General features: G+C 70.6%; 57 protein-coding genes and 3 tRNA genes (1 of these 60 cut by a window edge). 36 read left to right on the forward strand and 24 right to left on the reverse strand.

Going from position 1 to position 55,990, the window contains the following annotated elements:
- Window positions 1–158 precede the first annotated feature (158 nt).
- Window positions 159–1,109 carry a LysR family transcriptional regulator gene (locus tag SOM35_RS16415; protein ID WP_320516205.1) on the reverse strand — a complete coding sequence of 317 codons (951 nt, stop codon included), beginning with the start codon at window positions 1,107–1,109 and terminating at the stop codon, window positions 159–161.
- A gap of 71 nt (window positions 1,110–1,180) precedes the next feature.
- On the opposite strand from SOM35_RS16415, the gene SOM35_RS16420 reads away from it, so the two are divergent.
- The 3 genes from SOM35_RS16420 (at window position 1,181) to SOM35_RS16430 (ending at window position 4,586) form a co-directional block, all read left to right on the forward strand.
- Window positions 1,181–2,245 carry an aminotransferase class V-fold PLP-dependent enzyme gene (locus SOM35_RS16420; protein ID WP_320516206.1) on the forward strand — a complete coding sequence of 355 codons (1,065 nt, stop codon included), beginning with the start codon at window positions 1,181–1,183 and terminating at the stop codon, window positions 2,243–2,245.
- A 98-nt stretch (window positions 2,246–2,343) separates the two neighbouring features.
- Window positions 2,344–3,729, forward strand: coding sequence for a glycine--tRNA ligase (locus tag SOM35_RS16425; protein WP_320516207.1), 1,386 nt, complete (start codon window positions 2,344–2,346; stop codon window positions 3,727–3,729).
- Window positions 3,730–3,866: 137 nt separating this feature from the next.
- Complete coding sequence (locus tag SOM35_RS16430) at window positions 3,867–4,586, forward strand: DsbA family oxidoreductase (protein WP_221851350.1); 720 nt, start codon at window positions 3,867–3,869, stop codon at window positions 4,584–4,586.
- A 170-nt stretch (window positions 4,587–4,756) separates the two neighbouring features.
- On the opposite strand, the gene SOM35_RS16435 is transcribed toward SOM35_RS16430, so the two are convergent.
- Window positions 4,757–5,245, reverse strand: a complete 489-nt coding sequence (locus SOM35_RS16435) for an aminoacyl-tRNA deacylase (RefSeq protein ID WP_320516208.1) — start codon at window positions 5,243–5,245, stop codon at window positions 4,757–4,759.
- Window positions 5,246–5,292: 47 nt separating this feature from the next.
- Here SOM35_RS16435 and dusB point away from each other — a divergent pair, with 47 nt between their 5' ends.
- The 11 genes from dusB (at window position 5,293) to SOM35_RS16490 (ending at window position 18,536) form a co-directional block, all read left to right on the forward strand.
- Window positions 5,293–6,447, forward strand: a complete 1,155-nt coding sequence (dusB, locus tag SOM35_RS16440; RefSeq protein WP_221851348.1) for a tRNA dihydrouridine synthase DusB — start codon at window positions 5,293–5,295, stop codon at window positions 6,445–6,447.
- Window positions 6,444–7,724 (forward strand): deoxyguanosinetriphosphate triphosphohydrolase, encoded by a 1,281-nt coding sequence (locus tag SOM35_RS16445; RefSeq protein ID WP_320516209.1) that lies wholly within the window; start codon window positions 6,444–6,446, stop codon window positions 7,722–7,724. The genes dusB and SOM35_RS16445 overlap by 4 nt, the downstream gene beginning before the upstream one ends.
- Before the next feature lie 79 nt (window positions 7,725–7,803).
- Window positions 7,804–9,762: a DNA primase gene (dnaG, locus tag SOM35_RS16450; protein ID WP_290156625.1), complete on the forward strand. Its 1,959-nt coding sequence runs from the start codon at window positions 7,804–7,806 to the stop codon at window positions 9,760–9,762.
- A gap of 323 nt (window positions 9,763–10,085) precedes the next feature.
- Window positions 10,086–11,705, forward strand: coding sequence for an ABC transporter substrate-binding protein (locus SOM35_RS16455; RefSeq protein ID WP_221851344.1), 1,620 nt, complete (start codon window positions 10,086–10,088; stop codon window positions 11,703–11,705).
- Window positions 11,706–11,776: 71 nt separating this feature from the next.
- Complete coding sequence (locus SOM35_RS16460) at window positions 11,777–12,874, forward strand: ABC transporter permease (protein ID WP_111076382.1); 1,098 nt, start codon at window positions 11,777–11,779, stop codon at window positions 12,872–12,874.
- Between the two features lie 2 nt (window positions 12,875–12,876).
- Window positions 12,877–13,875 carry an ABC transporter permease gene (locus SOM35_RS16465; RefSeq protein ID WP_221851342.1) on the forward strand — a complete coding sequence of 333 codons (999 nt, stop codon included), beginning with the start codon at window positions 12,877–12,879 and terminating at the stop codon, window positions 13,873–13,875.
- Window positions 13,872–15,575 (forward strand): ABC transporter ATP-binding protein, encoded by a 1,704-nt coding sequence (locus SOM35_RS16470; RefSeq protein ID WP_320516210.1) that lies wholly within the window; start codon window positions 13,872–13,874, stop codon window positions 15,573–15,575. Before SOM35_RS16465 ends, SOM35_RS16470 begins: the two co-directional genes overlap by 4 nt.
- A 144-nt stretch (window positions 15,576–15,719) precedes the next feature.
- Window positions 15,720–16,595, forward strand: a complete 876-nt coding sequence (locus tag SOM35_RS16475) for an ATP-binding cassette domain-containing protein (protein WP_301221739.1) — start codon at window positions 15,720–15,722, stop codon at window positions 16,593–16,595.
- 32 nt (window positions 16,596–16,627) lie between these two features.
- Complete coding sequence (locus SOM35_RS16480; RefSeq protein WP_320516211.1) at window positions 16,628–17,635, forward strand: D-isomer specific 2-hydroxyacid dehydrogenase family protein; 1,008 nt, start codon at window positions 16,628–16,630, stop codon at window positions 17,633–17,635.
- 138 nt (window positions 17,636–17,773) lie between these two features.
- Window positions 17,774–17,846 (forward strand) — tRNA-Asn (locus tag SOM35_RS16485).
- Between the two features lie 168 nt (window positions 17,847–18,014).
- Window positions 18,015–18,536 carry a hypothetical protein gene (locus SOM35_RS16490; protein WP_320516212.1) on the forward strand — a complete coding sequence of 174 codons (522 nt, stop codon included), beginning with the start codon at window positions 18,015–18,017 and terminating at the stop codon, window positions 18,534–18,536.
- An 80-nt stretch (window positions 18,537–18,616) separates the two neighbouring features.
- Here the strand turns inward: SOM35_RS16490 and def are convergent, their stop codons facing one another.
- Complete coding sequence (gene def, locus SOM35_RS16495; protein ID WP_253462756.1) at window positions 18,617–19,192, reverse strand: peptide deformylase; 576 nt, start codon at window positions 19,190–19,192, stop codon at window positions 18,617–18,619.
- Window positions 19,193–19,231: 39 nt separating this feature from the next.
- Between def and SOM35_RS16500 the strand changes: the two genes are divergently transcribed.
- The 5 genes from SOM35_RS16500 to SOM35_RS16520 all read left to right on the forward strand — a co-directional run bounded on the left by SOM35_RS16500 (window position 19,232) and on the right by SOM35_RS16520 (window position 23,470).
- Window positions 19,232–20,146: a DMT family transporter gene (locus SOM35_RS16500; protein ID WP_320516213.1), complete on the forward strand. Its 915-nt coding sequence runs from the start codon at window positions 19,232–19,234 to the stop codon at window positions 20,144–20,146.
- Between the two features lie 194 nt (window positions 20,147–20,340).
- Window positions 20,341–21,573 (forward strand): glycosyltransferase, encoded by a 1,233-nt coding sequence (locus tag SOM35_RS16505; protein ID WP_320516214.1) that lies wholly within the window; start codon window positions 20,341–20,343, stop codon window positions 21,571–21,573.
- Window positions 21,564–21,638 (forward strand) — tRNA-Ile (locus tag SOM35_RS16510). The genes SOM35_RS16505 and SOM35_RS16510 overlap by 10 nt, the downstream gene beginning before the upstream one ends.
- Window positions 21,639–21,702: 64 nt before the next feature.
- Window positions 21,703–22,773 (forward strand): AI-2E family transporter, encoded by a 1,071-nt coding sequence (locus SOM35_RS16515; protein WP_320516215.1) that lies wholly within the window; start codon window positions 21,703–21,705, stop codon window positions 22,771–22,773.
- Between the two features lie 163 nt (window positions 22,774–22,936).
- A complete protein-coding gene (locus SOM35_RS16520; protein WP_111076390.1) occupies window positions 22,937–23,470 on the forward strand; it encodes a DUF3145 domain-containing protein in 534 nt (177 codons plus the stop codon).
- A 439-nt stretch (window positions 23,471–23,909) separates the two neighbouring features.
- Here SOM35_RS16520 and SOM35_RS16525 read toward each other — a convergent pair whose 3' ends face one another.
- The 6 genes from SOM35_RS16525 to aceE form a co-directional block, all read right to left on the reverse strand.
- Window positions 23,910–25,154, reverse strand: coding sequence for a beta-ketoacyl-[acyl-carrier-protein] synthase family protein (locus SOM35_RS16525; protein WP_221850832.1), 1,245 nt, complete (start codon window positions 25,152–25,154; stop codon window positions 23,910–23,912).
- An 88-nt stretch (window positions 25,155–25,242) separates the two neighbouring features.
- Window positions 25,243–25,491, reverse strand: coding sequence for an acyl carrier protein (locus tag SOM35_RS16530; RefSeq protein WP_058741348.1), 249 nt, complete (start codon window positions 25,489–25,491; stop codon window positions 25,243–25,245).
- 83 nt (window positions 25,492–25,574) lie between these two features.
- Window positions 25,575–26,675, reverse strand: a complete 1,101-nt coding sequence (locus tag SOM35_RS16535) for a beta-ketoacyl-ACP synthase III (protein ID WP_320516216.1) — start codon at window positions 26,673–26,675, stop codon at window positions 25,575–25,577.
- Window positions 26,672–27,616, reverse strand: a complete 945-nt coding sequence (locus SOM35_RS16540) for an ACP S-malonyltransferase (protein ID WP_320516217.1) — start codon at window positions 27,614–27,616, stop codon at window positions 26,672–26,674. Before SOM35_RS16540 ends, SOM35_RS16535 begins: the two co-directional genes overlap by 4 nt.
- Before the next feature lie 217 nt (window positions 27,617–27,833).
- Window positions 27,834–29,060 (reverse strand): PucR family transcriptional regulator, encoded by a 1,227-nt coding sequence (locus SOM35_RS16545; protein WP_181439373.1) that lies wholly within the window; start codon window positions 29,058–29,060, stop codon window positions 27,834–27,836.
- Between the two features lie 7 nt (window positions 29,061–29,067).
- Window positions 29,068–31,812, reverse strand: a complete 2,745-nt coding sequence (gene aceE / locus SOM35_RS16550; protein ID WP_221850825.1) for a pyruvate dehydrogenase (acetyl-transferring), homodimeric type — start codon at window positions 31,810–31,812, stop codon at window positions 29,068–29,070.
- A 243-nt stretch (window positions 31,813–32,055) separates the two neighbouring features.
- Here aceE and SOM35_RS16555 point away from each other — a divergent pair, with 243 nt between their 5' ends.
- Window positions 32,056–32,544, forward strand: a complete 489-nt coding sequence (locus SOM35_RS16555; RefSeq protein ID WP_111076396.1) for a peroxiredoxin — start codon at window positions 32,056–32,058, stop codon at window positions 32,542–32,544.
- Window positions 32,545–32,634: 90 nt separating this feature from the next.
- A complete protein-coding gene (locus tag SOM35_RS16560) occupies window positions 32,635–33,564 on the forward strand; it encodes an alpha/beta fold hydrolase (protein WP_320516218.1) in 930 nt (309 codons plus the stop codon).
- Here the strand turns inward: SOM35_RS16560 and SOM35_RS16565 are convergent.
- On the reverse strand, window positions 33,557–34,501 hold the full coding sequence (locus SOM35_RS16565) for a L,D-transpeptidase (protein ID WP_320516219.1): 945 nt from the start codon (window positions 34,499–34,501) through the stop codon (window positions 33,557–33,559). The two genes, SOM35_RS16560 and SOM35_RS16565, sit on opposite strands and share 8 nt — an antisense overlap.
- Window positions 34,502–34,739: 238 nt before the next feature.
- Here SOM35_RS16565 and SOM35_RS16570 point away from each other — a divergent pair, with 238 nt between their 5' ends.
- Together SOM35_RS16570 and SOM35_RS16575 are read left to right on the forward strand one after the other, a co-directional pair.
- Entirely contained in the window at window positions 34,740–35,792 is a 1,053-nt protein-coding gene (locus SOM35_RS16570) for a nitroreductase family protein (RefSeq protein WP_320516220.1), read from the forward strand.
- A complete protein-coding gene (locus SOM35_RS16575) occupies window positions 35,789–37,372 on the forward strand; it encodes a phenylacetate--CoA ligase family protein (RefSeq protein ID WP_320516221.1) in 1,584 nt (527 codons plus the stop codon). Before SOM35_RS16570 ends, SOM35_RS16575 begins: the two co-directional genes overlap by 4 nt.
- Window positions 37,373–37,406: 34 nt before the next feature.
- On the opposite strand, the gene SOM35_RS16580 is transcribed toward SOM35_RS16575, so the two are convergent.
- Window positions 37,407–37,961 (reverse strand): hypothetical protein, encoded by a 555-nt coding sequence (locus SOM35_RS16580; RefSeq protein WP_320516222.1) that lies wholly within the window; start codon window positions 37,959–37,961, stop codon window positions 37,407–37,409.
- A 78-nt stretch (window positions 37,962–38,039) separates the two neighbouring features.
- Here SOM35_RS16580 and SOM35_RS16585 point away from each other — a divergent pair.
- From SOM35_RS16585 to SOM35_RS16625, 9 genes are all read left to right on the forward strand, one after another.
- Window positions 38,040–38,112 (forward strand) — tRNA-Val (locus SOM35_RS16585).
- A 609-nt stretch (window positions 38,113–38,721) separates the two neighbouring features.
- A complete protein-coding gene (locus SOM35_RS16590; RefSeq protein ID WP_320516223.1) occupies window positions 38,722–39,195 on the forward strand; it encodes a hypothetical protein in 474 nt (157 codons plus the stop codon).
- Entirely contained in the window at window positions 39,192–40,367 is a 1,176-nt protein-coding gene (locus SOM35_RS16595) for a zinc-dependent alcohol dehydrogenase (RefSeq protein WP_320516224.1), read from the forward strand. The genes SOM35_RS16590 and SOM35_RS16595 overlap by 4 nt, the downstream gene beginning before the upstream one ends.
- 82 nt (window positions 40,368–40,449) lie before the next feature.
- A complete protein-coding gene (locus SOM35_RS16600) occupies window positions 40,450–40,950 on the forward strand; it encodes an alcohol dehydrogenase catalytic domain-containing protein (RefSeq protein WP_320516225.1) in 501 nt (166 codons plus the stop codon).
- Between the two features lie 72 nt (window positions 40,951–41,022).
- A complete protein-coding gene (locus SOM35_RS16605) occupies window positions 41,023–41,616 on the forward strand; it encodes a zinc-binding dehydrogenase (protein WP_320516226.1) in 594 nt (197 codons plus the stop codon).
- Between the two features lie 21 nt (window positions 41,617–41,637).
- Window positions 41,638–42,276 (forward strand): DUF1345 domain-containing protein, encoded by a 639-nt coding sequence (locus SOM35_RS16610; RefSeq protein WP_320516227.1) that lies wholly within the window; start codon window positions 41,638–41,640, stop codon window positions 42,274–42,276.
- A 171-nt stretch (window positions 42,277–42,447) separates the two neighbouring features.
- The gene (locus SOM35_RS16615; RefSeq protein WP_320516228.1) at window positions 42,448–42,672 is read left to right on the forward strand and encodes a hypothetical protein; all 225 of its coding nucleotides are present in this window, start codon (window positions 42,448–42,450) and stop codon (window positions 42,670–42,672) included.
- A gap of 61 nt (window positions 42,673–42,733) precedes the next feature.
- The gene (locus SOM35_RS16620; protein ID WP_320516229.1) at window positions 42,734–42,982 is read left to right on the forward strand and encodes a hypothetical protein; all 249 of its coding nucleotides are present in this window, start codon (window positions 42,734–42,736) and stop codon (window positions 42,980–42,982) included.
- 305 nt (window positions 42,983–43,287) lie between these two features.
- Window positions 43,288–43,587: a hypothetical protein gene (locus SOM35_RS16625; protein ID WP_320516230.1), complete on the forward strand. Its 300-nt coding sequence runs from the start codon at window positions 43,288–43,290 to the stop codon at window positions 43,585–43,587.
- Between the two features lie 187 nt (window positions 43,588–43,774).
- Here SOM35_RS16625 and SOM35_RS16630 read toward each other — a convergent pair whose 3' ends face one another.
- The 6 genes from SOM35_RS16630 to SOM35_RS16655 all read right to left on the reverse strand — a co-directional run bounded on the left by SOM35_RS16630 (window position 43,775) and on the right by SOM35_RS16655 (window position 48,329).
- Window positions 43,775–44,263 (reverse strand): hypothetical protein, encoded by a 489-nt coding sequence (locus SOM35_RS16630; protein ID WP_320516231.1) that lies wholly within the window; start codon window positions 44,261–44,263, stop codon window positions 43,775–43,777.
- A 217-nt stretch (window positions 44,264–44,480) separates the two neighbouring features.
- Window positions 44,481–44,699, reverse strand: a complete 219-nt coding sequence (locus SOM35_RS16635; RefSeq protein WP_320516232.1) for a hypothetical protein — start codon at window positions 44,697–44,699, stop codon at window positions 44,481–44,483.
- A gap of 150 nt (window positions 44,700–44,849) precedes the next feature.
- Window positions 44,850–45,668 carry a metal ABC transporter permease gene (locus SOM35_RS16640; protein WP_320516233.1) on the reverse strand — a complete coding sequence of 273 codons (819 nt, stop codon included), beginning with the start codon at window positions 45,666–45,668 and terminating at the stop codon, window positions 44,850–44,852.
- Window positions 45,668–46,597, reverse strand: coding sequence for a metal ABC transporter permease (locus SOM35_RS16645; protein ID WP_320516234.1), 930 nt, complete (start codon window positions 46,595–46,597; stop codon window positions 45,668–45,670). The genes SOM35_RS16640 and SOM35_RS16645 overlap by 1 nt, the downstream gene beginning before the upstream one ends.
- A complete protein-coding gene (locus tag SOM35_RS16650; protein WP_320516235.1) occupies window positions 46,594–47,409 on the reverse strand; it encodes a metal ABC transporter ATP-binding protein in 816 nt (271 codons plus the stop codon). Before SOM35_RS16650 ends, SOM35_RS16645 begins: the two co-directional genes overlap by 4 nt.
- Window positions 47,406–48,329, reverse strand: coding sequence for a metal ABC transporter solute-binding protein, Zn/Mn family (locus SOM35_RS16655; RefSeq protein WP_320516236.1), 924 nt, complete (start codon window positions 48,327–48,329; stop codon window positions 47,406–47,408). The genes SOM35_RS16650 and SOM35_RS16655 overlap by 4 nt, the downstream gene beginning before the upstream one ends.
- A gap of 132 nt (window positions 48,330–48,461) precedes the next feature.
- On the opposite strand from SOM35_RS16655, the gene SOM35_RS16660 reads away from it, so the two are divergent.
- The gene (locus SOM35_RS16660; protein WP_320516237.1) at window positions 48,462–48,836 is read left to right on the forward strand and encodes a Fur family transcriptional regulator; all 375 of its coding nucleotides are present in this window, start codon (window positions 48,462–48,464) and stop codon (window positions 48,834–48,836) included.
- A 25-nt stretch (window positions 48,837–48,861) separates the two neighbouring features.
- Here SOM35_RS16660 and SOM35_RS16665 read toward each other — a convergent pair whose 3' ends face one another.
- A complete protein-coding gene (locus SOM35_RS16665) occupies window positions 48,862–49,332 on the reverse strand; it encodes a GNAT family N-acetyltransferase (RefSeq protein WP_320516238.1) in 471 nt (156 codons plus the stop codon).
- A gap of 49 nt (window positions 49,333–49,381) precedes the next feature.
- Between SOM35_RS16665 and SOM35_RS16670 the strand changes: the two genes are divergently transcribed.
- Complete coding sequence (locus tag SOM35_RS16670; protein ID WP_320516239.1) at window positions 49,382–50,335, forward strand: TetR family transcriptional regulator C-terminal domain-containing protein; 954 nt, start codon at window positions 49,382–49,384, stop codon at window positions 50,333–50,335.
- A 209-nt stretch (window positions 50,336–50,544) separates the two neighbouring features.
- The gene (locus tag SOM35_RS16675) at window positions 50,545–50,976 is read left to right on the forward strand and encodes a hypothetical protein (RefSeq protein WP_320516240.1); all 432 of its coding nucleotides are present in this window, start codon (window positions 50,545–50,547) and stop codon (window positions 50,974–50,976) included.
- 153 nt (window positions 50,977–51,129) lie between these two features.
- Here the strand turns inward: SOM35_RS16675 and SOM35_RS16680 are convergent, their stop codons facing one another.
- Window positions 51,130–52,371: a hypothetical protein gene (locus SOM35_RS16680; protein ID WP_320516241.1), complete on the reverse strand. Its 1,242-nt coding sequence runs from the start codon at window positions 52,369–52,371 to the stop codon at window positions 51,130–51,132.
- Between the two features lie 96 nt (window positions 52,372–52,467).
- Here SOM35_RS16680 and SOM35_RS16685 point away from each other — a divergent pair, with 96 nt between their 5' ends.
- The gene (locus SOM35_RS16685) at window positions 52,468–53,136 is read left to right on the forward strand and encodes an NUDIX domain-containing protein (protein WP_320516242.1); all 669 of its coding nucleotides are present in this window, start codon (window positions 52,468–52,470) and stop codon (window positions 53,134–53,136) included.
- 28 nt (window positions 53,137–53,164) lie between these two features.
- Here SOM35_RS16685 and SOM35_RS16690 read toward each other — a convergent pair whose 3' ends face one another.
- The 5 genes from SOM35_RS16690 to SOM35_RS16710 all read right to left on the reverse strand — a co-directional run.
- Entirely contained in the window at window positions 53,165–54,043 is an 879-nt protein-coding gene (locus tag SOM35_RS16690) for a hypothetical protein (RefSeq protein WP_320516243.1), read from the reverse strand.
- 113 nt (window positions 54,044–54,156) lie between these two features.
- Window positions 54,157–54,438, reverse strand: coding sequence for a hypothetical protein (locus SOM35_RS16695; protein WP_111073231.1), 282 nt, complete (start codon window positions 54,436–54,438; stop codon window positions 54,157–54,159).
- Between the two features lie 49 nt (window positions 54,439–54,487).
- On the reverse strand, window positions 54,488–55,009 hold the full coding sequence (locus SOM35_RS16700; protein ID WP_320516244.1) for a GNAT family N-acetyltransferase: 522 nt from the start codon (window positions 55,007–55,009) through the stop codon (window positions 54,488–54,490).
- A 71-nt stretch (window positions 55,010–55,080) separates the two neighbouring features.
- A complete protein-coding gene (locus SOM35_RS16705) occupies window positions 55,081–55,758 on the reverse strand; it encodes a ribonuclease FAU-1 family protein (protein WP_320516245.1) in 678 nt (225 codons plus the stop codon).
- Window positions 55,759–55,809: 51 nt separating this feature from the next.
- A protein-coding gene (locus SOM35_RS16710; protein WP_320516246.1) for an LLM class flavin-dependent oxidoreductase crosses the window boundary here: on the reverse strand, window positions 55,810–55,990 show its 3' portion. Its footprint extends 845 nt past the window's final position; the window shows 181 of its 1,026 coding nt (coding positions 846–1,026); its start codon lies beyond the right edge, outside the window — the gene reads right to left on this strand; its stop codon occupies window positions 55,810–55,812.

Genomic DNA, 55,990 nt, shown 5'->3' on the forward strand with positions numbered 1-55,990 from the left:
GTGCGCCCGGCTGGGCCGCGGGCCGCGCGGCGCGCGCCGTGCCCGGCGGGGCCGAGGCTCGGCCTGGCGGACATGTTGCGCCGTTCGGAGGCCGCGATGTGTCCGCTCAGGCGAGGCTCGGCGCTGGCCGACGGGCCGGCGCGGGCGTCGCGGCCGCGTCAGGCGAGCAGGTGGGCGGCGGAGCGGACCGCGTCGAGCGCCGCACGGACACTCGGCACGCGGTCGGCCCCGCGGGCGACGACGACCTCGACGCGACGCGCCAGGTCGTCGTCCACGGGGTCGATCGCGACGCCGGCCGGGATGACCGTCGTGGCGAGGGCCAGCCGGGGGAGCAGCGCCACCCCGAGCCCCGCGGCGACGAGCCCCACGACCGCGGCCGCGTTGTCCGTCTCGAGGACGATGTCCGGCGTGAACCCCGCGCTCGCGCACGAGGCGAGCAGGTGGCCCCGGCAGCGTGGGCAGCCGCCGATCCAGCGGGCGTCGCGGTGGGACGCGAGGTCCACGACGGTCGAGCCGGCGGGGCGGAGGGGAGCCGGGCCTCCCGTCACGAGCGGCTGGGCAGCAGCGACGGGTGTGACGAGCGCGAGCGAGTCGCGGCCGAGTGCCCGGGTGACGAGCCCCGGGTCGGGGACGGCCCCGACCTCGTCGCCGACGTAGGTGAAGGTGAGGGCGACGTCGACCTCGCCAGCGCGGAGCAGGTCGAGGGCTTCGGGAGGCTCGACCTCCACGTACGAGGTCGTCACCCCCGGCGCCGTCGCGGCCAGGCGCGCGAGCACCGCGGGCACGAGGGCGGAGGACGCGCTCGGGAACCCCGCGAGCCGGACACGCCCGCGGGTGAGTCCGCCGACGGCGTCGAGGTCCTCGCGCGCCGCGGTCAGCGCCGCCTGCACGTGCAGGGCGTGGTCGGCGAGCACCTGGCCGGCGTGCGTCAGGGTCGCGCCGCGGCCGCCACGCAGAACCAGCGCGTGCCCGAGGCGCTGCTCGGCCCGGGTCAGGAGCTGGCTGACGGCCGGTTGGCTCGACCCGAGTGCAGCGGCCGCCCGGGTGATCGACCCACTGTCGGCGACGGCGCGCAGGACCTTGAGCAGCTGCGGGTCGATGTCGTCCATCACACGATGTTACCGGTGGCACAACGAACCTGCTCTGGCGTGATGGCTCGAGCGGCGGGACCCTGTCGGACATGGACTCGTTCCCCGCCGGCCGCGGCTACCTCGCGGCGTGCACCGCCGGACTCCCGTCGCACGGCACGCTCGCCGCGCAGCGCGCCGACCTCGACGCGTGGTCCCGAGGCGAGTCCTCGCCCGCTCACTACGGTGCCCTCGTCGAGGAGGGACGCGCGCTCTTCGCCGACCTGGTCGGTGTGCCGGCAGCGCAGGTCGCGACCGGGTCCCAGACCTCGGTGATGGCCGCCGTCGTCGCCGACGCCCTGCCGGACGGCGCCGAGGTGGTCGTCCCCGACGGCGACTTCAGCTCCGTCGTCTTCCCCTTCCTGGCGCAGGCACACCGCGGCGTGCGCGTCCGGAGCGTCCCCCTCGCCGAGCTCGCCGCCTCGATCGGCCCCGACACCGCGCTCGTCGCCTGGTCCGTCGTGCAGTCCGCCACCGGCATCGTCACCGACCCGGCGCCCGTCCTCGACGCGGCCCGACGGGTCGGTGCGCTGACGCTCTGCGACCTGACCCAGGCCGCCGGGGTCCTGCCCGTCGCCGCCGCGCCGTTCGACATCACGATCACGCACACGTACAAGTGGCTCTGCGCTCCTCGCGGCGTCGCGTTCATGACGCTCTCCGACACCGCACTGGGCCGCCTCCGCCCCGTCCAGGCCGGCTGGTACGCGGGCGAGGACGTCTGGTCCTCCTGCTACGGCCCCGCCATGCACCTGGCCGACGACGCCCGCCGCTTCGACGTCTCGCCGGCCTGGCAGGCGTGGCCCGGAGCGGTCGCCGCACTCCGGCACGCCGTCTCGCTCGACGCGCACACGACCTGGAGGCACGCCACCGGACTCGCAGACCGGCTCTGCGACGTGCTCGGGGCGGCCCGGCAAGGACGCGGCTCGGGTGGGCAGGCCATCGTCACGTTCCCCGACGCCGACGGCACCGGGCTCCGGGCGCTCACCGCGGCGGGCATCACCGCGTCGGGGCGGGCCGGACGGCTGCGGATCGCGTTCCACCTGTGGAACGACGAGGACGACGTGACCGACGTGGCGGCGGCGCTGGCGGGGGTGGAGCCGGGCGCGTCGGGGCGGTGAGGGACGGGGCGGCGGTGGGTCGGGCCTCCCGGGCCGCTAGCATTGCCGGGTCCGACCGCACACCGAGCACCCAGCTCGGCGAACTCAGGAGCACCTCAGTGGCACAGCCCTCCCGTCTCGACAGCGTCATCGCCCTGGCCAAGCGCCGTGGGTTCGTCTTCCAGTCGGGGGAGATCTACGGCGGATCCCGCTCCGCGTGGGACTACGGGCCCCTCGGCGTCGAGCTCAAGGAGAACATCAAGTGCCAGTGGTGGCAGCGGTTCGTCCGCGGCCGTGGCGACATGGTGGGCCTGGACTCCGCCGTCATCCTGCCCCGCAAGGTGTGGGAGGCCTCCGGCCACGTCGCGACGTTCACCGACCCGCTCGTGGAGTGCCTGCACTGCCACCACCGGTTCCGCGAGGACCACCTGCTCGAGGCGTTCCAGGCCAAGAAGGGCCGCGCTCCCGAGGGCGGCATGGCCGAGATCGCGTGCCCGAACTGCGGCACCCGCGGCGAGTGGACCGAGCCCCGCGAGTTCAGCGGCATGCTCAAGACCTACCTCGGCCCGGTCGAGTCGGAAGAGGGCCTGAACTTCCTGCGCCCCGAGACCGCCCAGGGCATCTTCGTCGACTTCGCGCAGGTCGTCACGACCAGCCGCATGAAGCCCCCGTTCGGCATCGGCCAGGTCGGCAAGGCCTTCCGCAACGAGATCACACCCGGCAACTTCATCTTCCGGACCCGCGAGTTCGAGCAGATGGAGATCGAGTACTTCGTGCCGCCGGCTTCGGCCGAGGAGCACTACGAGCAGTGGATCGCCGACGCCGTCGCGTTCTACACCGACCTCGGCATCGACCCGGAGAACCTCCGCCGCTTCGACGTGCCGGACGGGGAGCGCGCGCACTACTCCGACGCGACCGCTGACATCGAGTACCGCTTCGGGTTCGCCGGCACCGAGTGGGGCGAGCTCATGGGCGTCGCGAACCGCACCGACTTCGACCTGAAGAACCACATCGAGGCGTCCGGTCAGGACCTGCGGTACTTCGACCAGGCCGCGAACGAGAAGTACGTGCCCTACGTCATCGAGCCGTCGTTCGGTCTGACCCGTGCGCTGATGGCGTTCCTGCTCGACTCGTACCACGAGGACGAGGCCCCGAACGCGAAGGGCGGCGTCGACAAGCGCACCGTCCTGCGCCTCGACCCGCGTCTGGCGCCCGTGAAGGCCGCGGTCCTGCCGCTGTCCCGCAACGAGCAGCTCTCGCCGGTCGCCCGCGGCCTGGCCGACGACCTGCGCAAGAACTGGAACGTGGACTTCGACGACGCCGGTGCGATCGGTCGTCGCTACCGTCGCCACGACGAGATCGGCACGCCGTTCTGCATCACGGTCGACTTCGACACGCTCGAGGACAAGGCCGTGACCGTGCGTGAGCGCGACACCATGGGCCAGGAGCGCGTGTCGCTCGACCGCCTGCAGGGCTTCCTGGCCGAGCGGCTGCTCGGCGCGTAGCGCGGCGGCGGCGGCCCCGCGAAACACCGGTGTTCGTTGAACGCGCCGCGACATCCCGCGATGCGACCGACGAACACCGGTGTTCCGCGTGCCAGCCAGCACGGGAATGCCGGGACGGCGTCCGCGTTGGGGTCAGCATGAACGACTCCGTGAAGGTCGATGTCTGGTCGGACATCGCCTGCCCCTGGTGCTACATCGGCAAGCGCAAGTTCGAGGCGGGCGTCTCCGCGTTCGGCGGCCCGGTCGAGGTCGAGTACCACTCCTTCGAACTGAGCCCGGACACCCCCGTCGACTTCGAGGGCTCCGAAGCCGAGTTCCTCTCGCAGCACAAGGGCCTGCCCGTCGAGCAGGCGCAGCAGATGATCGACCAGGTCGCCGGCATCGCCGCCCAGGTCGACCTGCACTACGACTACGACGCCCTCCGCCACACCAACACGGTCAAGGCGCACCAGGTCATCCACCTCGCCAAGCAGCACGGCAAGCAGCTCGAGATGGTCGAGCGCCTGTTCGCCGCCTACTTCGAGCGCGGCGAGCACGTCGGGCAGGACGACTCGCTGGCCGACCTGGCCGCCGAGGTCGGGATCGACCGGGACGAGGTCCTGGCCACCCTCCGCGACGACAGCCAGCTCGCCGCGGTCCGCGCCGACCAGTCCCAGGCGCAGGCCTACGGCATCAACGGCGTCCCGTTCTTCGTCATCGACGGCAAGTACGGCGTCTCGGGCGCGCAGGACCCGGCCGCGTTCGAGCAGGTCCTCCGCCAGGTGGTCGCGCTCCGCGAGTCCACGCCCGCCGAGGTGGCCGACGCCGCCCAGCGTGCCGACGACGATGCGGCAGCGGACGCCGGGGTGACCCGATGACGGGCGCGACGGCTCCCGTGGGTGGTGGGTCGGGCCTCCCGGCCGGGTTTGAGGGCCGACCCGCCCTCCTGACGCTCGTCACGCCCGGCGGTGCGCCGGTCTGCGAAGGCGAGTCGTGCTTCGTGCCGGGCGCCGAGGGCGACTGGTCCGAGGTCCCCGACTGACGGCAGTCAGGAGCGGGGCGGTTCCTCGTCGGTGATGTCGGCGACCGTCGCGTCGTAGGCGGCGACGAGCGCATCGCCGTCCACGAAGGCGCTCGCGCCGTGTCGACCCGCCCCGAGCGCGACCCGTCGCCCGAGCACCCGCTCGTCGGCGAACACCGGCAGGTCGCCCGTCGCACCGATCGGGGTGATCGTGCCGCGCTCGTAGCCGCTGGCCTCGAGCGCGGTGGCCGCGTCGGGCATCGACAGCTTGTTCACGCCGACGATCGTGCGGAGCTTCTTCCAGGCGATGCTCCGACCGCCGGGGACCAGCGCCAACAGGAACCCGCCGTCGTGGCGCTTCACCACCAGGGTCTTCACGATGTCGCCCGGGTCGATGCCGAGCAGGGCCGCGGCACCCTCGAGCGAGTCGGCAGCGGGACGCTCGACGACCTGCACGTCGAGGCCGCGGGCGGCAGCGTCGGAGTCGAAGCGGGTGACGGCATCCGGAACGGTCATGTGGAGAACGCTACCGGCGGCCGACGACGTGGGAGAATGGGCAACGTATGACGATCACACAAGCTGCAGCAGCGCCTCTGCGCATCGGCCCCATCCAGGTCGATGCGCCCGTCGTGCTCGCCCCGATGGCCGGCATCACGAACATGGCGTACCGCCGCCTCTGCCGTGAGTACGGCGCCGGCTTGTACGTCTGCGAGATGATCACCTCCCGTGCCCTGGTCGAGCGGACGCCCGAGTCGATGCGGCTCATCCGGCACCACGAGTCCGAGACCCCGCGGTCGATCCAGCTGTACGGCGTCGAGCCCAACACCGTCGCCGAAGCCGCCACGATCCTGGTCGGCGAAGACCGCGCAGACCACATCGACCTGAACTTCGGGTGCCCGGTGCCGAAGGTCACGCGGAAGGGCGGGGGCGCGGCGCTGCCGTGGAAGCTCGACCTGTTCCGTGACCTCGTCACGAAGACGGTCCAGGCCGCGGGTGACGTCCCGGTCACCGTGAAGATGCGCAAGGGCATCGACGGCGACCACCTGACCTACCTCGACGCCGCCCGGATCGCGCGGGACGCCGGCGTCGCGAGTGTCGCCCTGCACGCCCGCACCGCCAACGAGCACTACTCGGGACAGGCGGACTGGTCGGCGATCGCGACCCTCAAGGAGACCATCACCGACATCCCGGTCCTCGGCAACGGTGACATCTGGTCCGCCGCCGACGCACTGCGGATGGTCGACGAGACCGGCTGCGACGGCGTGGTCGTCGGGCGCGGCTGCCTGGGCCGCCCGTGGCTGTTCGGCGACCTGGCCGCGGCGTTCCGTGGTGAGGACCTCCGGGCTGCCCCGGGCCTCGGCGAGGTCGCGGTCGCGTTCCGTCGGCACGCCGAACTGCTGGTCGAGTTCTTCGAGTCGGAAGAGCACGGCTGCCGGGACATCCGGAAGCACGTGGCCTGGTACTTCAAGGGGTACCCGATCGGTGGCGAGGTCCGGTCCGGTCTCGCCATGGCCTCGAGCCTGCAGGAGATCGACGACCTGCTCGGCCAGCTCGACTGGACGGCGCCGTACCCGGGTGCCGACGTCGAGGGCCCGCGTGGTCGTGCCGGACACGCCAAGCGGACGGCGCTGCCGGACCGTTGGCTCGAGAGCCGCGACGTCGACTCGGAGTTCCGCAAGGTCCTGGCCGCCGCCGAGATGCACCACAGCGGCGGATGAACGCCACCTCGTCGTACGGCCCGGCCGACGCCGACCGCTGGTTCCCCGAGGAGCACGGCAACCGGCGGAGCGACTTCGCCCGTGACCGCGCCCGTCTGCTGCACTCCAGCGCGCTCCGTCGCCTGGCCGCCAAGACGCAGGTGCTCAGTCCGACGACCGGACTGGACTTCGCCCGGAACCGCCTGACGCACTCGCTCGAGGTCGCCCAGGTCGGCCGTGAGCTCGCCGACAGCCTGGGCCTCGACCCGGACGTCGTCGACACCGCCTGCCTGGCGCACGACATCGGGCACCCGCCGTTCGGCCACAACGGCGAGACCGCGGTGAACGCCTGGGCCGCCGACATCGGCGGCTTCGAGGGCAACGCGCAGACCCTGCGACTGCTCACCCGGCTCGAGCCGAAGGTCTACGGCGACGACGGACGCGCCTACGGCCTCAACCTCACCCGCGCCTCGCTCGACGCCAGCTGCAAGTACCCGTGGCCGGCGTCGCAGGGTGTCGGCGAGGCATCGTCCGGCCGCACGAAGTTCGGCTTCTACGACGAGGACCACGAGGCCTTCGCCTGGCTCCGCGCCGGCGCACCCCGCCGGCAGCGCTGCATCGAGGCCCAGGTGATGGACCTGTCCGACGACATCGCGTACTCGGTGCACGACTTCGAGGACGCCGTCGTGGCGGGCTTCATCGACGTGGCCGCACTCGGGGACCGCGTCGGCGAGAACGACATCGTCACCGCCATGCACGCGTGGGTGGGCGACGACCTGAGCCGCGACGAGCTGCTCGAGGCATTCGACCGACTGCGCGGGATGTCCCTGTGGATGACCGAGTACGACGGCTCCCGGCAGGCGCAGGCGCGGCTCAAGAACCTGACCAGCCAGCTCATCGGCCGGTTCGCCCGCACGGCGACGACCGCGACGCGCGAGGCCTACGCCTCGGGCTCGCTCGTCCGGTTCGCGGCGAGCGTCGTCACGCCGCCGGAGATCATCGGCGAGATCGCGGTGCTCAAGGGCATCGTGGCGGCGTTCGTGATGACGCAGGGCGACCGGCAGCCGGTGTACGAGGACCAGCGCCGCGTGCTGACCGAGCTGCTCGACGTCCTCGCCGACCGCGGTGCCGACGCGCTGGAGCCCGGGTTCGCGGCCGACTGGCGCACCGCCGCCGACGACCAGGCTCGTCTCCGGGCCGTCGTCGACCAGGTGGCGAGCCTGACCGACCAGGGCGCGCTCGCCTGGCACAAGCGTCTGGTCGTGGGGGAGCGCGAGCCCGCCCACATCGCGGTCTGAGCCGAACCGCCGACCGGACGCCACCGCCGACGTCCACAGGCGGTCCGACGACGTCGGCCCGCCGAACTAGAATCGTCGGGTGGCAGGACTGATCGCGCGGAACGACATCGACGAGGTCCGCGCGCGCGTGAACATCGCCGACGTGGTGGGCGACTACGTCACGCTGAAGTCCGCGGGCGTCGGCTCGCTGAAGGGCCTCTGCCCCTTCCACGACGAGCGCACCCCGTCGTTCCACGTCCGTCCGCAGGTCGGTCGGTACCACTGCTTCGGCTGCGGCGAGGACGGTGACGTCTTCAGCTTCCTGATGTCGCAGGAGCACACGACCTTCCAGGAGGCCGTCGAGCGGATGGCCGCGAAGATCGGCTTCACGCTCCACTACGAGGACGGCGACGGCCCCCGCACCGACTACAACGCGCGTGCCCGCCTGATCGCCGCGAACGAGGCAGCGCAGGCGTTCTTCACGGCGCAGCTGACCACGGCCGCTGCCGAGCCGGCCCGGCAGTTCCTCGGGCAGCGCGGTTTCGACCCGGCCGCCGCGCAGCACTTCGGTGTCGGCTTCGCGCCGAAGTCGTTCGACGCGCTCAAGGACCACCTGCGCGGACTGCGGTTCAGCATCGACGAGATCGTCGCCGCCGGACTCGTCAGCCAGGGGGACCGCTCCCCGTACGACCGGTTCCGCGGGCGTCTGATGTGGCCGATCCGCGACGTCACCGGGGCGACGATCGGGTTCGGCGCCCGGCGGCTGCTCGAGGACGACAAGGGCCCGAAGTACCTGAACACGCCGGAGACCCCGATCTACCACAAGAGCCAGGTGCTCTACGGGCTCGACCTCGCCCGCAAGGAGATCGCGAAGGGCAAGCAGGTCGTCATCGTCGAGGGCTACACCGACGTGATGGCGTGCCACCTCGCCGGCATCACCACCGCGGTCGCCACCTGTGGCACGTCCTTCGGCGTCGACCACATCAAGGTCCTGCGCCCGATGCTCGGTGACTCTGCCGGACAGCACGTCTCGCAGCTCGGCCAGATCGTCTTCACGTTCGACCCGGACGAGGCCGGGCAGCGCGCCGCCTCTCGCGCGTTCGCCGAGGAACAGCGGTTCGCGTCGCAGACCTACGTCGCGGTCGCCCCGGGCGGTCTCGACCCCTGCGACCTCCGTCTGGCCCGGGGCGACGACGCGATCCGCCGTCTGGTGGAGAACCGTCGTCCGATGTTCGAGTTCATGATCCGTCGCCGGCTCGACGGCCACGACCTGGACACGGTCGAGGGCCGCGTCGGCGGTCTCCGCGAGAGCGCGCCCGTCATCGCCGACATCCGTGACCGCGCCCTGGCGGACGGCTACATCCGGAACACGGCCGGGTGGCTCGGCATGGACATCGAGGACGTGCGTCGGGCGGTCGCCACGGCCCGTCGGCGTCCGTCCGACGGTGGGCAGGGCGCTCGATCAGGAGGCTCGTCCAACGCCGGGCAGAACGGTTCCGGCAACGGGACCAACGGCTCCGGCACCGACGGATCCGGGCGGCACGGCGACGGTCGCGACCTGCCGGACGAACCGCAGGCGAGCATCCGGTCGCTGCCGGACGACCCGATCGCACGGATGGAGCGCGACGCCGTGATGGCGATGGTGCAGCAGCCGCAGTCGGTCGGCGTCCCGTTGCTCGCGCTGGCGGCCTCGGCGACCTTCTCGGCGCGGATGCTCTCGGTCGTCCGTGACGCCGTCGTGGCGAACATCGACGCGGTGGGGGACCGGGCCTGGCTCGACAAGCTGCTCAGCGACGTGCCGGCGCCGTTCCGGTCGCTCGTGCAGGAGCTCGCGCTCGCGCCGATCCCGGCCCGCTCCGACGAGGACCTGGCGATCTACTGCCGTGGCATCGTCGTGGCCCTCGTCGAACGGGACCTGCTCGCGCGGAAGGCCTCGCTGCTCGGACAACTGCAGCGCACGGATCCGTCCGACCAGGAGCGTCGGGCAGACGTGCAGCGTCAGCTGATGGACCTCGACGCCCAGCGGATGCGACTCCGCGCGGACACCCCCGGCGCCTGAACAGCGCGTCCTCGGCCGTCCTCCTGCGGAGCACGGCGGGCCGTCGGGTGCGCCGCCGAGCGGCTCCGAGCCCCGCGGAACCGGGGAGTTGCTGGACGCAACAGTTGTCGTCACGGCGCAAGGAAGCTGCGCGCCGCGCCGGACACACTGTCTCCGATACTCCGCTCTGAGCCGCGATCCTGCGTTACAGCGGTGTAAACAATCCGCCCCCGGGGCCTCCCGATGTCTGGCAGGGTGTGACCATTGAACGTCCCTGCGACCGGTCACAGCCCGTTCCACTCGGTCCCAGGACTCTTGCAACCACATCAGAGAGGCAATCGGACATGGCATCCGTTTCCACATGGGGCAAGCGCACCCTCGCACTCGGCGCCGGCGCCGCAGCGACCGCGCTCGTGCTCACCGGCTGCGCAGGCGGCACCAGCGGTGGCTCCGGCGACCTCAACGGCCTGATCATCGGCACGACCGACAAGGTCACCTCGCTCGACCCGGCCGGTTCCTACGACAACGGCTCGTTCGCCGTGCAGAACCAGGTCTTCCCGTTCCTCATGAACACCCCGACGGGCAGCCCGGACGTCGAGCCGGACATCGCCACGAAGGCGGAGTTCACGAACCCGACGACGTACGAGGTCACCCTGAAGAAGGGTCTCGAGTTCGCGAACGGCAACAAGCTCACCTCGAGCGACGTCAAGTTCTCGTTCGAGCGCGACCTGAAGATCAAGAACGACAACGGCCCGTGGTCGCTGCTCGCGAACCTCAAGAGCATCGACACCCCGGACGCCACGACGGTCGTCTTCAACCTCGACCACGCCGACCAGACCTGGCCACAGGTGCTCTCGAGCCCCGCCGGCCCGATCGTCGACGAGGACGTCTTCTCGGCGACGAAGCTCACCAGCGCCGACGACATCGTCAAGGGCAACGCCTTCGCCGGCCAGTACAAGATCACCTCCTACAAGGAGAACGACCTGATCGCGTACGAGGCGAACGACAAGTACGACGGTGTCCTCGACAAGGCGAAGACCAAGGACGTCACCGCCCAGTACTTCACCAAGGAGACCGACCTCAAGCTCGCGGTCCAGAAGGGCGACGTCGACGTGGCGTACCGCTCCCTGACCCCGACGGACATCTCGTCGCTCCGCAAGGACTCCAAGCTGCAGGTCATCGACGGCCCCGGCGGCGAGATCCGCTACGTCGTCTTCAACTTCAAGACGCAGCCCTTCGGCACCGGCCAGAGCGACGCCGACGAAGCGAAGGCGCTGGCCGTGCGCCAGGCCGTCGCCGACGTCGTCGACCGCGACGAGCTCGCCAAGGAGGTCTACAACGACACCTACACGCCCGTCTACTCGATGGTGCCGGACGGCCTGACCGGTGCCGCGACGCCGTTCAAGTCGCTCTACGGTGACGGCAACGGTGCGCCGGACGTCGACAAGGCCAAGAAGACGCTCAAGGACGCCGGCGTCTCGGGCAAGATCGAGCTCGACATCCAGTACTCGCCGGACCACTACGGCTCGGCGTCGGACGACGAGTACGCCACGCTGAAGACCCAGCTCGAGAACACCGGCCTGTTCACCGTGAACATCCAGTCCACGGTCTACACGACCTACGCGGTCGAGCGCACGAAGGACGCCTACCCGCTGTACCAGCTCGGATGGTTCCCGGACTTCTCGGACGCCGACAACTACCTCTCGCCGTTCTTCACGAAGGACAACTTCGTGCAGAACCACTACGACGACCCGACCATCCAGGGTCTGATCGCCGACGAGCAGGAAGAGTCGGACACCGACAAGCGCGCCGCCATCATCGAGAAGGCCCAGCAGCGTGAGGCCGAGCAGATCTCGACCCTCCCGCTCCTGCAGGGCAAGTCGGTCGCCGTGGCCGGCAAGGACGTCAAGGGTGTCACCCTCGACGCGTCCTTCAAGTTCCGCTACGGGACCATCACCAAGTAACCAGACGCACGGAAGGGGGCGCTCCCACGAGGAGCGCCCCCTCTCGGCGTCATGCGAAAGGCACAGACCCCGTGACCCTCACGAACCCAGAGGCGATCGAGACCGAGCCCACGAAACCCCAGGCACAGCGACGTGCCAAGGGACAGGGCGGCGGACTCGGCCGGTACATCCTCATCCGCTTCCTCCTGATCTTCCCGACCGTGTTCATCCTGGTGACACTGGTCTTCTTCCTGATGCGTGTCGTCGGGAACCCGATCACCGCCTCGGTCGGCGGACGGCTCACGCCCTCGCAGCTGCAGGAACGCCTGCACGCCGCGGGCTACGACCGCCCGGTGATCGTCCAGTACATCGAGTACCTCGGGCAGATCGTCCGCGGTGACTTCGGCTCGTCGGTCACCGACAACCGCCCGGTGACCGAGATCATCCTGCAGTACGGCGGCGCGACGGCGGAGCTGGTGTTCTACGCCCTCATCGTCGCCCTCGTGCTCGGCATCCCGCTCGGCATGCTCGCCGCGTACCTCCGCGACAAGTGGCCGGACGTCCTGCTCCGCGCCCTGGCGATCCTGACCTACGCGACACCGGTGTTCTTCGGTGGCCTGCTGCTCAAGCTCGTCTTCTCGGTCTGGCTCGGGTGGCTGCCGCTCGGCGACCGGGCGTCGACCCGGGTCCAGCTGATCCTGGACCGGATCGACAACCCGACCGGGGTGTTCCTCATCGACGCGATCCGGACCGGCAACGGCCAGATCATCAGCGACGTCCTGCAGCACGCGGTCCTGCCGGCGCTGACGCTCGGGCTGCTGACCGCCGGCATCTTCCTGCGCCTGGTGCGCGCGAACATGATCGGCTCGCTCGGCTCCGAGTACGTCGACGCCGCGCGCTCCCGCGGTGTGCGGGAGTCCCGACTCGTCCGGACGCACGCGTTCCGACCGGCCCTGGTGCCGATCATCACGGTGATGGGTCTGCAGATCGCGATGCTCCTGGGCGGCTCGGTCCTCACCGAGACGACCTTCGGCTGGCGCGGCCTGGGCTTCGAGCTCAACCAGTACTTGTCCGCACGTGACTTCGTCGCCGTGCAGGGCATCGTCGCGATGCTGGCGGTGATCGTCGCCGTCACGAACTTCGTCGTCGACGTCGTCGCGGCGCTCATCGACCCGAGAGTGAGGTTCTGACGATGTCCGACATCACCCTCGTCGACCGCCACGAGCCGCTCTGGAAGCGTCTCCCCGTCGTCGTCCAGCTCCGCCGGAGCACCGGATGGCAGCGCGCCATGCTCATCGTCGGTGTCGTCATCTGCGCCGTCTACCTGCTCGTCGCGGTGTTCGCCCCGCTCATCGCGCCGTACGGCTTCGGTGACCAGCAGGGTGCCGACGGCGCGAACTTCCCGCGCACCGGTGCCCCGAGCGCCGAACACATCTGGGGCACCACGGTCGGTGGCCTCGACGTGTTCAGCCGGGTCCTCTACGGCACGCGGACGGCGGTGCTCGTCGTCATCGTGGCGGTGGTCGTCTCGATCGCGATCGGTGTCCTGCTCGGCATGGTGTCCGGGTACATCGGCGGCTGGCTCGACCGTGTGCTCGTGGTCGTCGCCGACGCCATCTACGCGTTCCCGTCGCTGCTGCTCGCGATCGTCGTCTCGATCGTGGTCTCCGGCGGCCGGTCGACCTACTGGGGCGGCATCACGGCGGCGGCGATCTCGATCACCGTGGTCTACATCCCGCAGTACTTCCGGGTGGTCCGCGCCGAGGCCGTGCGCCTGAAGAACGACGCCTTCGTCGAGTCGGCCCGCGTCATCGGCACGAACCCGTGGCGCATCATGACGCGGCACGTGCTCCGGAACTCGACGCGGTCCCTGCCGCTGATCCTCACCCTGAACGCCAGTGACGCGGTGCTCACCCTGGCCGGCCTCGGCTTCCTCGGGTTCGGCATCGGCCCGACCCAGGGCGCCGAGTGGGGCTACGACCTCAGCCGTGCCCTGTCCGACGTCGCGAGCGGCGTCTGGTGGACCGGCGTCTACCCGGGCATCGCGATCGTGCTGCTCGTCCTCGGCGTGACGTTCATCGGCGAGAGCCTCAACGACATCTCCGACCCCCGCCTGCGCGCCCGCCGGCGGTTGAAGCAGCTGGTCTCCACGCGCGACAAGGGGACCGACGCGGAAGGGGCAGCAGCATGAACGGCAGCACCACGGGCCTCCCGGCCCACACGGGCCGCACGGCGGCCGACCCGGTCGTCGTCGACGACCTCACCGTCACCTTCGCGACCGACGGTGGCGCCGTCGACGCGGTCAAGGGTGTCAGCCTCGACGTCCGCCCCGGCGAGGTGCTCGCCCTGGTCGGCGAGTCCGGCTCGGGCAAGTCGGTCACCGCGCGGAGCATGCTCCGCCTGATGCCGGAGACGGCGACGCTCGGCGGCGCGGTCATGCTCGAGGGCACCGACGTCGTCGCGGTCGGGTCGCAGAAGCTCCGCGAGCTGCGGGGCACGGCCGGTGCGATGGTCTTCCAGGAGCCGTCGACCGCGCTGAACCCGGTCTTCACGGTCGGGTGGCAGATCGCCGAGGGCCTGCGCGCCCACGGCGGGGTCTCCAAGAAGGAGGCCCGTGCCAAGGCGATCGACTACCTGCGCCGCGTCGGCATCCCCGACCCGGAGACGCGCGTCGACCACTACCCGCACCAGTTCTCCGGCGGGCAGAAGCAGCGCGTGGTGATCGCCAGTGCGCTCGCCCTCGAACCCAGCGTGATCATCGCCGACGAGCCGACCACCGCCCTCGACGTGACGGTGCAGGCCGAGATCCTCGACCTGCTCCGCCGGTGCCGCGACGAGTTCGGCGCGGCGATCGTCATCATCACGCACAACATGGGCGTCGTCGCCGACCTGGCCGACCGCGTCGCCGTGATGTACCAGGGCGAGGTCGTCGAGGAAGCCCCCGTGGAGCAGCTCTTCGCCGCCCCGCAGGCCGACTACACGAAGCGCCTGCTCGCAGCCGTGCCGCGGCTCGAGGCGTCGACCGGGGTCGCCCGCCGCGCGCTCGTCACGGAGGACGTCGAGCCCGTCGTGTCCGCGACGGGGCTCGAGATCGAGTACCCGGGTCGACTCGGCTCGCCGGCGTTCCGCGCGGTGAAGGGCGTCGACCTGGCGATCCGACCCGGCGAGGTCCTCGGTCTGGTGGGGGAGTCCGGCTCCGGCAAGACCACCATCGGCCGGGCCATCGCCGGGCTGACGAAGATCACCGGTGGATCGCTCAACGTGCTCGGCACCGAGATGCTCGGGTACAAGGAGCGCGACTTCAAGCGGCTGCGGAAGGACATCGGGTTCGTCTTCCAGGACCCGGCGACGTCGTTCAACCCGCTGCTGACGATCGCCGAGTGCGTCGCCGAACCGCTCGTCGTGCACGGGGTCGCCTCGTCGCCCCGTGCTGCGCGCAAGCAGGTGGACGAACTCATGGAGGCCGTGCAGCTGCCCGCCGCGTACGGCGACCGGTACCCGCACGAGCTCTCCGGTGGGCAGCGCCAGCGCGCCTCGCTCGCCCGGTCACTCGCGCTCCGGCCGAAGCTGCTCATCGCGGACGAGCCGACGAGTGCGCTCGACGTGTCGGTGCAGGCCCGGGTCCTCGAGCTGTTCCTCGAACTTCAGCAGGACTTCGGGTTCGCGTCGCTGTTCATCAGCCACGACCTGGCCGTCGTCGGCGCCCTGTCCGACCGGATCGCCGTGCTGTACCGCGGTGACCTGGTCGAGACCGGCACAACAGCCGAGGTCCTCGGCGCCCCGCAGCACCCGTACACCCAGCGGCTGCTCGCGTCGCTGCCGGTGCCGGACCCGACGGAGCAGGCCGAGCGACGGCGTACGCTGGAGCGACTGGAGCAGGCCGGGGCCTGACCGGACGGTGACACACCGTCGGATGCGCCCCGACCAGCCAGGAGGCCCGGCCACGTCCGCGACGCACGTCGCGCGGACGAGTGGTCCGGGCCTCCCGTCCGGTGTGGACCGCGGCAGGGCGCACGCGGCAGGAGAAGGGGTTCCATGACCGGGGAGAACGGTCCGGCCGTCATCGCGGACGACGTCAGTATCGAGTACCGGGGCGGGCCGGTGAAGCACCCGATCCGCGCCGTGGACGGCGTGAGCCTGACGCTCGGGTGGGGCGAGATCCTCGCGGTGCTCGGCGAGTCCGGTTCGGGGAAGTCGACCTTCGCTGCCGCGGTCGCCGGGCAGCTCGGCACGCACGGCGAGGGGGAGGGCGCGCACCGTCGTCGGATCGTCGGCGGGGAACTCAGCGTGCTCGGCCAGCCGACACGGCGGCTCCGGCAGTCGTCCCGGCGCTACACGCGCCTGACCGGGCAGATCGGCTACCTGCCGCAGGACGGCGCCGACCGGCTGCGCCCGGACCTGCTCGTCGGCGAGGCGATCGCCGAACCGATCTACGCCCGCGACCGCCGGTTCGACCGGAAGGAAGCCGGCCTCATCGTCGCCCGGCTGGTCGACGCGGTGCACCTGCCGCTCGGTGTGCTCCGGCTGAACACGTGGGAGCTGTCCAGCGGGCAACGCCAGCGCGTCGCCCTGGCCCGGGCGCTCGTCCTCGAGCCGCAGCTGCTCGTCGCGGACGAACCCGCGCGCGGTGTGGACGTGCTCGTTCGGCAGTCCGTCCTGGAGGCCCTGGCCGGCCTCCAGCGGCACCGCCAGTTCGCCGCGATCGTCGTCTCGAGCGACCTGCGGGAGGCCCGTGCCCTCGCCGACCGGGTCGCGATCATGAGCGCCGGCCGGCTGGTCGGGCTCGGCACGTTCGACGAGGTCCTCGACAACCCGCTGGACCCGTACGTCCGGACGCTCGCGGCGACGGCGTCGCGACCGGTGAAGCGGAAGCCGGCGACGGCCGGCCGCGGCGGGGTGCGACAGGCATGAGTGGTGGGGCAGGCATGAGTGGGGGGACAGGCATGAGCGAGCAGCAGCAGGCGCGGGGCCACCGTGCGGTCGTGACCGATGCCGGGCGCCCCCTGCCGGTCGGGACGCCGGAGTCCGGGTCGGTGACGATCCTGCCGACGCCCACCGCGCTGCACGAGGACGCCGTCCGGAGCGCCGGCGGCACCCTCACCGCCCTGGGCGACGACACCCGCGGGATCGTGTGGCTCGACGCGAGCGACCCGGGCGGGCTGCAGGACGCCCTGACGACCGCTCCCGGCGTGACCTGGGTGCAACTGCCGTTCGCCGGCGTCGACGCGTTCACGCACCTCATCGCCGAGCACGGTGACCGCGTGCTGTTCACCTCGGCCAAGGGCGCGTACGCCGAGCCCGTGGCCGAGCACGCGCTCGCGCTGACCCTCGCGACGCTCCGGGTGCTGCAGAAGCGTGCCCGGACCATCACCTGGTCGCGGGAGCCCGAGGGCATGTCCCTGTACGGGCGGCACGTGGTGCTCATCGGCGCGGGGGGCATCGCGCTGGAGTACCTGCGGCTGGTGGCACCGTTCGAGGTGCGGGTGACCGTCGTCCGCCGGTCGTCGGAGCCCGTGCCCGGAGCCGAGCGCACCGTCACGACCGACCAGCTCGACGCGGTCCTGCCCGACGCCGACGTGGTCGTGGTCACTGCGGCCATGACCTCGGACACGTCCGGGCTGCTCGGAGCGCACCAGTTCGCGATCATGCCGGACCACGCGCGACTGGTGAACATCGCCCGCGGCGGACTGGTCGACACCGATGCACTCGTCGACGCGCTCCGGTCCGGAGCGATCACCGCTGCCGGGCTCGACGTGACCGACCCGGAGCCGCTGCCGGACGGACACCCGCTCTGGGACGAGCCGGGCGCGCTCATCACCCCGCACCAGGCGGACACCCCGGAGATGGTCGCACCACTGCTGGCCGAGCGGGTCGGGGCCAACGTCCGGGCGTTCCTGGGTGGTGACGGCACCGGGTTCGTGGGCGTCGTCGACCCGGCGGCCGGCTACTGACGGACCCTGCCTGACCGGGGGTTCTCGGCGCCGTCGGTGGCGGCACGCCCGGGATGCGCGACCGATGCGCGGGACGCTGGGCGTTTGCTGCTATGCTGTTACCCGCTGTTCAACCGCCTTCCAGCGGAGCCGCAGTGATCCTCGATAGCTCAATTGGCAGAGCAGCCGGCTGTTAACCGGCAGGTTGTTGGTTCGAGTCCAACTCGGGGAGCGACAGGCCCTCACCCTCCGGGGTGGGGGCCTTCTCGTTTCTCCGGCGTGCTGGTGCTGGTGCTGGTGCTGGTGCTGTCTGCTGTGTGCGGCTGCCCGCCCGCGGTTCCCGGGCGTCGTGCTGCGCTTCCACAGCCGGCATGCTGTCGGAAGCTGTTAACGTCCACAGGTGCCCCTCCGACCTCGACGCCCCGCGACGCTCGTCGCCGTGCTCGCGCTCGGGGTCGCCCTGACCGCGCTGACCGGTTGTTCGTCGACCGAGACCGGTGCCCGCGCCGAAGCGGCCGACGGTCCGTCCGCCGCCACCAGCCGGTCGGCGTCCGGTGGGTCCGGGCCGACCGGCACGTCACCGATCGTCTTCGCGTTCACCTGCACGGTCGGGAACGGCCCGTCCGTCGAGACCTACACGACCTCGTCCGCGGTGTGGGAGGACGGTCGCACCTCGTGCACGGCCGCGCCCATCACCGGCACCGTCCCCTCGGCACAGCAGCAGTCCGCACTCGACGCTGCTCGCGGCGCCGCGACGCTCGAGGAACTCGCCGCGGGCTGCGCGGTCAGCGGGACCGGTCCGTGGCGGTCACCCGTGAAGTCGGCCGAGCAGGCGGACCTGGCGGCTGGGCTGGAGCGGTACTGCCCGGGTCACCCGGACATGGACCGGCTGCGGGACGCGCTGGCGGCGCACCGAGGCTGACACGCCGCCTGCGGCGGGCTCAACCGGAGGCGGGCTGTGCCGGCGGCGGGATCAGCCCCCGGCCGGTGCTTTCGGTTGGTTCAGCCCTCGGGGTGGTCGCGTCCCGGCAGCCAGGACTGACCGGGCCCGCCCCAGCTGGCCTTCCGGATCGCCTTCTGGACCTGCTTGGCGTACGGGTGGACCAGCCGGTCCGCGTACAGCACGCCGTCCAGGTGGTCGTACTCGTGCTGGAAGACGCGGGCGAGCCAGCCGTGCGCCTCGATCTCGAACGGTTCGCCGTGCTCGTCGAACGCCTGCAGCAGCGCACCCTCGGACCGTCGAAGCGGGAAGCGTTCACCCGGCACCGACAGGCAGCCCTCGGACTCGTCGTCCTCGTCGAGCTCCTCGATCGACTCCGGCACCGCGGGAGTGGTCCACAGCACCGGGTTCACCGCGACGCCGCGCCACAGCACCTCGTCGTCGTCCGTCCAAGAGTAGACGAACAGCCGCTGGCCGACCCCGACCTGCGGGCCGGCGAGCCCGACGCCGGGCGCCAGGTCCATCGTCTCGAACATGTCGGCGACGAGCGTGCGCAGGTCGTCGTCGAAGACGGTGACCTCGGTCGCGGGGGCGTGCAGGACGGGTTCACCGGTGATCCGGATCGGGAGGACGGCCATGCAGTCAGGATATCTTCGCGCGTCGGATAGCCTCGACGCGTGACCCCGGACCTGCAGATCCCCGACGCGGTGCAGAACCTGACCCCGTTCCAGGCGCTGATGATCCCCGTCGCCCTCGTCGGTGCCGTGTTCCTGTCGCTCGGCGCGCAGTTCCAGAGCCGTGGGGTCCAGCGGGTCGAAGCGCGCCTCGGCCAGCAGTCGAAGGGGCTGTCGGTCCGCCACGTGCTCGCGCTCCTCGGCAGCGGCAACTGGGTGCTCGGCACGATCATGCTCGGTGCCGCGATCGTCCTGCAGCTGGTCAGCATCACGTACGCGCCGCTCATCGTCGTGCAGCCCCTCGGTGCCGTGGCGCTGGTCGTCACGACGTGGTTCTCGTCGCGCAGCACCGGCGTCCCGCTCGGCACCCAGGCGCGTCGAGCCGTGTGGACCTGCATCGGCGGTGTGGGCTTGTTCGTCCTCATCGCCGCGCTGTACGGCCGCGAGAGCCCGATCGGCCGTGGCCAGCTCATCACCGTGCTGGTGGTCCTGGCGGTCGTCCTGACCCTCGTGGTGATCTCGTTCCGCCTGGTCGCCAAGCGCCGCAACGCGCTCTACTACATCATCGGCGCCGGCATCCTCTACGGCTTCGTCGCGACCCTGGCGAAGGTCACGCTGAACCGCATCGTCAACGGCACCTTCGACTGGGTCACCGCGTTCGCCATCGTCGGCGTCGTGGTCGCCTCCGCCGTGGGCGCGTACTTCGTGCAGAACGCCTACTCGAGCGGCTCCGCCGACCTCGTCATCGCGGGGCTCACGGTCGTCGACCCCATCGTCGCGGTGGGCATCGGCGTCATCGTCCTCGACGAGGCCGCCGGCGCCCCCGTCGGTGCCGGCATCGGCTTCCTCGTCGCCGGTGCGATCGCCATCACCGGCGTCTTCCTGCTGGCCAAGCACCACCCCGACTCGCGCCGGTGACGGCGGACGGGAGGCGCGCCTCCAGTCCGACAGCCAGCCCGCGTCCGACGCTCGGTGCGGTACCAGGGGATGACGCGGGTCCGCCGCGCGGCTGAGGTGGGCGGCCAGAGGGGTGCGGTAGCGTTCCGAACCGACCAGACCGGCGTGCGACCACCACGCGCGCCGGCGTTCGCGACGAGAGGACGACCCCCGCCGTGTCAGCAGACGCCACGACCGAGACGACCGACACCACGGCCGCCACCGGAGGGCGACGGCCGCTGCGGGTGCTCATCGCCGCCGACACCTTCGCGCCCGACGTCAACGGGGCCGCGACCTTCACCGAGGAGCTCGCGCTCGGCCTCGCCGCCCGGGGGCACGAGGTGCACATCATCGCGCCGTCGTGGAACCGGTGGCACGCCGGGTCGTTCGACGAGGAGTACCGTGGCGTGACGCTCACCGTGCACCGGCTGGCCTCGTACCGGTGGCCGGCGCACGAGTGGTACCGCTTCGCCTGGCCCTGGACGGTGCGCAAGCACACCGCACCGATCATCGCCGCGCTGCAGCCCGACGTGGTGCACATCCAGTCCCACATCGTCGTCGGTCGCGGCGTCGCCCGCGAAGCGCACGACCGGGGGATCCGGATCATCGGCACGAACCACTTCATGCCGGAGAACCTGCTCGAGTACACGCCGTTCGGCAAGCGCACGACGCCCCTCGCGTTGAAGATCGCCTGGGCGGACGCGGCCAAGACCTACCGTCTGGCCGAGGCGATCACGACCCCGACCGAGCTCGCGGCGGACTACCTGCGCGATGCCATCGCCGGGCAGCCGGTCCTGGCGATCTCGTGCGGCGTCGACGCCACCCGCTACACGCCGGCGAGCGGACGGCCGGCGGGCAACGACATCGTCTTCGTCGGCCGGGTCGCGCCGGAGAAGAACCTCGACGTCATGATCCGGGCGCTCCCGCTGCTGCCGGCCTCGCTCGACGCCCGCTTCACCATCGTCGGCGACGGCGACATGATCCCGAAGCTCACCGCGCTGGCGAAGGAGATCGGGGTCGAGGACCGGGTCCGCTTCCTCGGGTTCGTGTCCGACGAGGTCAAGCTCCGCACGCTCACCGAGGGCACCGTCTTCGTGATGCCGTCGACGGCGGAACTGCAGAGCATCTCGTCGCTCGAGGCGATGGCCTCCGGGCTGCCCGTCGTCGCGGCGGACTCGATGGCGCTGCCGCACCTGATCGACGGCAACGGGTACCTGTTCACCCCGGGGGACGAGCACGACCTGGCGGCGAAGCTGACCTCGGTGCTGACCGCTCCGGACGACGAGTACCAGGCGATGCGGCAGCGCAGCCTGACCATGATCGAGGCACACGACATCAACCGCACCCTCTCGACGTTCGAGGCGCTGTATCGTGGGGAGCCGGTGGCTTCGGCCCCCGAGGGGCGGTAGCCAAGCTGGTCAAGGCAGTCGGCTCATAACCGAACGATTCGCGGGTTCAAGTCCCGCCCGCCCTACGTGCACCTGCCGTCCAAGAAGCGCCCGCCCGAAGACACGAGCCATGCGCCCACCCCGAACGTGATGTTCGAGGTGAGCCGCGCGGGCACCGGCGTGCGCGTCAACGCCTTCCGCATCGGGTTCATGGGTGCGATCGGTGTGCTCGTCGCGCTGTTGGCCGGGACGCTCGTGCACGAACTCAGCACGGTGCTGGTCTACATCGGCGTCGCGCTGTTCATCGCGCTGGGCCTCGACCCCCTCGTGAACCTGCTCGAGCGGTACATCCCGCGCTGGGCGGCGATCCTCATCGTGGTCGTCGTCGTGCTCGGGGCCTTCGTCGGCGTCGTGTTCGCGATCGTGCCGATCTTGGTGAACCAGGCGACGAACCTGGTGAAGAACTTCCCGGAGATCGTCGGCGACATCTCGAAGCTCGGGTGGGTGCAGGACCTGGCCCGGCAGTTCGAGGGCTCCTTCGACGTCGACCATGCGCTCGAGTCCGTGCAGACGTTCGTGGAGAACCCGGGCAACCTGCTGAGCCTCGGCGGCGGGATCCTGGCGGTGGGCAGCGGCATCCTGTCCGGGTTGACCGGTGCGCTCATCGTCATCATCCTGATGCTCTACTTCCTCGCCTCGATGCGCGGGCTGAAGACGATGGTCTACCGGTTCGTCCCGGCCTCGCGTCGCGAGAACTTCGTCGAGGTCAGCGAGCAGGTGACCTCCTCCGTCGGCCGCTACGTCGTCGGGCAGATCACCCAGGCCGGCATCAACGGCGTGCTCAGCATCATCTGGCTGCTCGTCATCGGGGCGCCGCTGCCCGTGCTGTTGGCGTCCTTCGCGTTCCTCGGGTCGCTCATCCCGCTGGTTGGGACCCTCGGGGCAGCCGTGCTCATCTCGCTGCTCTGCCTGTTCGCATCGCCGGCCACGGCGCTGGCGGCGGCGATCTACTACCTCGTGTACATGCAGGTCGAGGCGTACATCATCTCGCCGCGCATCATGTCGCGGGCCGTGCAGGTGCCCGGGGCGCTGGTCGTCATCGCCGCGATCGCCGGTGCCACGATCGGCGGGGTGCTCGGCGCGCTCGTTGCCGTGCCGGCGGCGGCGTCGGTGATCATCATCGTGCAGAAGGTCATCTACCCGCGCCAGGAACTGTCCTAGTCGCTCCGAGGTCCACCGCGGGATCGTTCTGCGGGTCTTCTCCCACCGACATGGCCCGGATGGTTGCCGTTCCCAGTCGGCACCTGGCATGATGAGCGTGTCCTCCGGGACATCACAATCGCATACCGATGGTCCCGAACGGGGTCCTCCGCTGTACAGGTCGATGGGGAAGTCGCACCTGACGATCGGAGGAATCGTGACTGGGTCAACGTCAGGAGTGCTCTACGTGCACTCCTCACCACGCGCGCTCTGCCCACACGTCGAATGGGCGGCAGGTCGCGCGATGAACCGCGCCGTGAACTTCTCGTGGCTCGACCAGCCCGCACTCGACGGTTCGCGCCGCACCGAGTTCACCTGGTCCGGGCCGATCGGGTCCGGTGCGGCGATCGCCTCTGCGCTGCGCGGGTGGGAGCACCTGCGCTTCGAGGTCACCGAGGACGCCACGACGGACTCCGACGGCGGCCGGTGGATGCACACCCCCGACCTCGGCGTCTTCTACGCGCAGACCGACGTCACGGGCAACATGGTCGTCCCCGAGGACCGGATCCGCTACGCGATGGAGATCGCGGGCAGCAACGCCCTCGAGCTGCACCGTGAGCTCCGGCTCGCACTCGGCCAGGCGTGGGACGACGAACTCGAGCCCTTCCGCCACGCGGCCGAGGGCAACCCCGTCGTCTGGCTGCACCGCGTCGGCTGAGTCCGCACGTTCCTCCCGTCACACCGAACGCCGTCCTGCGGGGCGGCGTTCGGCGTTCTGGGCGCGCCCGCCGGTTAGGCGCGCCCGGCCTCCGTCGCCGAGCGGTCACGTCCTGTCGGTTGCGGGCCTCCGAAGCGACGCGTGGTGACCAGTCGGCGGGAGGTGAGCGGGGTGTCGTGACCGCTCGGCGGCTGAGCCCGGCTGGCGGAGCCTCCCGCTCGTCGGCGGGTGCCGGGGGTGGGCGCGCCCGTCCCGTGTCGCCGAGCGGTCACGTCCTGTCGGTTGCGGGCCTCCAGAGCGACGCGTTGTGACCAGTCGGCGGGAGGTGAGCGGGGTGTCGTGACCGCTGGGCAGGGGCCCGACCGACCGTGCAAACGCCCCCGGACGGACGGGAGGCCCGCCCCGCGACGCGGGACGGGCCTCCTGACCGGCAGGTGGATCAGACGGAACGGAACGCCACCACGGCGTTGTGCCCACCGAAGCCGAACGAGTTGCTCACCGCGAGCAGGTCACCCTGCGGCAGGTCGCGCGGCGCCGTCGCGACGTCCATCACGATCTCGGGGTCCTGCTCGGTGAGGTTGATCGTCGGCGGTGCGACGCGGTTCTCGAGTGCGAGGACGGTGAAGACGGCCTCGATCGCCCCGGCACCACCGAGCAGGTGCCCGGTCGAGGCCTTCGTGGCGGACACGACGACGGAGTCGAGGTGCTCGCCGAAGACCCGACGCATGGCGTGGTACTCGGCGACGTCGCCCACCGGAGTGGAGGTCGCGTGCGCGTTGACGTGCGCGACGTCCTCACGGCTGGCGTCGGCGTGCTCGAGCGCCATCAGGACGGCACGGGCGGCCGCGGAGCCCTCGGGGTCCGGCGCGGTGATGTGGAACGCGTCCGAGGTGATGCCGGAGCCGGCGACCTCGGCGTAGATGTGCGCACCGCGGGCCTCGGCGTGTTCCTTGGTCTCGAGGATCAGCGCGGCGGCACCGTCGGCGAGCACGAAGCCGTCGCGGGTGACGTCGTACGGACGCGACGCGGTCTCGGGGGAGTCGTTGCGACGGGACAGCGCCTGCATCGCGGCGAACGAGGCGAGGGGCAGCGGGTGGAGCGCGGCCTCGGCACCACCGGCGATGACGATGTCGGCGTCACCGAAGGCGACGTGGCGGTAGGCCTCGGCCAGGGACTCCGTCGAGGAGGCGCAGGCGGAGAGGTAGGTGCGGGCGCCACCACGAGCGCCGAACTCCATCTCGATGGCGGCGGCGGGGCCGTTCGCCATGAGCATCGGGACCGTCATCGGCATGACGCGACGCGGGCCCTTCTCGCGGAGGGTGTCCCACGCGTCGAGGAGCGTGTTCACGCCGCCGATGCCGGTCGCCCAGTCGACGATGAGTCGCTCGGGGACGACGGACTCCGCGTCGATGCCGGCGTCGGCCCAGGCTTCGCGCGCCGCGATGAGCGACAGCTGCGAGGACGGGTCGAGCCGCTTCGACTCGGGACGGGTGAGCTGGTCGGTGACGAAGCGACGCGCCTGGCCGGCGAACTCGACGGGGAGCTCCAGCTCGGCGTAGCGGGGGTCTTCGATGCGGCTGATGCCGGACTCACCGGCGAGCAGAGCCGCCCAGGATTCCTTGGCGGTCGCAGCGAGGGGACTGATCGCACCGATCCCGGTGACGACGACGGTTCTCTTGGTCATGAACGACGGTTCTTTCTGCGAGGGACAAGACGAGCGCCGCGGGCCATGACTCGAGGGTCAGCGGCCCGCGGCGCTCAGGAAGCTCGTTTCAGGCCTGGGCCTTGACGATGAAGTCGACGGCGTCGCCGACGGTCTTGAGGTTCTTGACCTCTTCGTCGGGGATCTTGACGTCGAACTTCTCTTCGGCGTTCACGACGATGGTCATCATCGAGATGGAGTCGATGTCGAGGTCGTCGGTGAACGACTTGTCTGCGGCGACGGTGTCGGTAGCGATACCGGTCTCGTCGTTGATCAGCTCGGCCAGGCCGGCGAGGACTTCTTCGTTGGACAGGGCCATGAGTGTTCTCCTTGAGGGGGGTGTCGTTTGACCGTGGGACAGCCTAGGGCACGGGCAGCGCCCGCGCCCGGAGGCGCGTGGGACTAGGGGAGGACGACCACCTGCGCGCCGAACACGAGTCCGGCGCCGAACCCGATCTGCAGGGCGAGTCCGCCCGACAGCTCCGGGTGCTCGGAGAGCAGGCGGTGTGTGGCGAGCGGGATGCTCGCGGCGGAGGTGTTGCCGGTGGTGGTGATGTCGCGGGCGATGGCCACCGTGTCCGGGATGCCGAGCTGCTTCGCGAACTCGTCGATGATCCGGATGTTCGCCTGGTGCGGCACGAACGCGGCGAGCTGGTCGGCGCGGACGCCGGCCGCCTCGAGTGCCTGACGAGCGACCTTCACCATCTCCCACACGGCCCAGCGGAAGACCGTCTGACCGGCCTGGCGCATGGTCGGGCGGGGTGCGCCGGCCTCCCACTCGTTGTAGGTCGCGGTCATGCCGATCGCGTCCCACTTCGAGCCGTCGGAGCCCCAGATGCTCGGGCCGATGCCGGCGGTGTCGCTCGGACCGACGACCGCGGCGCCGGCGCCGTCGCCGAGGAGGAACGAGATCGAGCGGTCGGTCGGGTCGACGACGTCGCTGAGCTTCTCGGCACCGATGACCAGCACGTGGTCGGCGATGCCGGACTTGACGAACGAGTCGGCCTGGGCGATGCCGTACGCGTAGCCGGCACACGCGGCGCTGATGTCGTACGCGGCCGCCGGGGTGGCGCCGAGGCGCTCGGCGAGCAGCGAGGCCAACGACGGCGTGGCGACCGAGTGCGTCACGGTCGCGACGAGCACGACACCGATCTGGTCGGGGGTCAGGCCGGCCTTCGCGATTGCTTCGCGGGCAGCCGTCTCGGCGAGGTCCACCGCCTCGACGTCGCGGCCGGCGCGCATGCGGGTCACGATGCCGGTGCGCTGGCGGATCCACTCGTCGGACGAGTCGATCGGGCCGATCAGGTCCTCGTTCGGGACCGCGTTCTCGCCGCGCGCGGCGCCGAAGGCCAGGATGCGGGTGAACTCGTGGCCGCGTCGCTGGGACAGGACCGGTCGGGTGCCGGACTGGAGGCCCGTGGCCGCGTCGGCCCCGCCGGTGGCGGTCGCACTGCTGGCGTCGCCGGTGTTGCTGGTGTCGCCGGTGTTGCTCGTGTCGGTCATCGGGTGCCCTCGGTGGTGTCGGCGGCGGCGCTCTGGAGCAGCTCGACCGCGGCGGGCAGGTCCTCGGGGGTCTTGATCGCGGCGGTCGGGGTCCCGCGGAGCCCACGCTTGGCGAGACCGACGAGCGCCCCGGCTGGAGCGAGCTCGATGATCCCGGTGACGCCGGCCTGCTGGAACGACGACATCACGGCGTCCCAGTGCACCGGGCTGGCGATCTGACGGACCATCAGGTCGACGAAGTGCCGACCGTCCTGGACCTGCGAGCCGTCGGCGTTGGTCCAGAGCGGCAGGGTGGGGTCCTGCACGGTGGCGGCTGCGGCGACGGGGGCGACCCGGTCGACGGCCGGGGCCATGAAGCGGGTGTGGAAGGCTCCGGCGACCGCGAGCGGGATGACCCGGGCCTTCGCGGGCGGCTCGGCGGCGAGACGGGCGATGGCGTCGGCGGGCCCGGCGACGACGGTCTGGCCGCCGCCGTTGTGGTTCGCGGCGGTGAGCCCGAGCGACTCGAGGGCCGCGGCGAGCTCGTCGGCGTCGCCACCGAGGACGGCCGCCATCGACGTCGGCTCGAGGGCAGCGGCGGCCGCCATCGCCCGGCCGCGCTCGGCGACCAGGGACACCGCGTCGGTCGGCGTGAGGACACCGGCGACGGCAGCTGCGGTGAACTCACCGACGGAGTGTCCGGCGACGCCGCCGACCAGGTCACGTCGACCGTCGGCGAGCAGGGCGTCGGCGGTCACGAGTCCGGCGGCCACGATGAGCGGCTGCGCCAGGGCGGTGTCCTTGATGGTGTCCGCGTCGGAGTTCGTGCCGTGTTCGGCCAGGTCGACGCCGATCGCCTCGGACCACTGCCCGACTCGGTCACGGACGGCGGAGTCCTCGAGCCAGGGGGCGAGGAAGCCGGGGGTCTGGGAGCCCTGTCCGGGCGCGACGACGACGATCACCGGTCAATCCTGTCTGCCTGTCCCCGCAGGACCCGTGTGGACTCCCCACACGGATTCCGCGGTTGCGTTGTAGGAAATCACCGCCGATCACATGCGGCGGCGGTCGCCTCCGCCTCGTCACGTCGTGGCCGAGCCGTGAAACACCGGTGTTCGTCGAAGACACCGCGGATCCGCGCGGTGTCTTCGACGAACACCGGTGTTTCGCGAGCAGAGCTGACTACCGCCGGGTCGGACGACGACGGGTGGACGCCGATTCGGACATCGCGCCGAGGATGAGCGCCGACTGCACGATGAGGGCGTCGCGGGCGTGCGTGGCGTCCCAGCCGATGATGTCGGCGACACGGCGCAACCGGTAGCGCACCGTGTTCGGGTGCACGAAGAGCTCGCGCGCGGTCGCTTCGAGGGAGCGCCCGGTGTCCAGGTAGCACCAGAGCGTCTGCAGGAGTTCGGTCGACTGGTCCTTCAGCGGGATGTAGATCCGCTGCACCAGCGCCGACCGGGCGAGCGGGTCGCCGGCCAGTGCCCGCTCGGGCAGCAGATCGTCCGCGAGTGCCGGCCGGGGTGCCCCACGCCAGGCCCGAGCGACCGCGAAGCCGGCGAGGGCGGCCTTGGCACTGGTCGAGGCGTCGACCACGCCGGGGACCTCGTTGCCGAGCACCAGGTGGCCCTCGCCGAACAGCGGTTCGAGCTCCTGGGCGATGGACATGAACGACACCGGCTCTTCACCCTCGGGGACGTCGTCCCGCGGGGTGGCCCGCCCGATGACGACGACGAGTCGGGAGCCCTGCACGCCGATGAGCACGTCCGCGTCCTGGTGCCGGGCCGTCCGGCGGACCTGGTCGACCTCGAGCTGCCGCGGGGCGGTCCCGACGAGCACCGCGACCTCACCGTGTCCGTGCCAGCCGAGGGCGGCGATGCGCGACGGCAGTTCGTCGTCGTACTCACCCGACAGGATCGAGTCGACCACCAGGGCTTCGAGACGGGCGTCCCAGAGCCCCCGGGCCTCGGCCGCGCGCGCGTAGACGTCGGCGGCGGCGAACGCGATGTCGCGCGAGTACTTGAGGATCGCCTCCTGCAGCATCTCGTCGTCGGCGGCGCGTTCCTCGACGACGGTCACCACGACGCGGATGAGCTGCAGGGTCTGCTGCAGGCTCACCGAGCGCAGGAGTTCCCGTGGCGCCGATCCGAAGACGTCGGCCGCGGCGATCCACGGGGTCGACGCACTGCCCTCGAGCCACGAGATGAACGACGTGATGCCGGCCTGCGCCACCATGCCGACCGCCGAGCGTCGGCCCGGCGGCATCTCGCTGTACCAGGGGAGCGTGTCCTCGAGCCGCTTGATCGTCGCGGTTGAGAGCTCGCCCGACACCTGCCGGAGCCAGGAGAGCGCCCGTGCCCGGTCGTCCTCCCGCGCTCCGGCGGTGTCGGTGCGTGGTGTCGTCACCAACGGGTCAGCTCTCGCCGCCCGCGCTGCCGGTCGTGCCGGCGGTCACGTCGTGCAGACGGTACTTGTCGATCGCCTGCTGCAGGACCGAGGCGTCGAGCTTGCCCTGGCGGACCAGCTGCTGCAGCGTCCGCACGACGACCGAGGGGCCGTCGATGTGGAAGAAGCGGCGTGCTGCCGGACGGGTGTCCGAGAAGCCGAAGCCGTCGGCGCCGAGCGTGGCGTAGTCGGTCGGGACGAACGGGCGGATCTGCTCCTGCACGGCGTGCATGAAGTCGCTGACCGCCACGACCGGGCCCTCGGTCCCGAGCAGACGCTCGGTGACGTACGGGGTGCGCGGCTGCTCGTTCGGGTTGAGGAACGCGTGCTGCTCGGCGTCCACACCGTCACGGTAGAGCTCGCCCCAGCTGGTGACGCTCCAGACGTCGGCCGACACGCCCCAGTCCTCGGCGAGGAGCTGCTGCGCCTCGAGGATCCACGGCACGGCGACACCGGAGGCGAGCAGCTGGGCCTTGGGGCCGTCGTGCTCGCTGGCCTTGAGCAGGTACATGCCCTTGACGATGCCCTCGACGTCGACGCCCTCGGGCTCTGCCGGCTGCACGAGCGGCTCGTTGTAGACCGTCAGGTAGTACATGACGTTCGGGTCGTCGTGCGACGGCGTGCCGTCCTCGTTCGTGCCGTACATGCGGTCGAGGCCGGTCCGGACGATGTGTCCGATCTCGTACCCGTACGCGGGGTCGTACGACACGACCGCCGGGTTCGACGCGGCGAGGAGTGGCGAGTGGCCGTCGGCGTGCTGCAGGCCTTCACCGGTCAGGGTGGTGCGGCCCGCGGTGGCGCCGATCATGAAGCCACGGGTCATCTGGTCGCCCGCGGCCCAGATCGCGTCACCGGTGCGCTGGAAGCCGAACATCGAGTAGAAGACGTAGACCGGGATCAGCGGCTCGCCCTGGGTCGAGTACGACGTGCCGACGGCGGTGAAGGCCGCCATCGCGCCGGCCTCGTTGATGCCGACGTGGATGATCTGGCCCTGCGGGCTCTCCTTGTAGGCCAGGAGGAGTTCGCGGTCGACCGAGGTGTAGTGCTGGCCGTTCGGGTTGTAGATCTTGGCGGTCGGGAAGTACGCGTCCATGCCGAACGTGCGCGCTTCGTCCGGGATGATCGGGACCACGCGGTTGCCGAAGTCCGGCGAGCGGAGCAAGTCCTTCAGCAGTCGGGCGAACGCCATCGTCGTGGCGACCTCCTGCTTGCCGGAGCCCTTCTTCACGACCTGGTACTTCGACTCGTCCGGCAGGTTGACCTGCGTGTACTTCGTGCGACGCTCCGGCACGTAGCCACCGAGTTCACGGCGACGCTCGTGCATGTACTGGATCGCCTCGTCGTCGTTGCCCGGGTGGTAGTACGGCGGCGTGTAGGGGTTCTCCTCGAGCTGCGCGTCCGTGATCGGGATGCGCATCTCGTCGCGGAACTGCTTGAGGTTGTCGAGCGTCAGCTTCTTCATCTGGTGGGTCGCGTTGCGGCCCTCGAAGCTCGGGCCCAGGCCGTAGCCCTTGACCGTCTTCGCCAGGATGACCGTCGGCTGGCCCTTGTGCTCGCTGGCGGCCTTGAACGCCGCGTAGACCTTGCGGTAGTCGTGGCCACCGCGCTTGAGGTTCCAGATCTGGTCGTCCGAGTAGTCCTTGACCAACTCGAGCGCCTTCGGGTCGCGCCCGAAGAAGTTCTCACGGACGTAGGCACCGTTCTCGGCCTTGTACGTCTGGTAGTCGCCGTCCGGCGTCGCGTTCATCAGGTTGAGGAGCGCGCCGTCGGTGTCACGGGCGAGCAGGTCGTCCCACTCGCGGCCCCAGACGACCTTGATGACGTTCCAGCCCGCACCGCGGAAGAACGCTTCGAGCTCCTGGATGATCTTGCCGTTGCCGCGGACGGGTCCGTCGAGGCGCTGGAGGTTGCAGTTGATGACGAAGTTCAGGTTGTCGAGACCGTCGTTCGCGGCGACCTGGAGCTGGCCGCGGGACTCGACCTCGTCCATCTCGCCGTCACCGAGGAAGGCCCAGACCTGCTGGTCCATGGCGTCCTTGATGCCGCGGTTGGACAGGTACTTGGCCTGCTGCGCCTGGTAGATCGCGTTGATCGGGCCGATGCCCATCGACACGGTCGGGAACTGCCAGAAGTGCGGCATGAGACGCGGGTGCGGATACGACGACAGACCGCCACCGGCGTGGGACTTCTCCTGGCGGAAGCCGTCGAGCTGGTCCTCGCTCAGGCGGCCTTCCATGTAGGCGCGTGCGTACATGCCGGGGGAGGCGTGGCCCTGGAAGAAGACCTGGTCGCCGCCGGACGGGTGGTCCTGCGCGCGGAAGAAGTGGTTGTAGCCGACCTCGTACATGGCGGCACTCGACGCGTAGGTCGAGATGTGGCCACCGACCGAGATGCCGGGACGCTGCGCGCGGTGCACCGTGATGGCCGCGTTCCAACGGATCCACCGCCGGTAGCGACGCTCGAGCTCTTCGTCGCCGGGGAACTCGGGCTCGTCCTCCGGCGCGATCGTGTTGACGTAGTCGGTCGTCGGGACCATCGGCACACCGAGGTGCAGCTCGTTCGAGCGCTTCAGCAGGCTCTGCATGATCTCGCGAGCCCGCTGGTGTCCGTGGGTAGCGACGAGGCCGTCGAGGGACTCACGCCATTCGGCGGTCTCCTCCGGGTCCTGGTCCGTTCCTGCGGTGCTGCGCGGGTCCTGGTCGTTCACCGTCACCGTTGACCTCGTTCGTTCTCGTGGTGGTGGACATGTCGGGCCGTCGGTGGTCGGATCACGACCGGGGACGGGCCGCGTCCACTCTAGGCCCACGCACCGACGCTCCCGCTGACGGCGACGCGCACCGGACGCCACTTGCGTTCGGACGGCGTCGGCGTAGCATGGCCGACCGTGCGTCCGCGACCGGTGGACGTGTGGAACCGTAGGGCACACCCAACGCCCTGGGAGAGAAGCACCCCAACGATGGCTCTGGAGATCGGCTCACTCGCGCCGGACTTCGAGCTCCCGAACCAGTTCGGTGAGCACGTCCGACTCAGCGACCACCGCGGACACCGCCCGGTCGCCCTCGTCTTCTTCCCCCTCGCGTTCTCGTCCACCTGTACGGACGAGCTCTGCACCCTGCAGGACAACATCGCGATGTTCCAGGACCAGCGCATCGAGCTGATCGGCATCTCGGTCGACTCGAAGGCGACGCTCCGCTCCTTCGCGCAGGTCAACGGCTACGACTTCGAGCTGCTGGCGGACTTCTGGCCGCACGGCGCCGTCTCGAAGGAGTACGGCGTCTTCCTCGAGAAGAAGGGCTTCGCCACCCGCGCGACCTTCGTCATCGACGTGAACGGTCGCATCAAGGCCTCGATCATCACCGAGCCGGGTGTCGCCCGCGACGTGACGGAGTACCGGGCGGCCCTCGACCGGCTCGCGGCCTGCGCCGCACCGGTCCCCGTCGCCTGAGCCGCCCCCGTCGCCTCAGCCTCGACCCCTCCACGACGGTGTCGGTTCCGAACTCCGGGTGACGTCACGAGACGTCGGACTGGAGGCACGGTGCGCGTCATCGACACCGGCGCGGTCCCACAGGTGGGGACCGGTGAGACGGACCGGTACGCGCCGTACCCCGTCGTCGCCGACCCCTCACGATGGGGCCTCACCACGACGACCGTGACGACGAGTGCCGGCCCGACGGTCGTCCGGCACCGCCCCGGACCCCGGCCGCTGCTGTTCCTGCACGGCGTCGCCGGATCGTGGACCACGTGGACACCGCTCCTGACCGCAGCGGACGGCGTCGACGAGCGGGGCCTGGTGCTCGTCGACCTGCCCGGCTGGGGCTCCTCGCCGGCACCGGCCGTGCCGCTCGACGTCGACGAGTCCTCGCAGGTCCTGGTCGACGTCCTCGACGCCCTCGGTCTCGACCGGGTCGACGTGGTCGGCCACTCGATGGGGGCCTTCGTCGGCCTCCACCTCGCGGTCACCCGGCCGGACCGGGTGCGGTCCCTCGGCCTCGTCTCCGGCACCACCTTCGCCACCGCTGCCGCCGCACGTCACCCGGTCCGGGCCCTGCGGACGCTGCCGGCCTTCACACTGCTGCGTGCCGGGCTGGCCGTGACCCGTGGAGCCGCCCGGGGCCTCCTGCGCGGACTCGCCCGGATCGGACTGCTGCCGCTGCTGGCAGGACCGGTGTTCGCCGCCGTTCGACAGCTGCCCCCGAGCGTGCTGCAGGCGTTCGTCGACGAGTTCCGTCCGGCCGGCTTCCTCGGCGCGGCCCGCTCGGCCGCGCGCTACGACACCCGGCGCTGGGCCGAGGTGCGGTGCCCGGTCGTGGCGGTCGCGGGCCGGCAGGACGTGTTCGCGCGGGTCGACGACCTGGCGCGTCTCCGTGGGGTCCTGCCGGACGTCCGCACGGTCCTCCTGGAGGACTGCGGGCACTTCGCGCACGTCGAACGCCCCGACGCGGTGGTCCGCGAACTGCTCAGCTGAACTCGATCGGCGTCCCGATCGGCAGCTTCGCGAGCGCATCGGTCATCGCGGCCGTGATCCGGACGCAGCCGTGCGAGGAACCGGTCGGGTCCGGGTAGAAGTGCAGCGCCGTGAGGGCCGCGTTGCCGCCGTACCCGGAGAGCTTCGACGAGTGCGCACCGGTCAGCGAGATCGGGTGACCCTGCGTGTACCCGACCTGCGGGTCGACGTAGTTCGCCTCCATGTACGTCTTCGTGTCCGCCGGTGTCGGGTCGTCGGGCGTGCCGAGCCGTGCGGTCTCGCTCGTCTCGACGGTGCCGTCGCGGTGCACGATGGCGATGGTGGAGGTCGCGTTGTCGATCCGGACCTCCCGGTCGATGCCCGCGAGCGTGAAGTCGGCGGCGCGGGCCCAGGCGAACGTCGAACTCGGGGCCTCGGCGACGCCGCCGTCGCCGGGCGTCCGGTTCCGGGACGGCGTCGAGACGAGGAGCATGCCGCCGTCCGCGCCGGCCGATCGACCCCAGACAGCGGTCGCGGTCGGCGTGTTGATCGTCGACACCGACGAGGACAGCGTCGCGACCGGAGCGGCGTTAGCGTCGGGCGCGGCGTAGAGCGGGACGAGCGGGGACTTCGGGGTCGCGGTGGTCCACTCGTTCCGAGCGTCCACCTGCGAGCCGTCGAGGAGCTGACCGATCACGGCGTCGTGGAAGGCCAGGGGGAGTGCGGCGAGCGCCTCGTCCGACGGGCGGTCGGGCATGGCGGGCAGCGGCGTGCGGGACGGGGTGGGCGTGGGGGTGGCGGTGGCGACGGCCACTGCGGGGGTGGGGCGGGCCTCCCGGTCGGAGTCTGTGACGGACCACGCGACCGTGGCGGCGGCGACCACGACGGCGAGCGCCCCGGCGCCGACGATCCACCGGCGTCGTGCGGTGCCCTGCTGTGGTGCTGACGGTTCCGTCATCGAAGTCCCCGTTCCCCTGTGTCCATGGTGCTCTCGCCTGTGTCCATGGTGCTCTCGCCTGGGTCCATGGTGCTTCCGCCTGGGTCCATGGCGCTCTCGTCTGGGCTGCGTCCTGGCACGCTGCCCTTCCTCCACAGCATCCCAGACGGTGCTGCGTCGTCCACAGGCATGCCAGCGCGGGCATGGGCGTGGACGGGTGGTGCGTATGCTCGCGGCAACGACCACCGAGGGGGAACCGATGGCCACACCCTGGACCGGCATCATCGAGGATGCACGGCACTACCCGTCACCGCACAACTCGCAGCCCATAGTGGTGCGGGTGGAGGACGACCGGACCGCGACCGTCTTCTACGACCTGCGGCGCGGGCTGCCGGCGGAGTCCTTCGGGATCCCGTTCGGGCACGTCTGCGGCGGCGTGTTCCTCGCCGGGCTCGACCTGGTGGCCCGGGCGCACGGCTTCGCGGTGACCGAGTCGCTCGACCACGCCGAGATGGACTTCGGCCGGGTCGACCGCGACCCGGCGGACCACCTGCACCGGCTGGGCAGCGTGACGCTCACGCCGCACCCGGCGACGGCTGCCGACCGGGAGGCCCTGCACGGCTTCCTCGCTCGGCGCACCTCGCGCAGGCCCTACGACGCGACCCTGGTCGACGACGACGCGATCCGCGCCTCGGAGTCGATCGCGGCGCAGGCCGGACACCGGTTCCGGACGACGGCGGACCGGGCCACGGTGGATGAGATCGTGCGGGTGAACCAGGCGACGCTGTTCGACGACCTGCGGAACGACGCGGTGCACACCGAGATCCTGCACTGGCTGCGGTTCTCGAAGCGCCAGGCGGCGGACACCGGCGACGGGCTGTCGGCCGAGACGATGCTCATGCCGGGGCCGGTGCTGAAGTTCGCGATGGAGCACCGTGGGCTGTGGGAAGCACCCGGCATCGGTGCCGCGTTCAAGAAGGTCTACCTGTCGACGATGCGGGGCGTGCGGCAGCTCGGGTGGCTCGAGGGGCCGTTCGGGTCGCCGGCGGAGTACGTCGAGGCGGGTCGGACGTTCATGCGGATCTGGTTGGACCTCGACGCGCGGGGGATCGCCCTGCACCCGTTCGGGACGGTCATCACGAACCCGCGGTCGCACGCGGCGTTCGTCGAGCGTGCCGGCGTCGACGAGTCCGACGGGCGTATGGCGTGGATGCTGTTCCGCTTCGGCCGGAGTGCGCCGCCGCCCCTGGCGCACCGACGACCTGCGTCGGCGATGACGCTCGTCGCGACTGCGGACGGCGGTGCCTCGTGAAGCGCGCGGCGGTGTTCACGGTGGTGTGGGTCGTCGAGGCGGTCGTCGGACTGTTCATGCCGCGGGTCGGGACGCACAAGTTCCTGCTCGCGCCGGGCATCGAGCCGCTCCGGTGGACCCTCGGGCGGTGGCGTGCGTGGCGGACGGCGGAGCTCGCAGCGAAGCGGGTGCCCGCGTACCGGGCGTTCCTGGCGGGCGCGGGGCGTTCCTCCCGGCTGGACACGCGCAGCGGGATCGCCTCGGCGTTCTCGGCGTTCTCGGCGCTGCCGGAGATGGACAAGGAGTCCTACGTCAAGCGGTGGACGATCCCGGAGCGCTGTCTCGACGGGCGGCTGCCGCGACGCGGTGTCGTCGTGGACGAGTCGTCCGGGTCCTCCGGCGTGCCGACGAGCTGGGTGCGCGGCCCGGACGAGCGTCAGGCGACCCGGCAGCTGCTGCAGCTCGGGTTCGCCCGGACCTCGAAGGAGCTGGCGAAGCAGCCGTTCGTGCTCAACGCGTTCTCGCTCGGCGCGTGGGCGACCGGCATGAACGTCACGGCGTCGCTCACCGAGTCCACGATGATCAAGTCGATCGGGCCGGACCGCGACAAGATCGTGCAGACGATGCAGGAGTTCGGCACCGGGTTCACCTACGTCATCCTCAGCTACCCGCCGTTCCTCAAAGCGCTGTTCGAGGACGACCGGATCGACTGGCGCGAGTACACGATCGTCGCGGCGTTCGGCGGCGAGGGCATCAGCGAGAACATGCGCGCCCACATCGAGCAGTACGCGCACACCGTCCTCGGGTCCTACGGGGCGAGCGACCTCGAGATCAACCTGGGGATCGAGACCGGCTTCTCGGTGGCGGTGCGCAAGGCGATCGCGGCTGACCCGGCACTGTCGAGCGCGCTGACGAAGCAGTCCGAGTACGGCGTCCTGCCGATGGTCTTCCAGTTCAACCCGTTCGGGTACCTGATCGAGACGAACGACCGCGGTGAACTCGTCGTCACGATCACCCGCTCCGAGAACATCAGCCCCCGCATCCGGTACAACATCCACGACCGCGGACACGTGGTCCGGATGCGTGACCTGAAGCCCGTGCTGCGGGCGACCGGGCACGAGGACCTGCTCGCACAGGCGGAACTCGACCTGCCGCTGCTGTTCCACTACGGCCGCTCGGACCTGTCGGTCGACTTCAACGGTGCCGTCGTCGCGCCCGATGCCGTGCGGGACGTCGTCTACGGCGATCCCGTCCTGCTCGAGGCCGTCGAGAACCACCGGCTGATCAGCTACGAGGACGACCAGGGCAACAGGCAGCTGCACATCGCCTTCCAGCTCGCCGCGTCCGTCGAGTCGTTCGATGCGGACCGCGCCCGCCCGGCCGTCGTCGCCGAACTCCGGCGGCTGAACCGTGACTTCTCGAACGCGATCCGCACCGCGCCGGACGGCACCCTGCCGACCGTGGCGTTCTACCCGTACCGGACCGGGCCGTTCCGTGAGGACGGTCGGAAGCTCAAGAACGAGTACGTGTGGCAGCTCGGACCCGGATCCGTCGACGAGTGGGACCTGGACCTCGGGTGGGTGGCGTCGAAGGACGTCTGAGAAGGTCCCTCCGGGGCGGTGGTGCCGCCGCGCGTCAGTGGTACTGCGGCGGCCAGTCGAACGCTGCCGGCGGGTGGGGGACCTCGCCGATCGTCGTCACATCGAGTCCGATCTGCCGCAGGTTCGTCAGCTCGATGGACCGCGGGTTGCCGAAGTACCGCTTGCCGTCCACCCACACCGTCAGCTCGCCACGCAGCCCACCGACGTGTGCCGGGCCGAGGGAGACACCCCACTCGTCGAAGAACTGCCCCAGCGTGAACGTCCGGCGGGTCGGGGACTCGACGTGCAGGATGCCCGACGTGTCGTGCGTGTGCAGCTGCGCGGCGAACCGCTGCGACTTCGAGTGCCCGACGTTGCCCGGTACGACGACCGGGGTGTCGCCGTCCGTGATCGTCAGGTGGGTGTGGACGTGCTCGGCCAGGCGTTCGCCCCAGACGTTCTCGAGCCCGGCCTCCTGTGCCCGGTGCCCCAGGTCTGTCGGGCGCGGCCACGGGGGTGCGACCGACGTCGTGTCGGCACCGGGGGCCGAGCAACCGGTGAGCAGGGCGATGAGGACGGCGGCGACGACGACGGCGGGGGAGCGGCGCATGCGGACGAGCGTAGTCAGGGGACCGGCGTCGCTCTCGGCGCACCCGTAGGATGTGGGGTGCGCCGCAAGCGGTGCGAGGGGCCTTTAGCTCAGCTGGTAGAGCGCCACGTTTACACCGTGGATGTCGTCGGTTCGATCCCGGCAGGGCCCACCGACAAGAGGCAGGATCGTCTTCAGCTCGGTCTCGCCCGTCGAGTGGTGGATCCGGCTCGAGATCGTGGTGCTGACGGTGAGCTGCCGGTGCCCGAGGCGCCACGCTGGTTCCGCCGCAGGACGGTTCGAGTCGCTTCGCTCGGTTCGGACCTTCTCGCTTCGCTCCTGGGTCGTCACTCGTCGAGCCGGTTCGCTCCACCGCGCTGGACCACGCGGTGATCAGTCGAGCGGGCGACATCGATCAGCTCGACGATCTCGCTCGTGGTGAGCGTGCCGGCACGGTGCGACGCCAGTCGGGGCCTGCGCGGAGGTGAGCGGGGTTCTCGAGATCGCCACGGTCTCTCGGTGTCCGACCGGAGAACTCAGCGGCTCGGCGCATCCTGGACAGGTCGTGGAGAGGTCGTGGACACGAGCAGGATTCACGTCGCACCCTGGAACCGCGGGAGCGCAACTGAGCGAGTGCCTTCCCGGCACGTCCGTCTCAGCCGTTCTCCGTCTCGTTGATCCGCATCGAAGCGACTCAGGAGGACGCGATGGAACACGTCACACAGACCGGACCTGCTCGGTCCGGAACCGTCACCCGGACCCGTCAGCACGGAGCACCCCGATGACGCCCCGGCTGGTCGGCGCCGCGGTGGTCGTCGCCGCAGCCGGCGCCGTGGTGCTCGCCCGACGTCGCCGACCACGATCCGCGCCGGGGACGGGAGCGGCCTCCGCTCCGCGGTCGGGATGGCTCGCCGTCACCGTCGCCCGCGACGTCGACGACGTCCTGCCGGCGGGACGGACGCCGGGGCCGCTCGCGCGGTTCGGTGACGCCGTCGAACTGGAGGCCCGGATCGCGCCCGGCGACAAGGGCACCGAGTTGCGCGCCCGCTTCCGGCCGGGTGCCTCCCGAGCAGCAGCAGCGGGCGACCGCGACCGCGGACGGCTTCGCGCTGCGTTGCGGGAAACCAAGCAACTGATCGAGGTCGGCGAGGTGCTCCGGGTCGACCCGGTGCCCCACGGCCGCCGAACGGCCACGCCGACCGGAGCACTCGTGGAACTGGCGACGGCGCGGAGCAACGAGGAGGGGACACTGTGAAGGCACTGTGTTGGACCGGGGTCAACGAGACCTCGGTGGAGACGGTCGAGGACCCGGCGATCCTCAACGACCACGACGTCATCCTGCGGGTGCGGCTCAGCACCACCTGTGGCTCGGACCTGCACCTGCTCGGCGGGTACATCCCGACGATGCGTGCCGGGGACGTCCTGGGCCACGAGTTCATGGGCGAGGTCGTCGAGGTCGGGTCCGCGGTCCGCAAACACCGGGTGGGGGACCGGGTCGTGGTCTGCTCGTTCATCGCCTGCGGACGGTGCTGGTACTGCACACACGGGCTGTTCTCGCTCTGTGACAACGGCAACCCGAACCCGGGGCTGACCGAGACGATGTGGGGCTCGCCGATCGGTGGCTGCTTCGCCTACAGTCATGCGCTCGGCGGGTTCGCGGGCAGTCACGCCGAGTACGTCCGCGTGCCGTACGCCGACCAGGGGGCGTTCCCGGTGCCCGACGGGGTGTCGGACGTCGTGGCGCTGTTCGCGTCGGACGCGGCGCCGACCGGGTGGACCGGGGCTGACCTCGCAGGCATCCAACCCGGTGACACCGTCGCGGTGTGGGGTGCCGGTGGTGTCGGCCAGATGGCGGCGCGGGCGGCCATGCTGCTCGGGGCCGAGCAGGTCGTCGTCATCGACCGACTGCCCGAACGCCTCCGGCAGGTCCGGGAGCACATCGGCGCCGAGACCCTCGACCACAGCAGCGAGAGCGTGCTGCCGGAGCTCAAGGAGCGCACCGGAGGCCGCGATCCCGACGTCTGCATCGAGGCAGTGGGGATGGAGGCCCACGGGAAGGGGCCGCAGTACCTGTACGACCAGATCAAGCAGCAGCTCCGGCTGCAGACGGACCGGCCGACGGCGCTGCGCGAGGCGATCTACGCCTGCCGCAAGGGCGGCAGCCTGTTCTCGCTCGGGGTGTTCGGCGGGTTCGTCGACAAGTTCCCCTTCGGCGCGGTGATGAACAAGGGCCTGACGGTCCGTGGCGCTCAGCAGCACGGACACCGCTACATCCCGATGATCCTCGACCGGATCGCCGCCGGGGACATCAGCACCGAGCACCTCGCAACCCACGTCATGCCGCTCGAGGAGGGGCCTCGTGGGTACGAGATGTTCAAGCAGAAGGAGGACGGGTGCGTCCGCGCCGTCTTCCGTCCCGGTTCCTGATGGCGGAGGACGCCGACCGGCAGCACTCGCACCATCACGCACGAACAGCACGAACAGCACGAACAGCAGGAAAGGCACGGTCATGAGAGCAGTTGTGTACGACGGCCCGCGCAGGGTCAGTGTCAAGGACGTCCCCGACGCCCGCATCGAGCGTCCGACCGACGCTCTGGTCAGGATCACGACCACCAACATCTGCGGCTCCGACCTCCACATGTACGAGGGACGGACCGACTTCGAGACCGGACGGTGGTTCGGCCACGAGAACCTCGGGCAGGTGATCGAGGTGGGCGACGCCGTGGACGAGGTGCAGGTCGGAGACTGGGTCGTCCTGCCGTTCAACGTCGCCTGCGGGCACTGCAAGAACTGCGAGCGGGGCTTCACCAACTACTGCCTCACCGCACAGCCGGGACGGGCGATGGCCGGCGCTGCGTACGGGTTCGCCGACATGGGGCCGTGGGCCGGCGGACAGGCGGAGCTGCTCCGTGTGCCGTGGGCGGACTTCAACTGCCTGCGTCTCGGTGAGGATGCGCAGGAGAAGCAGACCGACTACGTGATGCTGTCGGACATCTTCCCCACCGGCTAGCACGCGACCGAACTCGCGCGCGTGCAGCCGGGCGACCAGACGGTCATCTACGGCGCCGGACCGGTGGGGTGCATGGCCGCGTACTCCGCGATCCTCAAGGGAGCGAGCAAGGTCATGGTCGTCGACCGACAGCCCGACCGGCTGCAGAAGGTCGAGGAGATCGGAGCCATCCCGATCGACGACTCGGCGGTCGATCCCGTCGAAGCGGTGAACGAACTGACGATGGGGCTCGGAGCAGACAACGGGTGCGAGTGCGTCGGCTACCAGGCGCACGATCCTGACGGAGAGGAGCGTCCGAACTCGACCCTGAACCAACTGGTGCGCTCGGTGCGCTTCACGGGCTCGATCGGTGTCGTCGGCGTGTACGTCCCCCAGGACCCCGGGGGTCCTGACGTCCTGGCCCAGCGCGGTGCCGTCGCGTTCGACTTCGGTGAGTTCTGGTTCCGCGGGCAGTCGATGGGGACAGGGCAGTGCCCGGTCAAGCGGTACAACCGGGCACTCCGCGACCTCATCGCGAGTGGACGGGCGACGCCGTCGTGGGTCGTCAGCCACGAGCTCCCGCTCGACCAGGCGCCGGAGGCGTACGCGCACTTCGACGCCCGCGACCACGGTTGGACGAAGGTCGTCCTGCACCCGGAGACCGCTCCGGCGGCGACGCCAGCGTGACCGACGGATGCGGCACAGGTGATGAACGACCGGATCCTGTCGCCGGGCCGCGCCTCGGCCTACGTCGCGATCGGCGTCGTCGCCGGCGTCTCCTGCATGTTCCTCGGGGCGCCGTCCCTCGGCCCGCTCGCGGCGTGGTGCACCGCTGGGCTCATCGCGCTGACACAGGTGTGGCGTCGGTGCTGGCGGCAGGACCCGGACGGCACGGAGCGTCTGGCACGGGAGGAGTCGGAGTCGCGGCTCACGGACAACGCCGTCATCGTGGCGTGTCTCGCGAGCCTCGCCGCGGTGGTCCTCGCCCTGGGTGAGGCGAGCCACGCCCGTGACCCCGCCTCGGTCGCGGCGGTGGTCCTGGGCGTCCTCGGGGTGATGGTCGCCTGGGCGCTGGTGAACACCGTGTACGCGCTGAAGTACGCCCGGATGTTCTTCCTCGAACACCGCGGTGGTGGGTTCGACATCAAGCAGGACGCACGCCCGACCTACAGCGACTTCGCCTACTTCGCCTTCACGATCGGCATGTCGTACGCGGCTCCCGAGGTCGAACCGGACGACACCGCGACCCGGCGGAAGGCCCTGTCGCACGCGCTGCTGTCGTACTTCTTCGGGACGGTCCTGATCGCGGTCGCCATCAACCTGGTGACGAACCTCGGTCAGAGCTGAGGTCGCGGTCGCCGATGCCCGTGCAGCGGACCCCCACCCTGAAGCGAGCAGGGCCACACCGCCCGCAGGTCGTTCCGCGCGTTGTGGGTGGGTTGTGCCACCAGCCGGATGTTCGCCTACACACCGGTGGCTGGTGGCTTCGCGAGAACGGATGCGACGTAGCCTGGTCGCATGGATGACCAGCGGCCCCGCAGCATGGCCGAGCTGTTCGCAGCGGGCGAGGAAACGATTCCGGCGCCTCGTGATGGAATCCGCGCTGCTGGTCTGGTCGGATTGCTGACGTTGTTGACCACGGTGATCGCGTCGGTCGCCGCTGTCGTCGTGACGGTGGCGTTCTTCGTCACGGTGCTCGGCGGGATCTACCTGATCTTCGGCTTGGCTCTGCTGCCCCGCTGACGGATGGTCAACGATCGGCTACCGAACGGACATCGGGCACACGAAGAGGCAGGCTCGGACCGTGCACATCCCGTGGCAGGCGCTCTTGCTTCCGTTGTTCGCGATCTTCGTCGGGGTGGTCATCTTCTCGACCGCAGAGGAAGGCGCCCGACAGTCGCGCGCGGTCGGGAGCGGCTTCTTCGGGCGCGCGTGGGCGGAGCGGGCCTACACGAAGCGCCACATGCGGATCCAGGGCATCATCTTCGCTGTCCTCGGACTGATCGCTGGCGTGGTCATCGTGACCATCAACGTGGTCGATGCGCTCTGCTGAACGATCGGCGACCGGCCAGTAGTCATTTCAGGAGCGATTGCACCGCGTTCCACAGGTGCTCTGAGCTTGGCGATGATCGGCGTCGTCTGGACACTGCTGTCCATCTCCGGTCACCCGGAGAGACCGGAGAGACCGGAGAGACCGGAGAGAGAGTTTCCAGCGCAACTGGATGAAGTCCGGCAGCCGATGCCTGCGGGGACGGCAGTAGTCACTCTCGTAGCTGCCGCAGGGATCTTTCGCAAACGTTCATCGCGCTCGGGGCGCTCTGCGATCGGGACGCAACCGCGCGCTCGTATCGTTCCGGGATGAGTCAGGTGAGATCGCCCGAATCCCTTCCACGTGCCCTCTTGGTGATGATCTGGGTGCTCGCCCTTTTGTTCAACGCGGTGTTCGTGGTCTTCTTCGCCTTGTACTCGGCAGCCAACGACTGGGCGGCAGAACGATCGGAAGCGACTGGGGCGTTCGACCCGTCACGATTGCTCCCGCACGACGCGGCGCTGTGGCTGAGTGCTCACGCTGCGATTCTTCTGCTCGTCATGCTCGACGCCGTGAGTATCGCGCTGTTGCTGCGCGCGCGCCGGATCCGCATCACCCAGGCCCAGTAGCGGATCGGCCATCGGCCCCCAGAGAGCCGTTCGACCGCGCGCATCACGTCGGCTTCCCTCTTTCGTCGCGTTTCGATGAGGACCGCCTCATCGCGGACCTGAACGACATCGCGTCCGCGCTGCGCGCCGTCGCCGAGGTGTGGCGAAGGCTGCTCGCGAGCGTCAGCGGCGGCGAGCAGGCCGGAAGTCAGTCTTCGCCGTGCAGCAGCATGTCCTCGTAGTCCCCGTCAGCGCACCGGGACACCCCGTGCACGGTGTAGCCGTCGGAGCGGGTGAGGAACTCGATCGACCACGTCGGTCCACCGTGGCCGACGACACCCCGCAGTGGGTCCGCCCCGCCGCTCTCGTAGTCCGAGGCGGTGATCCCGGAGGAGCCCCAGAGCTCCTGCACAGCCGCCCGGTCCGCCGTCTGGTCGCCGACCTGGTCACGGTCGAGGATGTAGGTCCAGGTGACGCCGCCCGTCCCTGCGGACGCCGGGCACTTCCCGAGTGCCGGTCCTCGTCGGACGGTCCACTTCCCGCCCAGCGTCTCCGTCGTTCGGTCGACGACGTCGACGACCTCCTTCTTCGCTCCGTCCGGTTGCACGGTCGGTCCTCGCTGGCAGCCCGTGAGGAGGAACGGGACGGCGACGAGCAGTGCCAAGGCCACAGCCACCCGGCTGGTGAGTGTTCTCATCGGTCCTCCGACGCATGCGTGACGGAGTGTCCGTCCGGATCGCTCAGCGACACTGCTGTGTCTCCTCGTCGCTCGGTACCGCACGATCCTCGTCGTCCTGTCGGGATCCTGTCCATCCGCAAGCGCCGAACTTGACGCGTTCTCCTGGGAGCCAGGCCTCCGTCGCCAGGCCGGGCCGGGCCTCCCGAGTGGCCAGTCGCCATCTGACGGCGGCAGGCTACCGCGCCGAACGAGCGCTGAGCGCTCGCCGGCGGCGGCGGATCCAGATCGTGACGAACACGATCGCGCACGCCGCGAGCGCGATGAGGGGCCAGACGGCCCACGTCTCTCCGAGCACGAGCGCGATGAGCGCACCGACACTCATGACGGGCGCGATGATCGCGCCGCCGCCGACGAAGCCGCGCTGCATCTGTTCGGACTCGTGCTCCGTGATCATCGGCACACCTCCGGGGTGCAGCTTGTCACCCGTCGCGCTCGTCGTCCATGTGCCGCGACTCCGCCGCAGGGTCCCGTACCGGTGGACGGGAGGATCGTGGCAAGCCCGGAACGCGAGGATCCGCCCGGCGCTCGGCACGATCTGCTCCGGTCAGCCCGCGGTCGCCGCGACGCTCCGCGGCACTGCAGCCCGACGGATCCGCGGGGCGTGTGCACCCAGGTACAGCACCGCGCTGAGCGCGGTGACGAAGAATCCGACCGGCCAGTCCGTCGCGTACGCGAGCGCGATCGAGGCCCACACCACGATGAGCGTGAACGCGGTGGACAGGGCGATCGCCGTGGACGGTCGTCGTGCGAGGGTCCGCGCAGTCGCCGGCGGGCCGACCAGCAGGGCGAACATCAGCAGCGCGCCCACGACGGGGACGCTCGTCGTCGTGGCACAGGCGACGATCAGTCCGAACACCACGGTCATGGCGTGTGGCCGGACACCACGAGCGGGTGCGGTCGCGGGCAGCAACGACGCGAGGAGCAGCGGCCGGTACAGCGTGGCGACGGCGGCGAGACAGACGATGCCGAGGACGAGCATCGGCACGATCTCCACGGTGGAGACGCCGAGGACCTGACCGAAGAGCAACGAGAACACCTCGGCGGAGTACTCACTCGAGCGGCTGAGGAAGAACGCTCCGAGACCGAGCATCGTCGCGAGCGTCAGAGCAGTGGCGACGTCACCCCGCCCACGGCGTCCGAGGACCGACACGAGCAGGGAGCCGACGGCGGCGAACACCCCGATGCCGAGCAACGATTCGATGCCGACGAGGACGGCACCGGCGGCGCCGGCGAAGGCACCGTGGGGGAGCGCGTGCGCCAGGAAGGTGTCGCCGCGGATGACGACGAACACCCCGACGACTCCTGCGACGACGCCGACGATCGTGGCGGCGATCCACGTGTTCACCATGAAGTCGGAGAACATCAGGCGACCTTCCCGGCTCCGGCGGGGATCCGCAGGGCCTGCCCAGCCGGTCGTCGGGACGCCGCTCTCCGCGCGACGGACCAGGAGGCGAGGCGAGCGCCGACGTAGACGACGAGGACGAGTGCCACCACGCAGAAGCTGACCGGCCAGTTGCCGTCCTTCCCCGCCCAGTAGTAGCTCTCGTACGCGATGAAGCAGCCGGCCCACGTCTCGATGACGCCGATGCCGGCGGACAGCAGCACGGCGACCCCGAACCGACGCGTCACCAGCAGGGCCGTGGCGGCCGGGCCGATGAGCAGCGCGGTCGAGAGGATCGCGCCGATGGTCAGCGACGACAGCTCCACGGCGAGTGCGAGTGCCACGAGGAACACCAGGCCCGCGAGCCGGACCGGGACGCCGCGGGCGACGGCCAGGTCCCGGTCGATGGACGAGAGCAACAGCCATCGGTAGACGGCGACGACGAGCAGCAGCGCGATCACGCTGAGGAGCACCACCGGGGGCACGACCGAGGGGTCGATGACGAACAGGGAGCCGAACAGCACCGAGACGGCCGCGTTGCTCGATCCGCCGATCGTGGTGTCCCAGGAGAGGAACAGAGCGGTCAGCCCGAGTCCGAACGCGAAGACGACCCCGGTGGCGACGTCGCGCCCCTTCAGCCGGTGCGTGCCGATGGCCTCCATCAGCAACGCGGCGAGGACGCCCGCGCCGACGAAGCCCCACAGCTGGCTGATGCCGACGAGGAACGCACCGGCTCCGCCGACGGCCCCGAGGTCCGCGAGCGCGTGTCCCGCGAACGACTGCCCGCGGACCACCGTGAAGACCCCGACGACACCGGTGACCGCCGCGACGAAGCCGCCCACCACGAGGGCGGAGTGGACCGTCGGGCTGTTGACGAAGCCCGACAGGGCGACGGCGACGGAGGCGCTCATCGCCGGACACCCGCCGGGGCCGTGACGGGACGGTCGTCGGCGAGGACGACGAGACGTCCGTCGGCATCGATGACGCGGATCGGTCGCCCGTAGAGGGCGGAGAGCACGTCTTCGCGGATGACCTCGGCCGGGACACCGGTCACGGCTCGACCATCGGCGAGGTACACCACGCGGTCGAGGACCGGCAGGAGCAGGTTGATGTCGTGCGCGGTGAGGACGATGCCGACTCCGTGGTCACGGCGGATCGTGTGCAGGAGCGCGACGATGTCGGCAGTGCTGGCGGGGTCGAGGCTCGCCAGGGGTTCGTCGAGGAGCAGCAACGACGGCCGGCTGATCAGCGCGTGTGCGAGGAGGACCCGCTGCTGCTGGCCACCGGAGAGTTCACCGATCCGTCGATCGGCGAACGCCGTCGCGCCGACACACTCCAGCGTCTCGTCGACGAGGGCGTGTGTCCGTCGCCGTCGGAGCGGGAGGCCGAGCCGACCGCCGTCGAGACCGAGCGCGACGACGTCCCGGGCCCGCAACGGCGCATCCGGGTCCAGCACCGTCTTCTGCGGGAGGTAGCCGATGCCGTGGACGTCCGCGGCCCGCTCCGGTCGGCGGACGGTGCCGCTGGTGATCGCGACGACGCCGAGGAGCGTGCGGAGGAGCGTGGTCTTGCCGGCACCGTTCGCTCCGATGAGGCCGACGAAGTCACCCGCCGCGACGTCGAGGTCGACGCCGTCGAGGACTGTCCGTCCGGCGAGGGCGACGTGGAGGTCGCGGACGGTGACGATGCGACCGTCGTCGGCTGCTCCGGCGGTGGTGGTCACAGCTTCTCCGTCGAGGTGCCGTCGGTGACGGCCTTCGCGAGCGCCGCGAGTTCAGCCTCCATCCACCGCTGGTAGGTGTAGCCGGTCGGCATCGTCTCGTACACGCCGACGACCGGGACGCCGTTCGCGTGTGCCAGCGACAGGTAGTGGGCCGTGATCGAGTCGGTCACCTGCTGGTTGTAGAGGAAGACCTTCACCTGCTTGCTCGTGAACAGGGAGTCCTGCGCCGCCGACTGCTGCGGTGACGGGTCGGTGTCGTTCATGATCGCGGCCTGCAGGGACCACGGCGTCTTGATGTCGACACCCGCGGCTTCGAGGGCGTAGTCCGCGACCGGTTCGGTCACGGCGACGGGGGTCCCGCCGTGTGCGCTCTTGAACGAGGCCAGCGCGGACGTCCACGTGTGCAGTGAGTCGTCGAACGTCGTGAGGTTCTGCGCGAACGTCGTCTTGTGCGCCGGGTCGAGCTTCTCCAGGTCGGTGGCGATCTCCGCTGCCACGGCGGGCATCGTCTTCGGGTCGTACCAGAGGTGCGGGTTCCTGGTGCTGTCGGGGAGGCCGAGCAGGGTCTGCGCGGTGATGACCTTCCGGTCGGAGTTCGGTGATGCCTTCTCGAGCTTGGCCATGAAGTCGTCGTACCCGACGCCGTTCTGGATCACCAACTGCGCTGAGGAGAGCTCCCTCGCCACGCTCGCACTGGCTTCGAACGTGTGCGGATCGGTGTTCGGGTCGCTCATGACCGCCGATGCGCTGACGTACTTCCCGCCGATCTGCGCGGCGACGTCCGAGTACTCGTTCTCGGCGCCGACCACGGTGATCTTCCCGTTCCCGTTGCCGTTGCCTCCGCCGGAGGAGCACCCCGTGAGGGCTGCTGCGGCCACTGCCGCGACGACACCGGAGGCGATGAATCTGTTGATGCGCACGGCATCCGTCCTGTCCAGGGCACGTGGCCCGATCGTTGTGAGAATCGTTCTCGATCGGAACCGTAGGGGACGAGGGTCCCCCTTTGCGAACCCAAATGATAGTGATCGTCGTTCTCGCGAGAGGATGAGGGCATGGCAACCGACGGCTCGGTCGTGCACCGCGAACAGCGCCGGCACACGGACTGCGTCCTCGCAGCACTCCGGGAGGTCCGTCGCGCGACCGTGCAGGAGTTGTACCGATCCCTGCGGGGTGCGGGCGATCCGATCAGCCTGTCGACGGTCTACCGGGAGGTGCACCGCCTCGTCGCGGTCGGCCGGGTCCGTGAGGTGGTCCTTCCGGGCGAAGCCGTCTACCTGCTGCCCGGCGACGACCTGTTCGTCTGCGACCAGTGCGGACGGATCGAGGAAGTGCCGCTCCGTCGCCTCGCGGTGATCCAGGACGCGGACTTCTTCGCGCAGGCCGAGGCCCTCACCGTCCACGGCCGGTGTGCCCACTGTGATCGGTGACCGCAGCGCGCGCCGAGGCGACGGATCACAGATCCCGCGCGAAGCACACGGATTCGGCGGACCCGACGTAGGGGCCGTACGGCGCGATGCTCGTGTAGCCCTCCCGTTCGTAGAAGCGGATCGCGTCGGGTTGGAGGGTGCCCGTCTCGAGGACCACGCGCCCCGACCCGAGATCGCGAGCAGCAGCCTCCAGGGCGCGGAGGACGGTGACCGCCACTCCTGAGCCCCGCGCAGGCGGCGTCACGTACATGCGCTTGATCTCGACGCTTCCGGGGCCGGCGACGTCGTCTGCCAGGGGGCGCAGGCCCCCGCACGCGATGGGGCGATCGTCGCTCGTCCTCGCGACGAGGAACACCGGGACGTCGTCCGCCGACGGGGGTGTGCCCGGCTCGTGGTCGTCGCTGCCGTAGCGCGCGTCCAACTCGGCGCGCTGCGCTCGCCGCAGCTGGTCGGCATCGGGGTGGTCGAACTCCGTGCGGCTGATGGTCCAGTTCATAGGTTCCTCTCGTGACGATCGTTACCGTAACATCTGTTACGGTCGTGGTGTGAGCAGGACGAGAGACGCGGAAGCGAGCCGGCTGAGACTGTCGGAGGCGGTTTTCGGCACGCTTGCCGACCGCGGCCCGACGGGGCTCACGCTCCGTGCCGTCGCGGAGCGTGCCGGGTGCACGACGGGCCTGGTCCTGCACACGTTCCGCGACAAACGGGCGCTCCTGCTCCACGCCCGCGACCTCATGCACGAGCGCACGCGCGTTCGCTCCGACGCGCTCGAGGCCGATGCCCCTGACGCCGGATCGGCCCTGTGTGCCGTTCTGCTGGGCGCGTTGCCCGTGGACCAGGAACGACTCGCCGAAGCGCGGGTGTGGGTGGGGTTCCTCGCGGCAGCGCTGGCTGATCCAGTCCTCGCCCAGCGGCACGCCGCGAACAGCCGGGCCTTCGCGGAGCGGGTGACGCGGCTCATCGGCTCCGCCTACCCGGACCTCCATGCCGACTCCGCCGAACGGGCAGCGGCCCTCGTCGCTGCGGTCGAAGGCGTGTCGAGCTTGGCAGCGGGGGATCCCGACGGGTGGACCGAGGCGCGACAGGTCGCGGCGGTGCGCACGGTGATCCTCGCGGTGACGTCGGGGAGTGCACCCGAGGAAGACCTCGGGCAGGGTGGGGACATGGACGCCCCAGCTCCGGACACCATCCACTTCCACCAGAAGCACCACGAGGCGATCGTCAGTGGCGAGAAGGTCACCACCGTCCGGTGGAACGAGTCCGTGGCGGTCGGCGCCGCGACCTTCGTCTTCGACGGTCACCCCACGGCCGAGCCGCTGGTCGGAACGGTGACCGCCGTGCACCGGTACCGGCTCGACACCCTCACCGCGGAGCAGGCCCATCAGCCACCGGAGACCGACATGCGCCGCTTCGGGCAACAGCTCCGGGAGAACTACTACCCCGACATGCCGGAGGATGCTGTCGTCGAGGTCGCCGAACTCGTCCTCGGGCCGACGTGACGGCCGATCTGCCACCAGGGGCCGCATGGACGGACACCCTGGTCTTCGCGGTGCTGCGCAGTGAGCTCGACGGGGAGCCGAGACGGTCTGGCCGGACTCTAGAAGGCGAAGGACGCGGGCTGCAGTGACGGGGAGACCCAGCAGGTGACCGCCACCTCAGCCCTCCGCATCCGACGCGCGAGCCGCGACGACGTCCCGGCGCTGACCGCGTGGACGAGTGGCGGTGGCAGCTCCTCGACGGCGACGAGGGCGGCGGGTTCCACGTCCTCGAAGCGTCGCAGTCGGACTCGCGGACCGAGGGGTTCGCGCTCGCGTCGTCGGCAGCCAACGGCAACGACAGCTGGGCCGATGCACTCCGACGGTTCTCCCCGGACCTGATCACGTCGATGTGGGGGACGAACGACTACGGCAAGGTGACCCCTGCGGTCTCGACGCAGCAGCAGGCCGTGAGCACGTTCCGTTCCGCGGACCCGGGCGTCGCGATCGGGTTCTTCGACCTCGGTGCGTACGTGCCGCCGTACTTCGGCCAGACCGGGGCGAAGGACAACCCGTACATGTCCGACGGCATCCACGCGAGCGACACCGGGTACGACGTCATCACGGCGATCCCGGACGCGTACTTCACGTCGACGCCGGCCTGACACCCGACGACCGACTCGACTGCGAGCAAGGCGGCGGAGTCACGTGACGTGCGGGCCTCCCTCGACGGGGTGTGCGGCCCGGTGCAGGAAGATCCCCAGCCCTCACCGTCCACGGCCGATGTGCCGACAGTGATCGGTGAAGGTCGGCTCGGTCTACGCCTGCAGCGACCGAGGAAGGATCTGGGCGGATTCCACTGTCGGGTACGTGGTCGGGTCGCTCGGCGAAGTGACGGCCAGGTACTCGACCGGAAGCCACGGGGTGGGCTCCGGCGCGGACCGCTGTCGTGGCCCGCGGAGCCCGAACCAGCGCCGCTGGCCGAGGGGTGTCGGCGGAGTCAGCAGTCGCTCGAGGTCGGCCTGGTCAGTCGGTTCGTCCGCGGCCCGGTGGAACAGGCTGCGGTCGTGGCGTCGTACCGAGCCGAACGACAGATGTGGGCCGATCTCGTCGGCGTAGTCGGTGCCGAACCACGAGAGCCACTTCGGCGTCGGCGGCAGCCCCTTCCAGACACCGCGACGGCCGAGGCCGGGCTCGTACTCCGCGGAGACCGGGTACCAGAGCTGTCGGCCGGACCACTCGGCGCCGTGCAGGACCGAGGCGGATGCGTACACGGCGTCGACCCGGCTGGCGACGGCCGTGAAGAACCGCACGACCGCTTCGCGGTACCGGACGTCGGCGAGGGCGTCGGCGAGGATCGTCAGGCCGTGGGACGCCACGACGGCTCCCTCCCAGCCAGATGAGCTGATGCTCCCGTACGCCACCGGGCCGCTCCCTGTCCACGAGGTGCCGGCGTCACCTGGCTCATCCTCGTCGAGGTGGATCAGGAACGCCTCCGCCCGGCCGGGTTCCCACCGGTGCTGCAGCGGCTCCGTCCTGCCGTACCGGCGGGGAAGCGCGTCCGGGAGGTGCCGGCGAGCGAGTTCGAAGAAGGTCTCCGCGGTCGACGGGAGGTCGAGTCCCTCGGTCCGCACCCACCAGTTGATGGCGAGGGTCGCGACGATCGCGCCGCGGGCTGGTGACGCCCGCTTCGTCGAGCCACGGCGGTGGACTTCGTCGGTCTGCACGTCGTGCACGGCTCCCCGCATGGCCAGGGCAATCCTCCGAGCGGCCCGGATCGCGTGGGGCACTTCTGACGTCTCCGACCCTTCGACGCGGACGACGACCTGGGACGTTGCGCCGAGCAGGACCGCGGTGATCTCGTCGGGGACGTCCTCGGGTTCGACCCGCTCGGGTGGTTCCACCGTGAACGAGTAGCGGCGGCGAGCGCCACGGACCACCACGAAGGGCGATCCTTCGGCCAATCCGTCGTCCTCGACTGCCAGACCGGTGACGAGCGCCGCGGCCTGCAACGCCTCGGGTCCCGCCTCGTCTCCGTAGACGTACAAGTCGTACGACATCACTCACCTCTTCGTCGGTGATCACGACTGTAGGGGAGTCGGGCCGCTCGGGTGCCGGCGGGCGTGCACGGCCGGGCGGACCGCTAGCGTCGAAGCGTGACGACGACGCGAGGAACCACAGAGCCGGACAGCAGGGGACGCACCGGTCTCGACCAGGTCGGTCGTGGTCTCGACCGCAACCCCGACGTGGTCGTCCGGGACGTCGAGGTGACGTCGGACGGCTGGCACGTGCTGCGTCGGACCACGTTCGACGTCCGGGGTCGCGACGGCTCGTGGACGACCCAGCAGCGTGAGACCTACGACCGGGGCAACGGCGCCGCTGTCCTGCCGTACGATCCGGTGCGCGGCACGGTCCTGCTCACCCGACAGTTCCGCTGGCCGGCGTACGTCAACGACCACCCGGACGGGATGCTGGTCGAGGTGGCGGCGGGTCTGCTCGACGCCGACGACCCGGAGACCGCCGTCCGGCGGGAGGCGCGTGAGGAGCTCGGCGTCCGGCTCCGCCAGCTCACCCACGTGGTCGACGCGTTCATGAGCCCTGGCTCGGTCACGGAGCGGGTGCACTGTTACGCCGCCCCCTACGGACCGGAGGACCTCGTCGATGCCGGCGGCGGCGTGGCCGAGGAGGGCGAGGAGATCGAGGTGCTCGAGGTGCCGGTCGACGAGGCGATGGCGATGCTCGGCGACGGCAGGATCGTCGACGGCAAGACCATCCTGCTGCTCCAGTGGGCCGCGTTGCACGGCGTCCTGACCCGTGACGGTTGAGTCCCTGCCGTAGCCGGTGAGCCCAGGGTCAGGCCTGGAGTGCCTGCAAGGCCGGATGCCCGGCCAGGGCGCCGTGCCCGTGCGTGAGCATCACGGCCATCGTCGCCAACGCCGGCGCCATCGCGCCGGTGAGTGACAGCGGCGACGTCTGACCACCGAACTCGAGGACCACGTTGTACTGCTCGGGGTCCGGGTAGATCGCCGTCACCGCCGACCAGTCGAAGCTCAGCCAGCCGCGGCCCCCGACGTTGCAGACCAGCCGCTGGTTGCTCACCACGACGTCGACCTGCTGCTGTTCCCGCCACTGCGTGGCCGCCATCGCCTGTGCTCGGGAGCGTGCGATCGAGTTGCCGATGGCGTTGCCGATCACCGCTCCCGCGACCCAGGCCGGCCGTCCGAACGCGACGACCCCGGTCTGCCCGTAGGTGACGTCCGTGCCGTAATACCGGGCGTACCCGAGGAAGCCGCTGAGGAAGAACCGTTCACCGTGGTGAGGGACGACGTTCCAGACCTGGATCTCCGGCGGCAGTTCCTTCCGCATCAGCGACGCTCGGAGTGACACCGCGTGGCGCCATCCGTACGCGTAGGCGTCCTGGTGGCTCTGCACCGACTGTTCGCGCTTGGTCAGGTGACCGAGAGACCGCTGCCACGCCCGGTAGGCGCCGTGGCCGCGTCGGATCGCGATGATGCCGAACACGATGGGAGCGGCGAACGCGGCGAGCAGGAACAGCAGGCCGAGCAGCGACAGCCCGATGGACCCCTGTCCGTTGCCGGCAGCGGTCAGCTGCCCGCCGACCAGGGCGAACGCCACGTACCCGATGGGTGCGAGCGCGGCCGGCACGACCCACCGCCGGTGCCGCGCCCACCAGGACCCGCGCTGGTCGTTCCCGCTCGTCGTCGTCGTCATCGTCGGACCCCCGTGGCCCGTGCCACCCGTCCCCACGACGGGTGGTCGGGTTCCAGTCTGGCGCGCTCCGGGCCCGTCGCACCACCGGCACGACGGAGGCCGAGCTCGCGCGGTCAGCCGTGGTGAGCCAGGCGCGCGGCGTGCTCGCGGTCCTTCTGGTGCTCGCGGACGACCGCACTCACGGCCAACCACGTGACCAGCACGCTGAACGCGCCGACGAGCAGGGTCCCCGAGATGCTCGACATCCACACGATCGTCTGGGCATTCGCGGCGATCGTCTCGAGGTCGCCGTCAGCCTTCGTGAACACGACGAGCACCCCGACCGCAGTTCCGATCGCTCCGGCGAACAAGATGATCGTGATCGCTGCGAGGGCTCCGCGCCAGCCGTTGTCCATGCCCCGACCGTACCGGCCGTCCGAGCGGAATCACGAGCAGCACTCGTATTCAGTCCGACTCATCACCCGCTATGCGCGACCACACCGCCAGGTCCACTCGACCGTCGTCCGTGAATCCGGCGTTCCGAGCGACGCCTTCGTGGACGAACCCGGCGCGGGACGCGACCCGCGCCGACGCCGCGTTCCCGGTCGCGACGCGGAGTTCGACGCGTTCGAAGGAATGGACGCCCAGCAACCACGACGACAGCGTCCGGACGGCAGCGGACGCCAGACCCCGCCAGCGGAACCCGGGCGCGAGCCAGTAGCCGAGCTCCGCCGTGCGGGCTCGCCAGTCGATGCGCTTCACGTCGATGCAGCCGGCCAGGGCCCCGTCGACCCGGATGCAGCGGACCAGTCCGGTTCCACTGACGCGGGTCGACTCCGTGCCCACGGTCACCCACTGCTCGGCGAGCTCCACCGGGTACGGGCGCGGCAGTGGCAACCACCGGCGGATGTCCGGGTCCGCGACCGCCGCGACGAGCGCCGGAGCGTCCGCCACGTCGAACGCGGTCAACGCCGTCGTCGCGTCCACGGGGATGGCGGCGTCCGGGAGGCACGGCACCGCAGGCCGCGCCGGTTGCGCTGGGCGGGCCTCCCGTCCGCTCACCGGACCACGCTCCAGTCCGTGGGCAGTCCGGGGGCCATCCACGCAGGATCCGGGACCCAGCCGGACCAGTCGGCGTCGAACGGGAATCGCCGCTCGCGCGCAACGGTGGTCGCTTCCTCGCCAGCCTGTTCGATCACGGCACGCATGCTCGCCGGCCAGTGGCCGGTCGAGGCGTAGAAGGCGAGTTCGTCTTCGTCCTTGTACCGGACGGACCAGGTGCCATCGGGGGCGGTGGTGGCGACGACGTCGAGCGTCCAGTCCTGGCTGTCGAACCCGATCGCGGTCCGGATCCAGGGCAGCTCGAGGTTGACGTACCAGTCGGGCAGCCAGTCGGAACCGTCGTGCCAGCGCCACACGGACCAGGGTGAGCCGGTCGGGTGCACGCGGACGACCGCCGCGCCGGTCCACCGGTCCTCGACGTAGGAGCCATCCCAGTCCTCGGGCAGGACCAGACGTCCGTTCGGACCGCTGCCGACACCGGCGCGGCGACGGACCGCCGAGCCGACCGGACTCGCGACGACGGCCAGGGCGTCGTCATCGACCACGACCCGGCCGGCGACCGCGAAGGCAACGGCGTCCCCGCGGGTGCCGAAGTCGTGCACGCTGCGGATGACGACGGAGTCGCCCGGGGCGAACGGCTCACTGCGGCGGTCGGAACGGGCGCTCGTGTCCATGGCATCGACCGTACCGGCCGTCCCAGCGGGGGAGGCGGGCCTCCCGTCCGCTCACCCCGCGTCCGCCGGGCGCCACCCGAGTTCCGAGCCGAGCCGCTCCGCGATGTCCGTGATGATCTGGGCGTAGTCGTCGGGCTCGAGGTCGAAGGGCAACGCGAACGCGACCTCGGTGGCCGCCTGGTAGCCGGCGTCGGCGCGCAGCCGGTCGGCGATCTCCGCCGAGGTCCCCACG

The sequence above is a fragment of the Curtobacterium sp. CFBP9011 genome (assembly GCF_034045095.1).
Lineage (GTDB): Bacteria > Actinomycetota > Actinomycetes > Actinomycetales > Microbacteriaceae > Curtobacterium.

Excerpts from the sequence above, each read along its gene's own strand:
- SOM35_RS16415 (WP_320516205.1), bottom strand. The coding sequence starts at position 1,109 with ATGGACGACATCGACCCGCAGCTGCTCAAGGTCCTGCGCGCCGTCGCC.
- SOM35_RS16420 (WP_320516206.1), top strand. The coding sequence starts at position 1,181 with ATGGACTCGTTCCCCGCCGGCCGCGGCTACCTCGCGGCGTGCACCGCC.
- SOM35_RS16430 (WP_221851350.1), top strand. The coding sequence starts at position 3,867 with ATGAACGACTCCGTGAAGGTCGATGTCTGGTCGGACATCGCCTGCCCC.
- SOM35_RS16435 (WP_320516208.1), bottom strand. The coding sequence starts at position 5,245 with ATGACCGTTCCGGATGCCGTCACCCGCTTCGACTCCGACGCTGCCGCC.
- dusB (WP_221851348.1), top strand. The coding sequence starts at position 5,293 with ATGACGATCACACAAGCTGCAGCAGCGCCTCTGCGCATCGGCCCCATC.
- SOM35_RS16445 (WP_320516209.1), top strand. The coding sequence starts at position 6,444 with ATGAACGCCACCTCGTCGTACGGCCCGGCCGACGCCGACCGCTGGTTC.
- SOM35_RS16455 (WP_221851344.1), top strand. The coding sequence starts at position 10,086 with ATGGCATCCGTTTCCACATGGGGCAAGCGCACCCTCGCACTCGGCGCC.
- SOM35_RS16465 (WP_221851342.1), top strand. The coding sequence starts at position 12,877 with ATGTCCGACATCACCCTCGTCGACCGCCACGAGCCGCTCTGGAAGCGT.
- SOM35_RS16470 (WP_320516210.1), top strand. The coding sequence starts at position 13,872 with ATGAACGGCAGCACCACGGGCCTCCCGGCCCACACGGGCCGCACGGCG.
- SOM35_RS16475 (WP_301221739.1), top strand. The coding sequence starts at position 15,720 with ATGACCGGGGAGAACGGTCCGGCCGTCATCGCGGACGACGTCAGTATC.
- SOM35_RS16480 (WP_320516211.1), top strand. The coding sequence starts at position 16,628 with ATGAGCGAGCAGCAGCAGGCGCGGGGCCACCGTGCGGTCGTGACCGAT.
- def (WP_253462756.1), bottom strand. The coding sequence starts at position 19,192 with ATGGCCGTCCTCCCGATCCGGATCACCGGTGAACCCGTCCTGCACGCC.
- SOM35_RS16515 (WP_320516215.1), top strand. The coding sequence starts at position 21,703 with ATGTTCGAGGTGAGCCGCGCGGGCACCGGCGTGCGCGTCAACGCCTTC.
- SOM35_RS16520 (WP_111076390.1), top strand. The coding sequence starts at position 22,937 with ATGGGGAAGTCGCACCTGACGATCGGAGGAATCGTGACTGGGTCAACG.
- SOM35_RS16525 (WP_221850832.1), bottom strand. The coding sequence starts at position 25,154 with ATGACCAAGAGAACCGTCGTCGTCACCGGGATCGGTGCGATCAGTCCC.
- SOM35_RS16530 (WP_058741348.1), bottom strand. The coding sequence starts at position 25,491 with ATGGCCCTGTCCAACGAAGAAGTCCTCGCCGGCCTGGCCGAGCTGATC.
- SOM35_RS16535 (WP_320516216.1), bottom strand. The coding sequence starts at position 26,675 with ATGACCGACACGAGCAACACCGGCGACACCAGCAACACCGGCGACGCC.
- SOM35_RS16555 (WP_111076396.1), top strand. The coding sequence starts at position 32,056 with ATGGCTCTGGAGATCGGCTCACTCGCGCCGGACTTCGAGCTCCCGAAC.
- SOM35_RS16565 (WP_320516219.1), bottom strand. The coding sequence starts at position 34,501 with ATGACGGAACCGTCAGCACCACAGCAGGGCACCGCACGACGCCGGTGG.
- SOM35_RS16570 (WP_320516220.1), top strand. The coding sequence starts at position 34,740 with ATGGCCACACCCTGGACCGGCATCATCGAGGATGCACGGCACTACCCG.
- SOM35_RS16580 (WP_320516222.1), bottom strand. The coding sequence starts at position 37,961 with ATGCGCCGCTCCCCCGCCGTCGTCGTCGCCGCCGTCCTCATCGCCCTG.
- SOM35_RS16590 (WP_320516223.1), top strand. The coding sequence starts at position 38,722 with ATGACGCCCCGGCTGGTCGGCGCCGCGGTGGTCGTCGCCGCAGCCGGC.
- SOM35_RS16600 (WP_320516225.1), top strand. The coding sequence starts at position 40,450 with ATGAGAGCAGTTGTGTACGACGGCCCGCGCAGGGTCAGTGTCAAGGAC.
- SOM35_RS16605 (WP_320516226.1), top strand. The coding sequence starts at position 41,023 with ATGGCCGCGTACTCCGCGATCCTCAAGGGAGCGAGCAAGGTCATGGTC.
- SOM35_RS16610 (WP_320516227.1), top strand. The coding sequence starts at position 41,638 with ATGAACGACCGGATCCTGTCGCCGGGCCGCGCCTCGGCCTACGTCGCG.
- SOM35_RS16615 (WP_320516228.1), top strand. The coding sequence starts at position 42,448 with ATGGATGACCAGCGGCCCCGCAGCATGGCCGAGCTGTTCGCAGCGGGC.
- SOM35_RS16625 (WP_320516230.1), top strand. The coding sequence starts at position 43,288 with ATGAGTCAGGTGAGATCGCCCGAATCCCTTCCACGTGCCCTCTTGGTG.
- SOM35_RS16630 (WP_320516231.1), bottom strand. The coding sequence starts at position 44,263 with ATGAGAACACTCACCAGCCGGGTGGCTGTGGCCTTGGCACTGCTCGTC.
- SOM35_RS16635 (WP_320516232.1), bottom strand. The coding sequence starts at position 44,699 with ATGATCACGGAGCACGAGTCCGAACAGATGCAGCGCGGCTTCGTCGGC.
- SOM35_RS16640 (WP_320516233.1), bottom strand. The coding sequence starts at position 45,668 with ATGTTCTCCGACTTCATGGTGAACACGTGGATCGCCGCCACGATCGTC.
- SOM35_RS16645 (WP_320516234.1), bottom strand. The coding sequence starts at position 46,597 with ATGAGCGCCTCCGTCGCCGTCGCCCTGTCGGGCTTCGTCAACAGCCCG.
- SOM35_RS16660 (WP_320516237.1), top strand. The coding sequence starts at position 48,462 with ATGGCAACCGACGGCTCGGTCGTGCACCGCGAACAGCGCCGGCACACG.
- SOM35_RS16665 (WP_320516238.1), bottom strand. The coding sequence starts at position 49,332 with ATGAACTGGACCATCAGCCGCACGGAGTTCGACCACCCCGATGCCGAC.
- SOM35_RS16680 (WP_320516241.1), bottom strand. The coding sequence starts at position 52,371 with ATGTCGTACGACTTGTACGTCTACGGAGACGAGGCGGGACCCGAGGCG.
- SOM35_RS16690 (WP_320516243.1), bottom strand. The coding sequence starts at position 54,043 with ATGACGACGACGACGAGCGGGAACGACCAGCGCGGGTCCTGGTGGGCG.
- SOM35_RS16695 (WP_111073231.1), bottom strand. The coding sequence starts at position 54,438 with ATGGACAACGGCTGGCGCGGAGCCCTCGCAGCGATCACGATCATCTTG.
- SOM35_RS16705 (WP_320516245.1), bottom strand. The coding sequence starts at position 55,758 with ATGGACACGAGCGCCCGTTCCGACCGCCGCAGTGAGCCGTTCGCCCCG.